The sequence below is a fragment of the Acinetobacter sp. yr461 genome (genome assembly GCF_900110445.1).
Lineage (GTDB): Bacteria > Pseudomonadota > Gammaproteobacteria > Pseudomonadales > Moraxellaceae > Acinetobacter > Acinetobacter calcoaceticus.
This window is the reverse complement of record NZ_FODU01000010.1, coordinates 1-57,671: the sequence shown is the minus strand read 5'-3', so window position 1 is coordinate 57,671 and position 57,671 is coordinate 1. Positions and strand designations below refer to the sequence as shown.

Below are 57,671 nucleotides of genomic sequence, written 5' to 3'. Positions count from 1 at the left end.
TTGTCACATCTGCCATCGAAATTCGCCAATCGAAATCAAGATCACCTAGGCTTCGCGCAATTTCCAAAGTATAGCCTGCACCATTTTTCCAAAGCATTTTTGTATATTGGTCTGCCTTGAGTACTTCAATCATTGCGTAAATTTGCCTTCGAGATAATAACGACTGCCAGGATAAGTCAGACGGGCACTAGAAATGAGTTGCTTATTGGACCATGTACGACGGCGAATGAGTAAACATGGTTCAGTTTTAGTGATTTTTAACCACTTACACTCTTGCGGAGATGCTAAAACGGCTTCAACAATGTGCTCGCCTTCTGTCACAGGTGCTTTCGCCATTAAGTATGCATTTGGAGTAATGGTTTTAAAATCTTGCTGTAGATAATCTGGAATGAGTGCTGCATCAACCAAACGATCTTCGACTTGAACGGGCACATCATTTTCATAATGTACAATAATTGAATGAAACAGCTTTTGCCCTTCACGAGTCTGCATTAATACACTTTGCTCTGCATTTGCATAAATTTGTTCTAAAATTAAAACTTCAGCATGGTGCTTATGGTTTCGTGCAACAATCTCTTCGGCAATATTATTAATTTGAAAAAGCGCAGTTCGGCCTTGCCCTTCAGCAACAAAAGAACCAACACCCTGTATACGTACCAATAAACCCTCAGTCGTTAACTCTCGTAGCGCACGGTTTACCGTCATGCGGCTGCAACCGAGTTGATTGACCAACTCGCTTTCAGAAGGAATTTTTTTATTTACAGCCCAAGAGCCTTCATAAATCTTTTGTGAAATCAGCTGTTTTACGCGTTGATATAAAGGAACTGGACTATCAGCTTCAATCGAAAGCTCAGCATGTTCTTGTTTTGATGTTCTGGGCATAACAAATACTCAAAAAGGCAGCAGGCAAAATCATATTTTAGTTGACATGCTATGTATATACAACCACATACAATATGTTAATTTATGAATTAAATAGATTTTAAAAAGTTTAAAAAATAAACATAGATCAACAAGAGCTAATTTAAAGTTTTATGTAGATAAATTCAAATATATAAAGGTTTTATCAATATTTATTTAATAATTATTTCTGCTATGCCTTTGCTCCATTCAAACATGAAAAAAGTATGATCCTTTTAGGTTTACGAAATGATGCTTAAAAATTTTATTTAAAATAACTGATCGATAGTATTCTTCTGCCACACAGTATATTAATAAAACTGGAAGCACATCGAATGCGTAATTATAAAATAGATATTCTTCGAGGAATCTCTATCCTTTTGGTTCTTTTACACCATTTTAATATTCCCTATAAACTTAAAGATACATGGTTAGGTTTTAATTTCTTAGGTGAAGCATTTAGCACAGTAATCGCAAGAAACGGAAATTATGGCGTGACCATGTTTTTTGTGATTTCGGGTTTCTTAATCACTCATCACACCTTAAAAAGAGACAAAAAATTCTCCGCAATTAACCTCAAGCATTTTTATATCCGGCGCACAGCTCGTATTTTACCGTGTCTGGTTTTACTCATCTTGAGCGTGAGTTTACTTGGTTCATTTGACTTAAAACCCTTTATAAACCAAGCCCCGAATGGAATTGAGGTTTCCTATCCCTTAACCATATTTGCAGCTTTAACCTTCTGGATGAACATCCTGATTATTAAATTCGGTTGGGTAAACTATGCTTTGGGCGTGTTGTGGTCGCTCTCTGTAGAAGAAGTTTTTTACTTTGTTTTTCCATTATTGTGCCTATTCACGCGTAGTAATAAGATCTTTATTGCTGTACTGATTGGAGTCATTTTATACGGACCTTATTTTAGGTCTCTCCATTTTGGAGAAGAAAGCGGCGCTTATTTATATCATTATTTTTCGAGCTTTGATGGTATAGCAATTGGCTGTTTAACTGCGATTTTTTCTCATAAATATCAGCCAAATTGGCCCTATAAAAAACCTCTTTCTTGGTTGATTATTTTGAGCATGGTCGCTCTTTATTTATATGCGCCAATTAAAGAAGTCAGTACATGGGGTATTAGCTTATTTGCTCTTGCCTCAGGTTTACTCATCTTGTGTTTTCAGCATCCTTCCGAAACGCAAGCAAAGAGTCTATTTACCAAAGTGATGGTCTGGTTGGGGCAAAGAAGTTACGAAACTTATTTGTTTCATCTGGTGGTGCTGGGCCTTATGAAGGTTGCTTTTTTTCCGGCTCAAACTGACTCTAGCATCAAAATTATGCTTTTAATTGCCTATCTCGTTCTGACTTTCATCATTAGCGCAGTAATTGAAAAATATTATTCGACACCGCTTAACAGCTACATTCGAAAGATTTTCATTAAAGACAAATCATAAAAATAAGCCCCTTTAAAATAGGGGCTTATTTAATTAAGCGATCAACATAGTTTCATCATCTTGCTTAAAAGGGTTAGACCAGCTCTGCCAAGCTTGTGGCCCTAAAGCCATTTCTTCATCACTTAATAAACAACGGTCTAAGCGTTCTATTAAGGCTTGCTCATCCATTTGCATACCAATTAAAACCAACTCCTGACGTGCATCGCCTGTTTGAGCATCCCAAACCTTTTTAATTTGTTCGATGCTGTCTAAGTCACTCGGCCAGTCTTCTTCGGCAACGGCTGCCCACCAATAGCCTGCTAAGCCGTGCCGAGCCATCGCACCCGCTTGTGACCATGAATAAGCCAATGTCGGTTCGGCAGCCAACCAGAAAAAGCCTTTGGAACGAACAACTCCCGGCCATTCAGCCTGTACCAAATCATAAAAACGCTCTGGATGAAAAGGTCGGCGCGCACGGTAAACAAAGCTACTGATTCCATACTCTTCGGTCTCTGGCGTATGTTCGCCACGCAATTCTTTTAACCATCCCGGCGCTTGTGCTGCCTCATCAAAATCGAATAGCTGTGTATTTAAAATTTTATCTAAAGCAATCTTTCCAAATTGAGCAATTTCAATTCGGGCACGTGGGTTTAAGGTTTTTAGAATTGCGGTGAGCTGCTCTTGCTGAGCCTGATCAATCAAGTCAATTTTATTCAGCACAATCACATCACAAAACTCGATCTGATCGATAAGAAGATCCACCACAGTTCGTTCATCCAGTTCACCCAGCGACTCTCCACGTTGCTGCAGTGAGTCCAGAGAGCTGTAATCTTTAAGAAAGTTAAAAGCATCGACTACCGTGACCATGGTGTCGAGTCGAGCAAACTCATTTAAAGAATTTCCATTTTCGTCTTCAAAAGTAAAAGTTTCTGCGACTGGCAACGGTTCTGAAATGCCTGTTGACTCAATCACCAATTGGTCAAATCGCCCTTCATCGGCTAAACGCCTAACTTCAACCAATAAATCTTCTCGTAGCGTACAGCAGATACAGCCATTACTCATTTCAACCAGCTTTTCATCTGTTCTTGAAAGCTCCGCCCCACCTTCGCGTACTAATGCCGCATCAATATTCACCTCAGACATATCATTCACAATCACGGCAATACGGCGACCTTCACGATTATTTAAAATATGGTTAAGTAACGTGGTCTTTCCTGCCCCCAAAAAACCAGATAAAACAGTGACAGGAAGTTTGGCAAATGAGTTGGCGATTGCAGTTCGCATGGCTTGTTCTCTTTGAATAATATTTAAAACTAATCATGACTAACCATTAAATATGGTCAGATGGCAGGTGTTTCTACTCTAAACCATATTAATGTTATGTTATAACATAACTATTGATCAAGTTTTTATTCCAGTTTTATTTAAGCCAATTCACTTAGTCTTTGAAAAATTTGCTTTTAAAAGCCCTGACACATTGACGTTTTATAGTGGTGATCGGGCCCCCACGCTCTAAAACCTTGGCTATCAATATGAATTTGTCCCGAGGCATACACCCCCAATCCCATCTTGAGTGCTTGCCCTTTGGTTGCCCAGAACTGACAAATTTTGGTTTTGCTTTGTTGAATATTGAACTGATCTAAGTCACTAGGCTGTTCCGGCCCAATTCGAAAATCCAGCGCTGCATTAAAGACATGTCGAGAAGCATCTGCCCCGCCAGCACAGCGGTTTAGAGATAAAGCTCGATAAACCGATGTCACTTCAAAATCGTTTATTACCCCATCGTTAACCAATGCTTTTAAGATGCTGAGTGTCGGAACGATATTGGACCAAATCTCGCGTGGAGGCACCGCATAGGGTTCAACTCCACATTTTTGCCAATCTCTGGCTGAACGTAATAACTCATGGTCTGGAATTAAAGTAGCAAGGCCATTTTTTTGCAGAAATTGCTTGTAAGCCTGTACAGATTGTCGATGCTCCCCTGTAGCTAACCATGCAATATAATCCTGAGGTTGTGGCTTTATTTTGCCGACTATCTTTGAAGGTTGAGGCAACTTGGACTGCGGTTGCAAAGGAATCGTTGGCTTGGGTGTCTGGGTACTACACGCTGTGAGGGATAATAAAAGTAAACCTAAATAACGCTTCATAAATATGCTCTATCTTCACCAATAATAGGAAAGATGCTCATCATTAAATTCAAGAAATGTTATATTATAACAATAATAAAATCTTTTACTTTCTGTTGCTAAATTTTAAAAATAAAAAAGGACGTATGAGATACGTCCTTTTATGGTTGAATCAATCTTACAAATCAGCTTCAAGTGCAGGCACAGGTTGCTCTGCTTTCAGCTTACGACGTTTAAATTGATAAGCCACCATTAAACATAGAATCCACCCAGGAATCATCATGACTGCAATACGCATGTCTGGTGTTAAAGACATTACCACTAAAATGCCCAACATAAACACGATGCAAAGATAGTTGCTAAATGGATACATAAAGCTTGGAAACTTTGTAGTTTGACCTTGGCTTTGCTTGTATTTACGGAATTTTAAATGTGTCCATGAAATCACAACCCAGTTAATCACAATCGCTGCGACAACCAACATCATGAGCAAACCAAATGCTTTTTCAGGGAAAATGTAATTTAACAGCACACATAAAATAGTCACCGCAGCAGAAAGAATCACTGCATTAGTTGGAATACCACGTTTATTAATGTGTGCAAATGCTTTTGGTGCATTACCTTGTTGTGCAAGACCCAATAGCATACGGCTACTGCAATAACTCGTCCCGTTATAAACTGAAACCGCAGCAGTCAAAATCACAAAGTTCAATAATGTTGCAATGCCTTGGCTATCTAAAGAAGCAAAGACCATCACAAATGGACTACCGCCTTCAGCCATCTGATTCCACGGGAATAGCGAGAATAAAACTAAAAGTGTCGCAATATAGAAAATCAAAATACGGTAGATAATTTGATTCACAGCTTTAGGTAAGGTTTTGTCCGGATCACGTGCTTCAGCCGCAGTAATACCAAAAAGTTCGATACCACCAAAAGCAAAAATAATAACCGCCATTGCCATCACTAAGCCTTCAACACCAAATGGGAAAAAGCCACCGAGTGCCCAAAGGTTGCTGATACTGGCTTGCGGACCGGCTGTACCAGTTGCTAGTAAATATGAACCAAACCCAATCATTGCCAGAATTGCCAAGATTTTGACAATAGAAAACCAAAATTCCATTTCGCCAAAAAACTTAACATGCAGCAAATTAATGCCGTTGATTAAGACAAAGAACGTTAAAGCTGATGCCCACGTTGGAATTTGCGGCCACCAATATTGAATATAAAGACCAATTGCGCTTAGTTCTGCCATACAAACAAGGACATTCAGTACCCAGTAATTCCATCCAGACATGAACCCAGCAAATGGTCCCCAATATTTGTAGGCAAAATGACTAAAAGACCCACTTACTGGCTCTTCAACTACCATCTCACCAAGCTGACGCATCATTAAAAAAGCAATAAATCCTGCAATTGCATAGCCAAGGATGACCGATGGACCTGCTAATTTAATCGATTGTGATATACCAAGAAAAAGCCCTGTGCCAATCGCCCCACCCAATGCAATAAGCTGGATGTGCCGATTACTCAAACCATGTTTCAGGTTTCCTTGCTCTTGTGCTGACATATGATTATTCTCATCCGTGTCACGTAATTTTTTTCCAATAAATTACGTATATCATAAATTAATCAAACTTTCATAGAGATTCATGAAAAAATAATTGCGTGACTTTTCTCAAGAACGCGAATGAAAACAGAAAATACAAGAAATGACAATTATTATGAAATGTGTAATTAAATTATGTATTGCGTAATTTGATGAATTCAGTATTATAGAGACATAAAGCAATTGGTTGTGCTCGGTCTATATCAAACTCATAAGACAAAAGATGATCTAAGCAAAGGTTAAAAACTTGTTGAGTAGCTCAGTCCTAGACCGAACTTTTATTTGTATAAGACCCGAGATAAAGACAAGGACGCGAAAATGGAACAAAAACTAAACTCTTTTATTGAAGTTTCACCTCAATCAGATTTCACTATTCATAATTTGCCTTATGGTATTTTTAGCAGAACTAGCGAAGGCGAGCGTCAAGTTGGTGTAGCTATTGGTGAGTGGGTTATTGATCTCGCTGCGCTTGAAAAGCACGGTCTTTTAAAACTTTCAAGCCACGACACCTACTTTAATCAACCGACCCTGAATAAATTTATTGAGTCTGGCAAAGCAAACTGGTCAAAAGTGCGTAAGACACTACAGTCTCTTCTCTCAGCTGATAATTTAACGCTTCAACAAAATGAAGCATTACGTCAGGAAGTATTGGTTAAACAAGACAGCGTTACTTTGCATTTACCTGTTCAAGTACCTGGTTACACCGATTTCTATTCTTCTAAAGAACATGCGACCAATGTGGGTTGTATGTTCCGCGACCCAAAAAATGCCTTGCTTCCAAACTGGACCGAATTACCTGTTGGTTATAACGGTCGTGCTAGCTCTGTTGTGGTCAGTGGCACTCAAGTCGTGCGCCCATCTGGACAAATTAAACTTCCAAATGAAGAACGCCCAGTTTTCTCAGCAACACGTAAACTCGATTTTGAACTTGAAACGGCGTTTATTGTGGGTAAACCAACGCAGCTCGGTCAGCCTATCGCTATTGAAGATGCTTGGGACCATATTTTTGGAATGGTATTACTCAATGACTGGTCAGCACGCGATATCCAGCAATGGGAATATGTTCCACTCGGCCCTTTTAACGCTAAAACTTTTGCCAGTTCGATTTCACCTTGGGTCGTGACGCTTGAAGCACTTGAACCATTCAAAGTTCAAGGTCCGAAACAAGAACCGAAACCTTTAGCTTATTTACAAGAAAATATCGCGAATAGTTACGACATTAATTTGAGTGTTGAAATTCAAACGCCGAAATCGACACAAACTGACGTGATCTGTAAAACCAATTTTAAATATATGTATTGGTCTATGTCTCAACAGCTCACCCACCATACCATTGCTGGTTGTAATGTTCAGGTTGGTGACTTAATGGGTTCAGGAACAATTTCCGGTTCTACACCAGATTCGTATGGTAGCTTGCTTGAGCTTACATGGAACACCACCAAGCCTTTAACACTTGCGAATGGCGAAACTCGTGGTTTCTTGCAAGACGGCGATACGCTCATTATGAAAGGCCACTGTGAGAAAAATGGTATTCGCATTGGCTTTGGTGAAGTGAAAAATACAGTTCTTCCTGCATTAACTTTCAATTTTGCAGAGACTTCGGAGCCTGACTATGAAGCTGTATAGTTACTTTCGTAGCTCTGCAGCCTACAGAGTACGGATTAGTCTAAACATTAAAGGTTTAGCTTATGAAACTGTTCCCGTACATCTAGTAAAAAACGAACAGCAAAGCGAAGACTATTTAAAGTTAAACCCTAGTGCTCTGGTCCCGATTTTAATTGACGGCGATTTAACCTTGTCTCAATCGTTAAGTATTTTGGAATATCTGGATGAGCAATATCCAGAAACCAAATTACTTCCAAGTAATGTGCAAGAGAGAGCCAAAATCCGTGCTTTTTCCCAAGCCATCGCTTGCGATATTCACCCGTTGAACAACTTACGTGTACTGAAATATTTAAAAAATGACTTAAATGTTTCAGACGAGCAGAAAAATTATTGGTATCAACACTGGATTATTGAAGGCTTTCAAAATCTTGAACAGTTACTTCAAGATTCAAACGGACAATTTTGCTTTGGGCATCAAGCAACAATTGCCGATTGCTGTTTGATTCCACAGGTCTACAACGCGAAACGTTTCAAGATTGATTTATCTGCGTTTCCAAAAATTGAATCGATTTATCACCATTGTTTGTCTATCCCAGCCTTCTATAACGCGGCGCCAGAACAACAACCAGATTGGGAATAGTAAAAAGGAGTTTTAATATGACATTTGCCATTAAAAAAATACATCACGTTGCATATCGTTGTAAGGATGCGAAAGAGACCGTTGAGTGGTATAAAAAAATGCTCAACATGGACTTCATTTTAGCTTTTGCTGAAGACCATGTACCTTCAACTAAAGCTTTTGACCCATATATGCATTTATTCCTAGATGCAGGTCAAGGCAACGTTTTGGCATTTTTTGAATTGCCGACTCAACCAGAAATGGGCCGAGATGAAAATACGCCTCAATGGGTACAGCATATTGCTTTTGAAGTCGAAGATGTAAATGCGCTGATGGCTGCGAAGCAACATTTAGAAGAAAATGGTGTGAAAGTTTTGGGTGTAACCAATCATGGTATTTTCCACTCAATTTATTTCTTTGACCCAAATGGCCACCGTTTAGAACTTACCTATAACGATGTGCGCGCTGAAGAAAAAATTGCAAAAATTACTGAAGAAATGAAAGCAGAAATGCTTGAGGAATGGAGCAAAACTAAACGCGCTCCTCACCATACACATTTCTTGCATGAAGAAGAGTTAGGAACCTAATTTTAAAAGAGCGATCTAAAAAGTCGGCATTGATTAGAATTGTTTGAATGAACTGTTCTGTATCAATGCCGATTTATATTATTTAAAGCTGCTAAATTTCTAGAAATTTGCGCTACAAATGAGAGTATGGTGATTTTAGAAAATTGTTGATTATTAAACATGCCAATTTCGCTAATAGAAAAAGGTGATTTCTATTTCTCACTAGGCTCAGGCATGATGTAAAACGCAGCAATTTCAATTTATGTTTTGAACATCACTGTTTAACAACTGAAGTAACTTTATTAAGGGTATTTAAATGATTGAAGAAAAAGTATCTGGGGGGGTTCAATCACTTGAAGTCGGTTTATCTGTACTAAATGCCCTTTTAGAGCACAATCAACCTATTATTCTCAAAGACCTATCCAGTAAGCTAGAAATGCATCCTGCGAAGGTACACCGCTATCTTGTTAGTCTTATTCGCATGGAATATGCAAAACAGCTTGATGATGGGCAATATGCTTTAGGTGATCAGGCATGGCGCTTAGGTCTAAACTGTGTTCAGCATAGCGACACACTACAGCTGGTACAGCATTTAATTTACGACCTACAAAACAAAATTGGTTGCGGTATACAAATTAGTAAATGGTCGCCTAAAGGCCCTGTGGTGGTTCAATCGATTGAATCAAACCACCCTATTTCGATTGTCACTAAAGTCGGCTCAATTATGCCTTTAGTCAATTCTGCTGCTGGACGTTTATTTGCTTCTTATCTTCCAGAGCATTTTGTTCGTCCCTTAATGGAAACAGAATGGCAAAAGCATCAAGAGCTTGGTCTTAACATTGCGCCACAAAACTGGCACGCGTTTACAGAGCTTAAAGAAACGATTCGCCAGCAAGAAATGTCAGCAGCGAAAGGTGATTTACTAACAGGAATTAATGCAGTGGGTTTACCTGTGTTTAACTCAAATCAAAGTATTGAATTTTGTATTGTCGCACTGGATAGTGAAATGTTTTTGCCAGTCGACCCTCACAGTAAAACGATTGAAATCCTAAAAAATGAAGTGAAGCTCATTAATCAATATATTAAAAGTCGCTAATCAATAGCCATAAAAAAACCAAGAGATCAAACTCTTGGTTTTTTTAGATGAGAAACAAAGCTCAGCTTATTTAGTTTCTAGAACACCACGGCGAATCTGGTCACGTTCAATCGACTCAAATAATGCCTTGAAGTTACCTTCACCAAAACCATCATCATCTTTACGTTGAATAAATTCAAAGAAGACTGGACCAATCATGTTTTCAGAGAAAATTTGCAATAACAGTTTCTTCTGACCATCTTTGGTATTACCGTCTAGCAAAATACCACGCTGTTTTAACTCGTCAGTCGGCTCACCATGCTCAGGTAAACGCTCTGGTAGCATTTCATAATACGTATTTGGCGGTGGTGTCATAAATTTCAGACCAAGGCTTTTTAACTTATCCCAAGTCGAAATTAAGTCATCACAAATAAACGCGATATGCTGAATCCCTTCGCCATTAAAGTCAGACAGGAACTCTGCAATTTGGCCGTTTCCTTTGTCCGAATCTTCATTTAATGGAATACGAATCATGCCGTCTGGCGCTGTTAATGCTTTAGACGTTAAGCCTGTATATTCGCCTTTAATATCAAAGTAGCGAATTTCTTGGAAGTTAAAGATTTTTTCATAGAAGTTTGCCCAATACTCCATACGGCCTTTGTAGACGTTATGAGTTAAATGGTCAATCTCGTTTAAACCTGCACCTACTGGGTGTCTTTGAGCATCATCAAAGAACGTAAAGTCGTTTTCATAAATATCGCGGTCAACTAAAAAGATTGGCATGCCACCAATACCTTTAATTGCCGGAATGTTGAGCTCCATTGGCCCAACTTTTGAATACATTGGTTCAGCACCAAGTTCTACGGCTTTCTGGAAAGCTTTTGCTGCATCACGTGTTTTAAAGCCCATCGCACAAGCAGATGGACCATGTTCATTAAAGAAGAATGAAGCATAAGATTCTGGCTGATAATTCAGGATAATATTGATATTTCCTTGACGCCATAAGTACGCTTCTTTCGATTTATGCTTGGCTACTTTTGAAAAGCCGATTGTTTCAAAAACTGGATCTAATTCATTTTCTTTTGAAACAAACTCAATAAATGCAAAACCGCATAATTCTAATGGGTTCTCTAAAATATCCATCTAGTTTCCCTCTGGTGATTACCTGTTCCGTTTATCTCTATTGCTGATCAATTCAGCTCCTTTCTCTATAGAATACGTATTTATTGGGTAGGTCTTTGAACCGTCAAAATGCCTTAACCCAACGCATCCTATGAGAAAAAAACGAATCACTAAAACGAAGATATGATGAGCGTGAAGCTTTTGATGATTAATTCCCGTTCCATTTGGTGTTTATTTTCCATACACACTGTCCTTTCTTATCTAAAAGTACGATTGAGATTTTTCACTAAACCCTTAAAAATCGTCTTTTCCTAAAAATCATTTATAGATTTATGGAGACCAACATCCTTGTTGGATCTCCAATGGCCATTTACCTTAAAACAGATGCTACTAAAAACAATTAAATTATGCAATACATAACTTAATTATGAATTGCATAATTTTGGTAATCTTTTAATTTGTGTGTTTTTAAAATGAATTGTCATATTCCATATTCTGTTTATGATTCTTAATCTTCAAAAATCTCACCTGCTTTGAGTTTGGAAAACTATGCTTCTAGTCAGCGCATGTTTAATTGGCGAACCTGTTCGTTATGACGGTAAATCTTGCCTAAATATTTTACTTAAGCAGCTGTTACTCAATAAAAAAGCTCATGCTCTTTGTCCAGAGTTATTAGGTGGTTTTACCACTCCGCGCTTACCCGCAGAAATTGTTGGGGGAACAGGACAAGATGTGCTAGATGGCAAAGCAAAAATTACCGATTCATCTGGTTTAGATGTAACAGACTTATATTTAAAAGGTGCACACCGCACTTTAGAAATTGCACAGCAAATAAAAGCAAGCTGTGTGGTTTTAAAAGAAAATAGTCCCTCTTGTGGTAGTCAAAAAATTTATAACGGGACTTTTCAAGGCGAAAAAATTGTTGGAACTGGAATCACCACGGCACTTTTACAGCGCCATGGTTTTGAGGTGATTTCTGAAAACGAGATTGAAGATTGGTTAGCAACCCATCCTCTTTAATGGTTGTCTGCTCACTCAAAACCCTCTTAATTGTTTTCTAAAATGGAAACAGGTGGCACTCAGTAGACAAGCCACTAAATAACTTATGGCTGCCATCCACCAAAAACCATAAACTCCCATTGCAGAAATCGAGATATCCTGCCAATGCAGCCCTTTATAGGCCACCCACCAACCACCGCCCAATCCGCAAGCCAGCACTACGACCAAGAAAATTAGCATCGGTAAAATCGACACATCCCAACAGCGTAACAAAGAGGTCAATAACGCCATTAAGCCATCTAGAAAATGAAACATACAGACAATCAACAACAAGGATGCAGCCAAAATCTGCACGGCCAAATCATCTGAATAGAACTTAACAATTAAGTCCCGCTCCAACCATAAACACAGAGACAGACTGCCACTCACTGCCATAATCACCCATATACTTTGTGTGGCAATTTTATCTGCTTCTTCCATGTTCCCGCTGCCCATAGATCGTGACACCAAAATGCTATAAGCCGAGGCAATTGATGACGGGATAATAAACATGAACCCGCTGGTGCTCGCGACAATTTGATGGGCTGCTGACACCACACTTCCAAAAGGCAAAATCAGAATAGCAACCGAACAAAATGCAACGACGTCCATCAACGCTATGATTGCTGTCGGTATCCCTATTTTTAAAATCATATGTAGACTTTGGCGACTATCTTCAGGTGACAGTTCTGGATGTTCCATAAAGATGTATCTTTTCTCCAGAAAAAATAGGTAATACACAGCCAGCATAAACCACCGTACAATGAGAGTGGCTAACAAAGCCCCTATCGCACCGAGGGGCGGAATTGAAAATAAAGCGACACCATAAATTAAAAGATAGGACAAAATAATTTTAAGAATGAAGAAAATGCTATCTGATAGTAAAACCTTATGCGCATTTTCAGTGACCTGAGACAAAGCTGTAAATAAACGCATGAGTAAATGCGCAGGTAAAATAAATACCAAAGCCCAAATACAGTTTTTAGTAATTGAAATGACATGTTCAGATGCACCAAACAATTTTGGTAAATCACGGAACAAATAAAGCAAGCCAATACTAATCAATGCCGAACATAACATCAGCCAGATGCCTTGAATAAAAATCTGACGAATACGTGGTATATCATGACAACCATAAGCTTCTGAGAGCTTGAGCATCACACCTTGCAAAATCCCCATACCAATGACATAAATCACTGTATATAAAGATAAGGTCACCGATAATGCGGCTACATGGTCATTACTAAAATGCCCTACATAAGCAATATCAATCAATCCACTTAAAACTAGAATTAAATTGCTTGAGAGCATGGGAATAAATAATTTAAAAATCTGGTTCATCTAGGAAATACCTTATTTTTCTTTGCGAGTTATATTCATATTCACGTTATTTTTAGTGCATCAATTAAAAGCAAAAGACATACCAGTTCTAAATTCAGCTCCCATAAAATTTGTTTTAAATGAAAAGACCAAACGATTCGTTTGGTCTTCTTTTCTAATGAATGTTTTTCTACAGTTATTCTTGTTTGTGTTTACTTGCCCAATAAGTCGCAAGCGCAGGACCAGAAATATTATGCCAAAGGCTGAAAATCGCACTTGGCACTGCTGTAATCGGGGAAGCCGCAAAATGTACCGCTGCAAGAGCAACACCTAAACCTGAGTTTTGCATACCTACCTCAACAGCAATTGCTTTACTGTCCGCATACGGTAATTTAAAGAAACGTGCTGCTGCAAACCCTAACAAATATCCAAGCCCATTATGTAAGATCACTACGGCTAAAATGAGTAAACCCGACTGTAGAATAGCCGCTTTACTGCCCCCAATAATGGCTGCCACAATTGCTACAATTGCAATCACTGAAACTAACGGCATGACTTGAATATAGGACTCGACCTGTCGCTTGAGCCATGTTCTTAAAATCAGACCAACGACAATAGGAAGCAGTACTACCTGTAAAATTGAAACGAACATAGAAGCTGCATCAATTTTTAACCATTGGCTGGCAAGCAGATAGAAAATAGCAGGTGTTAACACGGGAGCTAAAAGCGTTGAAACTGAAGTGCAGGCCACCGATAAAGCCACATTGCCTTTAGCCATATAGGTAATGACATTCGAAGCCGTTCCACCCGGGCAACACCCCACTAAAATGACTCCAACCGCGATTTCAGGAGGGAGCTGAAATAATTTACATAAGACAAATGCTAAACCCGGCATGACCACAAACTGTGCCACTACCCCAATCAACACCGCTTTAGGACTTTGTAGCACACCTTTAAAGTCGTCTATGGTCATGGTCATTCCCATGCCAAGCATAATAATGCCCAGAATCCATGGAATATAAGCTTTTAGCCAGACAAAAAATTCAGGCTGCCATAGCGCCAATGCTGCAAAAACAATCACCCATAGGGCAAAAGTTTTTTGAATAAATTGGGTAAAGCGCAGTAATGCTGACATACTTTCGTTCCCTAAAAATTAAAATACTAGAGCAATAGACTTAGCGCTCACTCAACAGATTTGTAGACTGAATACGGACAACCCCTTGTTGCTGCATGGTTTGCCATGCCTGTTCTAACGAACCATTTAAATCAATACCTTTACAAGCATCTTCAACCACTAAAGTTTTAAAACCTTGTTTGATTGCATCTAAAGCAGTCCATGCCACACAAAAGTCGGTCGCAATTCCAACCACATACACCGTATCAATGCCACGCTCTTTTAAGTAACCCGTTAAACCAGTCATTGTAGACTGATCTGCTTCCATAAAAGCCGAGTAGCTATCAATATGAGCATGAAAGCCTTTTCGAATAATGAGTTGAGCTTTCGGAATATTTAAATCAGGATGGAAATCGGCATCTTTGGTGCCTTGTACACAATGTTTAGGCCAAAGCACCTGCGGTCCATAGGCAAGTTCAATGGTTTCAAATGGCTGCTTGCCCGAATGATTTTGTGCAAAAGATATATGATTATCTGGGTGCCAATCTTGCGTCAGAACAACATTTTCAAAACAATCAGCAAGTTGGTTAATCGTTGGAATAATTGTATCGGCGTCAGCAACTGCTAAATTTCCACCCGGTGTAAAGCCATTTTGTACATCAACTACGATTAAAGCCGCATTTTGTGGTTGTTTATTCATTTTCATGTCATCTTCAATCCCAACAGGGAAAATTGCATTCTATCTTGCCATAAAAAAAGCCAATATTAAGTAAGGCTCAGTTGAATCAAGCTGTATTGTTATATTTACGAACCCTTCTCACCCCTGCAATACGAATGCATCCTATCTTTTCCTCAAGTTTACATAGCGATTATCCGTTAGGCGTATTGTTCTTATGCGTCTGATCAGTCATAATTTGCATAATTGTCATTCAACAATCTGTTATTGTTAGAACTGGACAATCAAAATACTGCAACCATCCCACATTTTGTTTTTCTTACCTCAGATTCGGATGGATAAATAGGATATTTTTAAAAATGACTCAGCAAGCACAGACCATTCAAGGCTCAATCGTCGCAATCGTCACACCAATGTTGAAAGATGGTGGTGTAGATTGGAAGGGTCTTGAGAAGCTGGTTGAGTGGCACATAGAACAAGGTACAAACAGTATTGTAGCCGTCGGTACTACCGGCGAAGCCTCAACATTGAGCATGGAAGAGCACACACAGGTTATTAAAGAAATTATTCGTGTAGCCAATAAACGTATTCCAATTATTGCCGGTACTGGTGCAAACTCAACCCGTGAAGCAATCGAATTAACTAAAGCTGCTAAAGATCTTGGCGCAGATGCAGCCTTACTTGTTACGCCATATTATAATAAGCCAACTCAAGAAGGCCTCTACCAACACTATAAAGCGATTGCTGAAGCCGTAGAATTACCACTTATTCTTTATAACGTACCTGGCCGTACGGGTGTAGATCTTGCAAACGATACAGCTGTACGTTTAGCAGAGATCCCTAATATTGTCGGTATTAAAGACGCAACAGGTGACGTACCTCGTGGTAAAGCTTTAATCGACGCATTAGACGGCAAGATGGCTGTGTATTCAGGTGATGATGAAACTGCATGGGAACTTATGCTTCTTGGTGCAGACGGCAATATCTCTGTTACAGCAAATGTTGCACCTAAAGCCATGAGCGAAGTATGTGCTGTTGCGATTGCCAAAGATGAACAACAAGCGAAGACGATTAACAATAAGATTGCAAATTTACACAATATTCTATTTTGCGAATCAAACCCAATTCCTGTGAAATGGGCACTACATGAGATGGGACTGATTGATACTGGTATTCGTTTACCACTCACTCCTCTCGCTGAGCAATATCGCGAACCTCTCCGCAATGCCCTAAACGATGCGGGAATTATTTAATAAGAGCAATTTATGATGCAATTACGTCTTGGTTTAGTCCTTGCAGTTTCAGCCTTAAGTTTAGTTGGTTGTGGTCGCTTCGCAATTAATAATCATTCTTTAGATTATAAAAATGCCAAGCAACTTGCCCCGCTTGAGTATCCTGCAGATGCAACTGTACGACCAGCGACACCTTTGTATCCTGCACCAACTGTTGACCAGCTCGCTATTGAGCACGCGCCGAAGTTTGAAAACCAGCGTGGTAACCGTTTTGCATTGCCACGTCCGGAACAAACACAGAATGGCAATGCAACAGCAGATGCATCTGCTCAAACGACGACTGCGCTTGGACGCCCTCAGCTTGTGACCGACGGTAATAAAAACCCATTGTTAAAAATTGATGGGAATACGACCGAGATCTGGCAATACACCAAAGCAACATTAAGCACTTTAAATTACAACATCATCGCTCAAGGCAGTAATCAGGCGACGATTAAAGTAAATGACAATACTTATGTGCTTAAACTCACTGGTGTTGGTTCAAGTCATACTCTTGCTCTATTTAATGTAGACAACTCTTTTGCAAGCCCAGATGTGGCTGCTGAAGTGTTAAACCAGATTTACCAAAATTGGCCAGCCTAGTCGTTTACTAGGCATTTTTTTTAAAAAGGTTCCCTCATGTTAAAACAAACCTTGCTCTATACTGGTAAAGCAAAATCTGTATATGAAACAGACAATGCCGACCATCTGATTTTAGTCTTTCGTGATGATGCCTCTGCGTTCAACGGCGAAAAAATCGAACAGCTAGATCGTAAAGGCAAGGTGAACAACCTTTTTAACGCCTTCATTATGGAAAAACTTGCTGCTGCGGGTATTGAAACGCATTTTGAAAAATTGCTTTCTCCAACTGAAGTGCTTGTTAAAAAACTTCAAATGATTCCTGTTGAATGTGTAATTCGTAACTACGCAGCTGGTTCTCTATGCCGTCGTTTAGGTGTAGAAGAAGGTAAAGAGTTAACTCCTCCTACATTTGAATTGTTCTATAAAGATGACGGTCTAGGCGACCCAATGGTTAACGAATCTCAAGCGATTGCTTTAGGTTGGGCGACTGCTGAACAATTAGAGCAAATGAAAGTGTTAACTTACCAAGTAAACGATGTATTAAAAGCATTATTTGCTGAAGGCAACATGATTTTGGTGGACTTCAAGCTTGAATTCGGTGTTTTCCATGACCGTATCGTGCTTGGTGATGAGTTCTCTCCAGACGGTTGCCGTCTATGGGATAAAGACTCTAAGAAGAAACTCGACAAAGACCGTTTCCGTCAAGGTTTAGGCGGTGTTGTTGAAGCTTATGAAGAAGTTGCTGCTCGTTTAGGCGTAGATTTATCTGCTCTCTAATCGTTCAAACTTCATGAAAAACCGGGTCTTAGCCCGGTTTTTTTACATTAGGTACTTTAGAAAATAAATAATGTAGACAGATTTGTCTATTAAAATAAATTAGCACTTGCACAAACCTAAATTTAAACACTAAAATCTAAAAAAACATTAAGCACTTCACAATAATTAAATTTAAAACCAGGGTAGACCTATGGAAATATCTAAGCTTGAAAAGAGATTAATGAATCATCCAATCCATTTTGGTGAAAATCCTTTGGTGTTATTAACGAACTTTAGCAGCTCAGCCTTAAAACAAGGCTGGACTCAGGCAGAAGTTGAATCAGTAATTTCCAAGGCTTCTCATGGCGCTTATTCGCACCTTGAGAGCCTACACCTTTAGCTAGTATGGCTGAATAATTTGCTGCAAGCGCCCACTTTCCACCTCATGTTTATTTCTTGCAGACTCATAGCTTCCCTTTAATTCAGGCGGCAAATCGTCTTGTAGCACAAAGTGCTCTCAATCTTCCTTTGTATCTGGGTTGATTGCTCTTATTCATGCATTATTTTTGCTTCTTTTCTGCCACCGTATCATTCAAGTTATAAAAAGACACACAAAGCTGTTAGGAATAGACTGGATTTATCCTGAACACTGCCTTAACAATAAATAAAAATTAGAAATATAAAATATTTATTCAGTGAGGAGTAACCCTGATGGATCATAAAATAGAGGAAGAAAAAGTCGATCAAACCTTAAGTTGGCGTGAAAAAATAGCGGTTGAAGAACATGAGAAGCTGTCACCCCGTCTGGTCTATGAAATTATCCGTCGTGATGGTGCCGAGGAACTGGATCGCCCGACGGCTGCGCTGATCTTTTCAGGGGTTGCGGCAGGTTTGGTCATCAGTTTTTCATTTGTATTTAAAGCGATTATTGCTTCTTATCTCCCGACTGATGCGATATGGACCGATTTAATCACCAATATCGGTTATACCATTGGGTTCCTGATCGCAATTTTGGGTCACATGCAACTCTTTACCGAGAATACCATCACCACAGTTGTACCTTTATTCAAGCCCTTTACCTTCGATAAATTACGAGCAGTAGGCCGCTTATGGGGAATTGTGATCCTATGCAATGTAATTGGAACAGGTTTAGCGAGTTTATTTTTCCTAACTACTCACCTGTTTACTCCCGGTATTGACCAAGCACTCGATGAGCTAGCCCATCATGTTGCTTCCTTTTCTGCGACCCAGAATATGCTCAAAGGTATTATGTCTGGGCTGTTAATTGCAGCATTGGTCTGGATGTTACCTTCAGTCAGTAATAAATTTCTGCTCATCTTTTTCATGACTTATCTGATAGGACTAGGTGACTTTACCCATGTAGTAGTTGGCTCTACCGAAATGTCCTATCTCGTCTGGCAAGGAGAGGCTTCCATTAATGAATATCTGTTTACTTTTCTAGTCCCAACCACCATTGGCAATATTATTGGTGGTACAGGCGTGTTCACGCTACTGATTTATGGTCAGGTGACTGAAGAGCTGGAACAGCATGATCATCGTTAGGTATAGCTTGATGCAACGAATAGGTTATTACTGTTCTTGCTGCCATCTACGTTGTTGCAAGCGCTCACCTTCAACTTCACGCTTGTTTCTCGCAGACTCGTAGAGTTTGGTTCCCTTTAACTCAGGCGGCAAATAGTCTTGCAGCACAAAGTGCTCTGGGTAATCGTGAGGATAGAGATAATTAATTCCATAGCCTTGCTGTTTCATAAGCTTGGTCGGCGCATTTCTTAAATGTAAAGGCACAGGTAAATTTGCAGTTTTATCAGCAAGTTCCAAGGCCTTATTAATCGCTAAATAGGTACTATTACTTTTTGCACTTGTTGCTAAATAAACCGCCGTTTGGCCCAGAATAATTCGAGCCTCAGGCATACCAACAGCTTGGACAGAACGGAAGCATTCACCTGCAAGTAATAATGCATTTGGGTTAGAGTTTCCAATGTCTTCAGAGGCTGCAATGAGCATACGTCTTGCGATAAAAACCGGATCTTCTCCGCCTTTGAGCATACGTGCCATCCAATACAGGGTTGCATCTGGATCACTGCCACGAATCGATTTAATGAATGCAGAAACTAAATCATAATGCTGCTCGCCAGATTTGTCATAACGTGCAATATTTTGCTGCGCTACTTTCACCACAACCGCATTAGTAATCGTGTTTTCAATCTCTGGTTCAAATGTACTGGCAATCAGGTCAAGTAAATTAAGCGCTTTACGGGCATCACCAGCAGCGAATTGAATGAGAGCATCGTATTCTTCAATATGAATATAGCGTTCTTTTAAAAATTTATCGGCTTGAAGTGCATTGTTAATAAGAGTCTGGATCGCCTCACTGTCTAGACTGTTTAAGGTATAAACCTGACAACGTGATAAAAGCGCACTGTTGACCTCAAAAGATGGGTTTTCGGTGGTCGCTCCGACTAAGGTAATTTTACCTTTTTCAACGGCACCCAATAAAGCATCTTGCTGCGATTTATTAAAACGATGAATTTCATCAATAAAAACCACAGGTGTTAGTAAATCACCACTTTCTGCAATGACTTCACGTAATTCTTTTACACCCGTATTCAGCGCAGATAAGCTCACAAATGGGCGGTCTATCGCCTGAGCTAACAGCAAAGCAATTGTGGTTTTACCAACTCCCGGTGGTCCCCAAAAAATAATAGAAGGTAAATGACCCTGATCAATCATTTGACGCAGTGGTGCATTCTCACCTAATAAATGATCTTGCCCAATAATTTCAGACAAGTCTCTCGGGCGTAGGCGTTCGGGAAGTGGAATATGGGTGTCTGACATTTCAAATAGCTTTATCGTCTTTTATCTATAGTCTATTGTGTCTCACAGAAATCTACAATTTTAATCTATGAGACACGGCCTTTATTTACAGGCGGTTTTATCGCCTTAAGATGCTTTCTTAGTCAGCTTAAGTAAGCGCGCCTTTGAACCATCTTCAATGATCCAAATCGAACCATCTTGTGCTTCATGCAAACCACGAATACGTTGCTTCATATCTAGTCTTTGCACTTCTTTCACAGGTTTATGCTGTAAATCCACAACAATAATCGCTTCGGAAGATAACCCTCCAATTAAAGCCTTATTTTGCCATGCAGAAAATTGTTGTCCGCGATAAATGATCAAGCTCGATGGAGAGATTACAGGAGTCCAGTCAATTTCAGGTGCTTTAAATTCTGGACGAGTGTGATGATCTGGAATTGGCAGACCTGAATAATGGTCTCCATTTGAAACGACTGGATAACCATAATTTTCACCTTTTGTGATGATATTAAGCTCATCACCACCTTTCGGGCCCATTTCAACCACCCATAGTTGCCCTTGAGGGTCAAATGCCATGCCTAACGGATTACGGTGTCCAAGCGACCATATTTCAGCAGTTACCCCGCCTTGCTGATAAAAAGGGTTACCTACAGATGCGGAGCCGTCATCATTTAAACGCAAGATTTTACCCAAGTTACTTTTCATGTCTTGGGCAGGGTCAAACTTTTGTCGTTCACCTGAACTCACCCAAAGTTTTCCATCGGCCCCGAAAACCATGCGATGCCCATAATGGCCTTGACCTGAAACTTTGGGTACTTGCTGCCAAATCTGCTTCACATCTGTAAGTTTTGGTTGATTGGGGTTGGATAAATCTAATTTCGCACGTGAAATGACTGCTCCATACCCACCTTGCCCTTTTATTGCATAACTTAGGTAAATCCAGTGATTCTTCGCAAAGTTCGGATGTAAAGCTACATCACCTAAACCGCCTTGCCCGCCATAACTCACTGTAGGTATTCCTGAAACATCCAGCATTTGTTTATTTTTAGGATTAAAAATTTTTAATTTACCTTGGCGCTCCGTCACTAACAAACGCTGATCTGGCAAACTTGTTATTGCCCAAGGTTCATCAAAATGTGCAACAGTTTCAACCTGATAAGATTGTTTGACTGAATTAGACTGTTCTGTTTTAGCAGAGGTTGTTTTTTCAAGGTTTTTTGAATTGGTATTATTAGAGCCACAAGCCATTAAGAAAAAAAAGCTACTACATAATAAGGGGGCTGCTAGTCGTCTCATCATTTTTATCTCCTTTTGTCTTTATTGTTATATAACGGAGATGAGCAAAAAATTTACGCTAAAAGTGTTACGTTATTATACGCTGTAATTAAAAATGCTTATGCAGATCTGTTTAACGTACCCAACGTACAACATAATCTTCAAGATCATCTTCATGGACATCAACTTCAGAAATACAACGTCCTGCAACCGACTTTTTCGCATTCATCACGCTTTGTCGAGAACCCGTATTTAAATAGTGCCAAGAGGGTAAATTTTTACCTTCATTCAAACGTTTATAAGCACAGCTTGATGGCAACCAGTGAATTGTTTTTAAAGACTCTACCGTTAATTGTAAGCAGTCAGGCACTTGTTGCTGACGATTAGAATAGTCCGAGCAACGACCCGTACTGCAATCGAGCAGCTTGCAAGCCACTTTGGTGTACGCGACTTCATGCGTATCTTCATCTTCTAGCTTTACCAGACAGCACAAACCACACCCATCACACAAAGCTTCCCACTCAATTTGAGTCAGTTGCTCTAGCGGATAGTTTTTCCAAAACAATGGACGAAGTGAGGTCTCGGTAGACATAAGTTTTCAACGGCTGAACAGATAAAGCAATGCATCAGTATAACATTGAAGTGCCCTATCTTAAGAAAAGAAGCTTTATTTTTAGCATCACAAAATGATTGTTTAATATACATTTCAACCACATAAACGACACATTCAGTGTAAAAAACACCCTATATAGTTAAAGGACAATGAAAAATAAGTAGGAGGACAGCATATGTTCCGTTGGGCAATAATTTTTGCAGTGATTGCACTCATAGCCAGTCTATTAGGGTTTGGTGGTGTTGCAGGGTTATCTAAAGACTTTGCCGTGATTTTATTAGTTATAGCTGTAATTCTTGCTGTAATTGGGTTCATTTCGCGAGGCAGGACTTAATTTAATCATGACCATATATAAAAAAGAAGGAACCAGTTTCCTTCTTTTTTTATTGCAATAAACTTTCTAACTTTTTCTTTTGATGTAGATTCTTACATAGTTATTTATATTACTTTATTTTTTTATGCTTTAATCAAGCGTGTTTAAATCTCTTTAAATTTCAGGATTAAGGTTATGAGTACAGCAATTAAAACCCGTGAAATTCAATATACTGCACCAGATGGCAGCCATTTAATTGGTTACTTTGCTGCTCCAGATAGTGAAACACCTGTTGCGGGTGTGATTGTTGCTCCTGAATGGTGGGGACGTAACGAATATACCGAACAACGTGCGCGTGAGCTTGCTGAACATGGTTATGCTGCGCTTGCAATTGACATGTACGGTGATAAAAAAGTCACAACTACTGCAGCTCAAGCCTATGAATGGATGATGCAGACATTTGAAGAATTAGACACCGTCACTACTCGTGCAAATGCTGGACTTCAAACTCTTGCAGCCCAACCAGAAGTAAACGGTGAAAAACTTGCAGTTGTTGGCTTTTGTTATGGCGGGAAAGTGGTATTGGACCTTGCTCGCTCAGGTGCTCCCCTAAAAGCAGTTGCAACCTTCCATGGTACGCTAACACCTAAGGCACCTGCTCAAAAAGGCAACATTCAAGGTGAAATTTTAGTTCTTCATGGTGAATTAGACAGTATGGTCACCTTAGAAGATGTTGCTAATTTTGAAAAAGAGATGCAAGCTGCTGAGGTGAAACATGAGGTAGTGGTTTTAGAAGGTGCTAAACATGGCTTTAGTAACCCGCTTGCAGATGAAAGAGCTAAAGCGAACGGTGTAGACCTTGGCTACAATAGCGAAGCGGAAAAACAAGGCCTTGCTAAAATGTACGCTTTATTAGAACGTACTTTAAAATAAAAGAAGCGAATTTGGAGCAAATTGTTTATTTGCATTTGCTCCCTTAAATGTTTATGACTTTGCAATATTTTTACTGTATTTTTTAAACCATACTTCAATAAATATACTCCCGTTGAGCTAGAGCAAAGCCTAGTCTTATTTCCCGCACTCGGGGTTTAATGGAATAACATGAGAGGATACAACAATGACTGACAAGAAATGTCCGTATTGCGAATTTGATGAATATGACATCATTGATAAGAATGAATTTGCTGTAATTTTACCTGATTCTAATCCGTTGTCTAAAGGCCACTGTGTGGTAACACCACTACGCCATGTTCGTTCTTTTTTTGACATCACTTCTAAAGAGCATCAAGGCTTGCTTACACTTCTTGAAATTGCACGCCACGAAACGCAGCTTCGCCATCAACCAGACGGTTTCCATATTAGCTTCAATGATGGTGAAGTGTTCGGACAAAATTCAGATCATTTCCACATTCATGTCATTCCGTACTACAAAAACCAACCATTGAAACTTGATCAGCGTTGGGGCGTACAAAAGGATTAATCCTTTTTATTATTGAAACAGAGATCACGCTTTTTAAGGTCATCTCTGTTTTAACCTACACTTGTGCTTCGCCTGCTTTAAACAAAATTTCCCCACAAATTTCAGCTATAATTTAACTCTTACTTTTCATCTTTAGCTGTTCATGCCCGACTTTTCTTTTTCTGATGCCCTCTTAAACTGGTTCGATCAACATGGTCGTCATGATTTGCCGTGGCAAGTCCCAGATGATCCATACAAAGTTTGGGTTTCTGAAATTATGTTGCAGCAGACTCAAGTTAAAACAGTTCTGCAATATTTCGACCGCTTTATGGAGCGCTTCCCAACCGTAGAGACATTAGGTCATGCAACTTGGGATGATGTAGCACCTTATTGGGCAGGTCTCGGTTATTACGCCCGTGCCCGCAATTTGCACAAGGCCGCGGGTCTTGTAACTCAGCAGGGTAAGTTTCCTGAAACGTTAGAAGAATGGATTGCACTACCCGGCATTGGCCGCTCTACCGCAGGTGCGCTCATGTCTTTGGGGTTACGTCAGTATGGCGTCATTATGGATGGCAACGTGAAACGTGTCTTAGCCCGTTTCTTTGCTATTGAGGATGATTTAAGTAAACCCCAACATGAACGTGAAATGTGGAAACTAGCTGAAGCGCTTTGTCCAACCCAGCGTAACCATGACTACACTCAAGCAATTATGGACCTAGGTGCGACCATTTGTACGCCTAAAAAACCTCTTTGTTTATATTGTCCAATGCAAGCCCACTGCCAAGCTTACCAACAAGGCCTAGAACAAGAACTCCCATTTAAAAAACCTAAAAAAACACCACCCGTTAGAACAGCAGATGTTCTTATCATCCAGTGTGAAGATGAATGGTTCTGGCAACAACGACAATCTCATGGTTTATGGGGCGGTTTATTTTGTTTACCCATTTTAGAAATTGAACACGAACGTCTTAGCTTAAGTCAGCAATTTAAATTGCAACCTCAAACGCAAACCTTTCAGATCAGTCATAGTTTCACTCATTTCACATGGCTACTTAATGCTCACACGTTCCACGTGGAACCTGATCAAAAAGAACATCTGGCAATTGAACTCGAAGGACAATGGCTTAGTCCAGAACAAGCTGTTGCTAAGGGCGTTCCAACAGCAATGAAAAAATTGATCTCGACAAGCCGTTCATGACATATTGAGTAAAATAATTTTGATATGGCAGTGACAGGGAGTATTTTGTGCGACGTTTTGTTTCTCATTTCTCACTTGGTTTTTTAATTCTTCTATTGGCTGCCTGTGCCAGTGCACCTAAAAAACCAGCCCTACTCCCACCAGCTCAAGTCAGCAAGCTTAAAAATATGCAACTCGCAAATCGACTTCCTGTGCCTGTGAAAGGTGTCGACCGAGATGAGTTAAAAGATACGTGGGGAGCTGCACGCAGTCAGGGCCGTAGTCATGAAGGAATTGATATTTTGGCTCCACGTGGAACCAAAGTGTACAGTGCAACCGAAGGACTTGTGGCAGATCTGCGCAATAATAATCTCGGGGGTAAAGTCATCTGGATTTTAGGTCCAGCAGGAACATGGCATTATTATGCTCATCTTGATGGTCACAAACGTGGACTAAATGTCGGTGACTATGTCAAAAAAGGTGATCTGATCGGCTATGTCGGCAACACGGGCAATGCACGTTATACTTCACCTCATTTGCATTATGGTCTTTATCTAGATGGTAAAGGACGTGGTGCTGTTAATCCTTATTCTTATTTACGCTAGGAACATTGTATGTCGGAAGCGCTGATCAATCGCTTAGTAGAGTTTGCCGAGTCAGGCAATCAGCAAAAGATCATTTTAAATGGCAATAGCTATCAAGGCTGGATCATGGAAATCAGCGACGATGCCCTGCTAATCAGTACCGGTTTTTCAGATAAAGTGGGCAAAGACTTTTGGCTAAAGTTTGAAGACTTAACTCAAGCTGAACTGTATTATTGGGATACTCGCCCAAATGAATGGGTGTTATTTAAACTTTAAAATTCTAAGATAAATATAAGGAGCATCATCATGAAAACTCAACGCTGCGGATGGTGTTCCAATGATCCCCTCTATATTGCCTATCATGATGAAGAATGGGGTAAACCAGAACATGATGAAGCACGATTATTTGAAATGCTTTGTCTGGAAGGTCAGCAAGCTGGCTTATCTTGGATTACCGTACTGAAAAAAAGAGAGAGTTACCGTCAACACTTTTTTCAACATTCTATTTCAGACATTGCCTCATTCACAGATGACTTTTTAGAACTAAAATTATCCGATGCGGGTTTAATTCGCCACTTAGGCAAACTTAAAGCAATTCGTGATAATGCAATTGCTTGGCAAGCACTCAAAGCACAAGTCGGTGATGTCACTACATGGCTTTGGCAATTTGTAGATGCAGCCCCACAACAAAACGATGTTGTAGATTATCGTCAGGCACCAGCACAAACCGAACTCAGCGTAAAACTTTCCAAAACACTCAAAAAGAATGGCTTCAAATTCGTTGGCCCAACCACCTGTTATGCTTTTATGCAAGCAGTGGGCATGGTCAATGATCATGAAAACAATTGTCAATTTAAAGCTTCATAACCCACCATAACGGTTCAAATCCGCTTAAGGAGTTTCCGATGAGCAATAATATAATTCAAGCTTATGCCGCTATGCAGGCAGGTGAAAAACTGGTTCCTTACCAATTTGATGCAGGTGAATTGCAACCGCATCAGGTTGAAGTAAAAGTTGAGTACTGTGGTTTATGCCATTCTGATATTTCTGTTTTGAACAATGAATGGCGTTCAACTGTGTATCCTGTCGTTGCAGGGCATGAAATTATTGGACGAATTGTTGCTTTAGGCTCAGAAGCCAAAGGTTTACAAATTGGACAACGTGTGGGTATTGGCTGGACAGCGGAGAGCTGCCAAGCATGTGATGAATGTATTGGTGGTCAGCAAGTCCTTTGTACGGGTGAAAATGTAGCAACAATCGTGGGGCATGCCGGTGGTTTTGCCGATAAAGTACGTGCAGGTTGGCAGTGGATTATTCCCCTCCCCGATGATTTAGACCCAGAAAGCGCAGGTCCTTTACTTTGTGGCGGAATTACCGTTTTTGATCCGCTACTCAAACACAAAATTCAGGCAACACATCATGTCGGTGTGATTGGGATTGGCGGTTTAGGTCATATGGCCATTAAGCTACTTAAAGCTTGGGGCTGTGAAATCACAGCATTTAGTTCCAATCCTGATAAAACGGAAGAGCTCAAAGCAATGGGCGCCGATCATGTGGTGAATAGCCGTGACACAGACGCAGTAAAAGCACAAAAAGGTAAATTTGATTTATTGCTCAGTACCGTGAATGTGACTCTAAATTGGCGCGCTTTTATTTCGACACTGGCACCAAACGGTTCTTTGCATTTCTTGGGACTTACCCTTGAACCTGTTCCAGTTTCTGTCGGATCGCTTATTGACGGTGCCAAGTCAGTGACAGGCTCACCTACAGGTTCACCTGCTGCACTGCGTCAACTTTTAAAGTTTGCTGCACGCAAAAAAATTGCACCTCAAATTGAGCTGTTTCCAATGTCACAGCTTAATGAAGCAATTGAACGTTTACACTCAGGTCAGGCACGTTATCGAATTGTGCTTAAAGCAGACTTTGCAGAATAAAACTAATTTACTGTTTTCATCTGCTGTCGCGACCATTCCGCCAAGTCACTAATTGCTTGGCGGACATCTGCTGTTAATTCATGACCCGCATTTAAACGAATGAAATGTCGATATCGTTCATCCTCACCAAAAACATGACCGGGAACCACCGTAATTCCTTGAGCTTTCGCAGTGTAATACAGCGCTAAGGTATCTACATTCTTTGGTAACTGTATCCAAAGTGCATAGCCTCCTTCTGGCTGACTCAATGCGATTGGAATGTCCTCAAAGGCTCTTAAAATACAGCTGCGGTATTGCTCAACTTGCCGCATCAGATTTGGCCGTAGCTGCTCTAAATGCTCTCGGTAACCACGACTATAAATAAAATCTGCCAGACCTAATTGTAGCGGTGTATTTACTCCAATATTGCTTGCCAGCAGCTCAAGTCTTAAATGCTGTAGCTTTGCACTTAGACAAAACCACCCTACCCGATACGCGCTCGACAGTGACTTAGAAACCGACCCACACCAAATGACATAACCTTCACGGTCCCAATAGCGAATCGGTAGCGGGCGTTCATTACTGTAACCACATTCACCAAAAATATCGTCTTCAATAATAAAGCACTGATATTTTGCAGCTAATTCGGCAATCTTTTGTTTTTCTGTATTACTTAAACAATAACCTAAAGGATTTTGATAGTTGGCTGTCATCAGGCAAACCTTTGCCAAACCCTGCTGCATTAATGACTCTAAACGCTCAAGATCAATGCCACGATGATGCGCAGGAATTTCAATAATCTGCCGTTTTAAACTGGCTAAAAGCTGTAGTTGCCCATTGAAAGTAGGCGTCGGGATCAAAATACTATCCCCTACCTCTGTTAGATGCTGAATGACTAACGACAAAGCGGGGATGCAACCATTGGTAATGAAAATATCTTCTGCTGCGATAAAAATGCCATCTTCACGCCAATGATCAGAAAGCGCTTTTCTTAATTGCTCATGTCCTTGTTTATTACAGTAGAGAAAGTCTTGTGGCTGACAATTTTTTAAAGCCCGTTGAATAGAACGACGTAAGCCTTCTACCGGAATAAAATGAGGAGTCAATTGAATCGAACCCAACGGTACGAGATGGCTCTGTAAGGCAGCTTCTTGAATTTGGTTATGCAGCTCTAGATTTGAGACCTGCCGAGGTAAAGACAAAAAATCGGGGCTATCAGGAATAGGGCTAGATTGGGCACGAGCAACCACAAAGTAACCTGATTTTGGCTTTACATAAATCAGTCCCCTTGCCTCAAGTAACTCATAACAACTTTTTGCCGTGCTTAAGCTAATAGTGTGCTGACGAGCAAAATCTCGTAAAGAAATCAGCTTCTGATGGGGCTTGAGCTCATCTTGATAAATACGATGTGCTAATTGATTGGCAAGAACCTGATATTGGAAAGTCATTCTGTGCTGCTTTTTTAAAAATTTCTGTATCTGTACTGGTTTATAGAACACCTTTACGCTATAGAAATCAACTCAAAGAGTAGCAAGATCATGAAATTAAACGCTATATTGTTATTTACTATTGTTTTAGCAGGTTGCCAACCTCAACAAAAAAACGAACAGTACAGACATACGGTTTGCCAAAGTCTGGTTGAGGGTTATTTAAAAATGACGAATCAACAAGACTACAAATTGGAGCAGCGCACTGATGATGAGGCCGGTACGATTTCTCATTATCAATATAAACGTAATAGCTCAAATGAAGTTGTGATGGTGAACTCAGTTTATTCCAAATTATATTTTAGTTGCCGCCAACAGCAAAAAAGCTATTTTCTGGCCCAGCATTCATCAGAAGGACAAACCACTCCACTTCTAGAGGTTCATTTTCCAACTGATGGCTATGCTACTTTTAGAGAGCGTTTTTAAAACCATCTTTTAACTGTTCTGCCAAAAACTCAATGAATAAACGGATTCGTTTTGGTAGATGCTCTTGTTGATAATAAACAGCATGGATGCTTTGATATTGATGTTCAATTTGATCTTCAAATAATGCAATCAATCGCCCTTCTTCAATATCTTTCCAAACTTCAAATTCAGATAGCCGTGCAATACCATGCCCTCTAATGGCGAGTTGACGTACCGTCTCTCCACTGGAAGCTTTAATGTTTGCTTGTGCGAAAAAATATTCATCACCTACTTTAATCGGCCAGCTATTAATATAGGCAGGTCTGGTAAAACCAATCAGATCATGTTGTTCGAGTTCTTCTGGTTGTGTTGGAGTGCCCTTAATCGCCAAATATTCCGGGCTCGCCACAATAAATAAGCGACTTTTACAAACTAGTTTGGCATGAAGACTCGAATCATTAAGCTCCCCAAATCGAAATGCCACATCCGTTTTATGTTGTAACAAGTCAATCACCTGATCATTGCTATTTAACTCAATTTCAATATCTGGATAGCACTCACGAAACTTATGCATTAATGGTGCAATCACGTGTAAAACAAACGGAGTAGCCGAATCAATACGAATGAGTCCTGCCGTGCCCTGATCAGATTTTTGTAGTTCTTCTTCAGCTGCATTAAGCTCATTTAAGATTTTACGAGCCTTTACCAGAAACTGTTGCCCTTCTTGAGTCAATTTCAACTTACGTGTCGTTCGCTCTAACAAGGTTACATCTAACTTAGTCTCTAAGCGTGTTAAAGAACGGCTTACCCCTGAAGGCGTTTGTTTTAAATGTTCTGCGGCAGCTACAAATGAGCCTGTATCAATAATTGTGATAAAGGCAACAAGTTCTTCAATTGTTGATTTCATGGCTTATTCTATTATTGACTAATCATCAAAGATATTTTGCTTATTCATCTATTTTTTCGCAACAATAATCCGAGCAAAATGCACCTCAAGTTAAACAATTATTTAAATTCAGGTGAACACATGAATATCCCACGTTTTGGTCTAGGAACTTTCCGTCTAAAAGAGCAAGCGGTGATTGATTCGGTTAAAAATGCTTTAGATGTAGGTTACCGTGCAATTGATACTGCTCAAATTTATGACAATGAAGCAGCGATTGGTCAAGCCATTGCCGAAAGCGGCATATCACGTCAGGATTTATTTTTAACCACAAAAATCTGGGTAGATAATTTTCCTCAAGATAAATTTATTCCAAGCTTAAAAGAAAGCTTACAAAAGCTTCGTACTGACCATGTCGATTTAACTTTGATTCACTGGCCAGCACCAGACTTAGGTGTTTCGATTCCTGAAATCATGCAGCTTTTACTTGAGGCAAAACAACAAGGCTTAACCAAACAAATTGGTATCTCAAATTTCAATATTGCGCTTACCCAACAAGCAATTGATACAATTGGAGCTGAGCATATTGCAACTAATCAGATTGAGCTAAGCCCTTATCTTCAAAACCACAAACTTGTGAACTTCTTACAAGAGAAAAATATTGATGTCACTTCATATATGACGCTTGCGTACGGCAAAGTGCTTCAAGACCCTGTTTTAGCTGAAATTGCAGCAGCACATCAAGCAACAACAGCGCAAATTGCACTTGCATGGGCATTGCAACGTGATTTTGCAGTCATTCCTTCTTCGACTAAACGTGAAAACCTGATGAGCAACTTAAAAGCACAGGATATCGAGTTAACTTCAGCTGAAATGCAACTGATTGCAGAACTTGATCGTAACAGTCGTGAAGTTAGCCCAGAGCCATGGGCACCAGTTTGGGACTAAACTCATGAACACTCAAGCAAATACGGCGTTCTCGTTATTGGCATTGGCTATTGGTGCCTTTGCCATTGGTACCACTGAATTCTCTCCAATGGGATTGTTGCCGAATATCGCTAATGATTTAGGGATTTCAATTCCAACAGCTGGAATGTTAATTACAGGTTATGCACTTGGCGTAATGCTCGGTGCGCCATTTATGACCTTGTGGTTTGGTGGTTTTGCACGACGTAATGCGCTTATTTTTCTGATGGCGATCTTTACGGTAGGTAACCTAATCGCGGCATTTTCACCAAGCTATATGAGCTTATTAGGTGCGCGTCTTATCACCAGCCTTAACCACGGTGCGTTCTTCGGGATAGGTTCAGTTGTAGCAGCAAGCATTGTTCCCGCACATAAACAGGCCAGTGCTGTAGCAACCATGTTTATGGGCCTAACTATTGCCAATATCGGTGGTGTGCCTTTGGCAACATGGGTTGGGCAAAACATTGGCTGGCGTATGTCTTTCCTTGCGATTTCATTGCTTGGTGTTATTACCATGCTCGCTTTATGGAAAGCCCTCCCACAAGGTATGGTTGCCAAAAAACCAAATGTGAAAGCTGAGTTGAAAGTGTTAACGCGCACTCCTGTAATACTTGCGTTGCTCACCACCGTACTCGGTGCGGGTGCAATGTTTACGCTCTATACCTATATTGCGCCAAGTTTGACTGAGTTTACCCATGCTTCACCGACCTTCATTACTTTTATGCTGATGTTGATTGGTGTCGGTTTCTCGATTGGTAACCATTTAGGCGGTCGCTTTGCAGATTTGTCTATCAACAAAACCCTGATTGGTTTCTTGGTTCTGTTGATTATCATGATGGTGACTTTCCCTATCCTTGCACAAAGTCAGATTGGTGCAGCCATTGCTTTAGTGATCTGGGGTGCAGCAACCTTTGCTTTAGTGCCTCCATTACAAATGCGTGTAATGTCAGTCGCTCACGAAGCTCCAGGACTTGCCTCTTCAGTGAATATTGGTGCATTTAACCTCGGTAATGCTGTCGGAGCAGCAGCAGGCGCATTAGTACTCGATTTAGGTTGGGGTTATAGTGCAGTATCATTTGCTGGTGCACTGCTGGCTGGGTTAGCTTTGTTATTGGTTTTATTCCAAATCAAACGCGAAAGCAGCCCTGCCCAAGCGTTACAGCAGTGTTCAGATTAATAAAAAAAGCGCCTGATTTCAGGCGCTTTTTTTAAGTTATTTATTTTAAAATATCTGGTAATTTCGGTTGTTCATAAATCGGACTGGTCACTTCGCGCTTCATTTTAAGCAACATCTGGTAAGGCTGCTGTTGAACAAACATATTCACAAAACTTAATGGAATTGCACCAGCAGGATCAGCATAACCACTGGTGGTTACTTTCACCTTATTATTTGCAAGTTTTTGGAATGTCCAGTCCCCTTCATAGCGTGTTAAGCGCACCACATCGGGTTGTATCGGATAATTTCCGCTAATTGCAGTATTTTTAATTGTCACAACGCCATTTGCGGCCTTGCTCATTTTTCCTTTTACAACGACATCACGATCTTTCAAGGGAAATGGAAAATCTAACACCATGTAGAGTGTGAATTCACCTTTTTTCTCATCTTGAGACAATATTTCAACTTTGCCCATATAAGGCACCCACTGATCGGCACGATTCACATCTAAAATCACGGCGACAGCGCGTTCGAGTGGCACATCAAATGTCGTTTCTGCTTTATATTGAAAGACTGGATTATCAGTCTTCTGATAGGTCCAGACTTTAATATTATTGCGGTCTAAGCTTAATTTAGCTTTTTCTGTAGAAGCAGCCCCCGTCCAGAGGCTACTTAAACAAAGAAGAGTGGTCAGGGCAATTTGTTTTTTATTCATGTTCTGCTCTATCTTTTTTTTCTCGCTACACATGGAATACGTACAGGGTTTTAAACCTGTACGTCGTTCAATCCTAAAACATCTTTCATGTCATATTTACGTGCTTCACGGCCCACAACCCATGCCGCAGCTCGCACTGCACCAGCAGCAAAGTTCATACGGTTAGTTGCTTTATGAGTCACTTCAACGCGCTCACCTTCACCAATGAACATAACAGTGTGTTCGCCAACAATATCACCACCACGAATAGTTTCAAAACCAATCGTTTGACGGTCACGTGGGCCTGTATGTCCTTCACGCCCATAGACAGCAACTTCTTTTAAGTTACGGCCTAAAGTATCTGCAATCGCTTCACCCATCATTAACGCTGTACCTGATGGCGCATCTACTTTATGACGGTGATGAGCTTCAATCACTTCAATATCTACTGTATCGCCAAATACTTTTGCTGCAAGCTCAAGTAACTTGATTGATACATTTACACCTACTGAATAGTTCGCAGCGTAAACCACAGGTGTATAAGTGGCAACTTCGTCTAACTCAGCTTTTTGTTCATCTGACATACCTGTTGTACCAATAACCATGGCAACCCCAGCTTCACGGCAAAGCTTCAAATGCTGAGCAGTCGCAACTGGTGCAGTAAAATCAATGATTACATCGCAGTCTTTCAGAACATCTGCCAAGCTTCCTGAAACCTTCACACCCACTGAACCAATACCAGCGAGCTCACCTGCATCAGTGCCGACCAAACTACTTTCCGGACGTTCTACCGCAGCAGCCAATTGATAGCCTGCCTGTTGAACTGCTTGAATAAGCGTACGGCCCATACGACCGCCTGCACCTAAAACACCAATGCGTGGAGCTGCTGACATAATCCTTCTCAATCTTCTGTTTTACGTAATTTGTCTACTATATCAAAACTCTTTGCTCACGATAAAAAGTAAAAATTATTTTTTAAGATCAGCTGAAATTTAATCTGTTTTCACAAAAGTTAAAGAATTGATCGGCACACTACTCAGCCACGAATGAAAAAAAGATGACTATAAGGAGTTCAGCATGCATTCGAGAATTATTGGCTTCACAGCGATGATGGGGATTATGAGTTCAGTGGCATTTGCAGAGCCTGCAATCCAGCCAGGAGACACATTAGAAAGCTTATCTAAAGCACGCATTACGACTAACGTAAATACTCAAACAGCAACGCCTACAGCTCAAATTAGCGTAGTAACCGATGCCAATACCGACGTTAAAGTTGAAGATATTGACCCGATTATTGGCGAAACAACAGCAGAAGCACCAAAAGTAGCTGTACAGGCAGAAGCAGTAGCCGCACCAGTGATCAAAAATGCTCCTACTCTTGCTTCTAGCGAACCGACTGTAAGTGTTGACGACATTGATGTTGCTCACTCTACAGAGTAAGCAGAAGTAATTTTCTTTTAAGCAGAATAAAAATAATAAGATGAATCAGCGCAATAAAAAGGCGGATATTTTATCAATATCCGCCTTCTTTTTAATTTCTTATCTAATCAAGCATTAATCAAACAAACGATCAAAGAATGATTTTTTCTTTGGTGAAGAAGCACTGTCTTCGCCATCAAAAGAAGCTTGCAACTCTTTAAGTAATTCACGTTGGCGAGCATTCAAGTTCACCGGTGTTTCAATCACAATACGGCAGAGTAAATCACCCACCATGCTGCTACGTACTGGACGAACGCCTTTACCACGTAAACGGAACAATTTGCCTGTTTGAGTTCCCTCAGGAATCTTCAAGCTAACACGGCCTTCCAAAGTTGGAATTTCAATTTCTTTACCAAGTGCAGCATCAGCAATGCTAACTGGCACATCCATATAAAGATCAGCGCCATCACGTTGGAAAATTTCGTGTTCGCGAACAACCACTTCAACGTACAAATCACCTGATTGGCCATCACGAATTGCTTCGCCTTTGCCACTCAAACGTACGCGATCACCATTATCCACACCCGCTGGAATTGTAACTTCCAACGTTTGCTGGCGATCAGCTACACCAGAACCATGACATGCCTGACAAGGGTTTTTAATAATTTTACCTTGGCCACGACAAGTACCACATGTTTGTTGTACAGAGAAGAAACCTTGCTGCATACGCACTTGTCCTGAACCATGACAAGTTTTACAAGTTTCAACATCTTTTGGATTTTTTGACCCTTTACCATCACACACATCACATGGTGCAGGAGCAGTAAAGGTAATGGTTTTTTTCACCCCTTTTACAGCTTCTTCAAGGGTAAGTTCCATTACATAGCGTAAATCTGATCCGCGACGTTGACGCTGTTGACGTCCACCACCACCGAATGCACCACCGAAGATATCACCAAACTGGCTAAAAATATCTTCTGCGCTAAATCCGCCAAAGCCGCCACCACCGCCGCCAAAGCCACCTTCGAACGCATTATGACCCATGCGATCGTACATGCTACGCTTTTCGCTATCCGATAAAACTTCATAAGCTTCAGCAGCTTCTTTAAATTTCTCTTCAGCTTCGGCATTGTCAGGGTTTCTATCAGGATGATATTTCATCGCCAATTTACGGTAGGCTTTTTTGATCTCATCATCACTTGCGGTTTTTGAAACGCCTAAAACCTCATAATAATCACGTTTAGCCATTTTTGGCGGTGCTCCTCACGGAATTTTATCAATACTCTATTGCCGACTAAATGGGGGGCTTTAGCCGAATTTACAAGGGGAAAATGTTTAAAAAATAGATATATTAAAAAACTGCCTTATTTTTTAAATATTTAGACAAGCCTTTTAACCATGCATTTAATAGAAATAACCACGCAATCGCGCTAAATACAACACCAGCAACCGTAGAGGCAGTTACCCAAAGATTACTGTCCCATGCAAAAAAGAAGAGCGGAATAAACCAGACCGCAGCAAAAATTGCCATACAAAGAAATAGAATCCCGTTTCGCATAATCCATAGTGCATGCGCATGAATCCAAACTTCCGCATTATCTACAGCCGCTACTTTACGAGCAACCAAATAAGCAAAGGCTGCAAAAATAACCGTAAACAATGCAAGAAACATGAACGCATAAGAAATTACAATATAACGGCGATGCTGTTCGATATGGTCTTGCCCCATCTGTATTTCACCTCAATTCACTGCATTTGCCTATTTTTTATGCAGTGAAATAATCCTGTATTTTTTGTGTAAAGACAGGTGCTACTATATTGGAGTTTTCAATATTTCGCACCTTTATTCACAAAAAAATTATGTATTTTATGCGGTTTTTTTCACCTTAAACCATGCTGCGTAGAGCGCAGGCAAGAAAAATAATGTCAGTAAGGTGGCAACAATCAATCCACCCATGATCGCAACTGCCATCGGACCAAAGAAAATACTCCGTGAAAGTGGAATCATCGCCAGAACTGCGGCTAAAGCAGTCAAAATGATTGGACGGAATCGACGTACTGTTGCTTCAATAATCGCTTCCCATGTGGAATGACCTGCTTGCCTGTCTTGTTCAATTTGATCGATCAAAATAAGCGAGTTACGCATGATCATGCCAGAGAGTGCAATTGTGCCTAACATGGCCACAAAGCCAAATGGTTTGTTAAATAACAGTAAGAATAAAACCACGCCAATTAAACCTAGTGGAGCTGTTAACAACACAATGGTTGCGCGAGATAAGCTTTTGAGCTGAATCATCAGTAATGTCATGACCACAGCCAAGAACAGTGGCATACCAGCATTCACAGAATTTTGCCCACGTGCAGACTCTTCTACGGTTCCACCAACTTCAACAAGATAGCCACTTGGTAATTCAGCACGTAACTTATCCATTGATTCAGCTAACTCACCAACCACTGTAGCTGGTTGTAATTGAGTTCGGATATCTGCGCGAACGGTAATGGTTGGTAAGCGGTTACGATGCCAGATTAAGCCATCTTCAAATTTATACTCAATTTTAGCAATTTGGGCTAAAGGCACAGTCGTTCCATTGGTCGTTGGGACAGCTAAACTTGCCAATGAGGCCACTTCAACTCGCTCGCTCTGATCGCCACGTAAACGGATTTCAATGAGTTCACGCTTTTCACGATATTGCTCAATCGCACTGCCTGTAATTGATGCATTAATGAAGTTCGCTAAATCCAGACTAGAGACACCCATTTGTCGAGCACGATCTTGGTCAATTTGAATTGAAATAATCTTACTCGGCTCACCCCAATCTAAATGTACATTGGTCGTATTCGGGTTTTCGCTCATCAGTTTAGCGACTTTCTGTGCTTCTTGACGGACCAGATTTTGATCTTCGCCCGACACACGATATTGCAACGGATAACCAACAGGTGGGCCATTTTCCAGTAATGACACGCGAGTACGAACTTGCGGAAGTAATTGCTTAATTTGTGTTTCTAACGAGCGTCGAATTTCATCACGATCATCAAGTGATGATGCCAGAACTACAAACTGCGCAAAGCTGGCTTGCGGTAATTGCTGATCTAATGGTAAATAAAAACGTGGTGAACCTGTACCGACATAGGCCACATAGTTATCAATACCTTTTTGTTTAGACAGAAACTTTTCAACCTTTTTCACAGCTTGTTCTGTCGCTGTTAAAGAAGCGCCTTCTTCAAGTTTTAAATCAACTAAAATCTCGGCACGGTTCGATGGTGGGAAAAACTGCTGAGGAACGATCTTAAACATCAGCACAGATAGCACGAAAATACCCACCGTCGTCGCAATTACCGTTTTACGATAAGTCACACAAAACTCGACCATCTTCCTAAAACGTAAATAGAAGCTAGATTGATAAGGATCGTAATGATGGTCCTGTGAAATGGTCACAGTTTGCGGCTGAGGTTTCTTAGTTAATCTCGCCCATAAACGGACATACCAAGGGGCCTGATGGCCTGTTTTGGTAAAATCTGGTAATAGCTTTTCACCTAAATAAGGTACGAATAAAACTGCTGCAACCCAAGACACCAATAAGGCAATCGTCACCACCTGAAAGATAGAGCGAGTGTATTCACCTGTACCAGACTGAGCTGTCGCGATCGGTAAGAAACCAGCCGCGGTAATCAGTGTTCCAGTGAGCATCGGAAATGCTGTTGTTTTCCACGCAAATCCGGCGGCTTTAATTCGGCTATAGCCCTGCTCCATCTTAATTGCCATCATCTCTACGGCAATAATGGCGTCATCGACTAACAGACCTAGCGCCAGAATCAAGGCACCCAGTGAAATCTTATGCAGGCCGACATCGAATAGACTCATACCCGCAAAGGTCATTGCTAAAACTAAAGGAATAGAAAAAGCGACAACCAATCCTGTACGGAAACCTAAAGAGAAAAAACTCACTAACAAGACGATAATAACGGCTTCAGCGAGTACCTTTATAAACTCATGAATACTGCGCTGCACTGCTACAGGTTGGTCAGAAACTTTTTGGAGCTTCATGCCTAAAGGCAAAGTTTTTTGCAATTGGGCAAATTCTGTGTCGAGATTTTTACCTAAGGCAATAATGTCACCGCCCTTACGCATCGATAAAGCGATACCAATACCATTTTCACCCATGAAACGCATACGTGGCTGAGCAGGTTGACTAAAACCACGGTAGACATCAGCGACATCTCCGAGTTGAATGGTTTTATCACCTACCAGTAAAGGCATTTTCTTAATTTCATCAATGTTTTGTAAATGACCACTTACACGAATCTGAATGCGGTCTGTGCCTGTTTCAAAAAAACCTGCACTTGCCATACTATTTTGCTTTTGTAAGGCATCTTGAATCGCAGTCACCGGAATACCAAGCTGTACCGCTTTAGTGTTAGAAATCTCAATCCAGATTTTTTGATCTTGTAGACCAATTAATTCAACCTTACTAACATCCTTCACCCGTTGAAGCTGTAATTGCAAACGATCTGCATATTCCTTAAGAAGTGCATAGTCAAAGTCTTTGCCTGTCAGTACATAAATATTGCCGTAAGTGTCTCCAAATTCGTCATTGAAAAATGGACCTTGTACACCGTTTGGCAGTTCATGGCGAATGTCATTGACCTTCTTACGAACGTTGTACCAAACATCGGGAATCTTGTCAGAAGTAAGTGAATCCTTGGCCACAAAAGTGACCAACGACTCGCCTGGACGGGAGTAAGCCATAATCTTGTCATACTGCCCTGTTGTCATGAGTTCCTTTTCGATACGGTCCGTAACTAAAGTAGAAACTTCTTTGGCAGTCGCTCCAGGCCAGTAGGTCTGTACCACCATTACCTTAAAGGTAAAGGGTGGGTCTTCACTTTGTGATAATTTTGAATAAGAGATCGCACCGATAATGCCAAGCAACAGCATAAAATAAAGGACGATGCCTTTATTATTTAATGCCCATTCCGAGAGATTGAATTTCATGGCTGGGTTGCTCCCTGAATTTTCACCCCACGGTTTTCACGGTCAATCGGATGAATCTTCTGTTTATCACGTAGCAAATGTACGCCGCCAATCACAACCCAATCATTTGGGGCCAAACCAGATAATACCGGCACACTATCTTTGCCATATGCACCAATCGTTACAGGTACTTTACGTAATGTCTGATTCGCATTAACGACCCATACGTAAGGTTGATTATCTGTTGCTGAGACACTCGAAAGTGGCACACTCATCACATTGGTTTGAGTCGAGCTAAAAAATACGCGTGCACTTTGCCCAAGCTGAATAACAGATTGACCTTCTTTGAGTGCAACCTTGACTGTAAAGGTACGAGACTGATCAGCCGCGGGAGAAACTTCGCGCACATAACCAGCAAATCGGTCATCCGGTTTAGACCATAAAGTGACCCAAGCTGCCTGACCAACCTTGATCTCGGCAACTGCTTGTTCTGGTACGCCAATGACAACTTCACGCTCTCCATCAATTGCCAGTTGATAAGCGGCTTGGCCCGCTGCAACCACTTGTCCAATTTCAATATTTCGCGCAGTAATCACCCCATTTTTATTAGAAACGAGTTGGTTATATCCTGTCTGATTAGCAGAAACTTCATAGTTAGAACGAGCTTGTTGTAACGCTGCTTGTGCCGAATCATATTGATTTTTCACCGTATCGTATTGCGAACGGCTAACCGCATTAATTGGTAGTAATTGCTGAAAACGCTTAAGTTCATCTGATGCCGTTTTTGCTGCGGCCTGAGCATTGTCCAGTTGGGCTTTAGCAGCATTTAACTGTAGCTGAGCATCTGCCACGTCAAGTTTTGCTAAAACTTGTCCAACCTTAACTCGATCACCAACGTCCACGTAACGTGCTGTAACCTGCCCACCGACCCGAAATGCTAAAGCTGTTTGTTGTCTGGCCTGAACATCTCCCGCATAGCTCTTTTGTTCATTGAGTGTGGTCAAAGGTTGAGCCACCATCACATAGGGTATTTCTTCTGTTTTTGGGGCTTCTTTACTACACCCCATTAATGTGACCGTACAAACAATCACCATACTCATGATGAGAGGTTTTAACAGATTCATATCTTATCGCTCTTATTCAAACTGATTTTTTAAGGCACAATATGTTTGCATCATAAATTGTTTGTTTTTTAATTAATATACTCATGGGTACATTAATTAAAGAAAAACTTATAAATCGCTATTTTTTTAAATTTTTATTAGAGGATTTCGTGCAAACAGTTAATCAAAGTGGTCGCCCCAAAGATCTAGAAAAACGTGCTCGTGTTCTGCAAGCAGCAAAAGCCATTTTTTTGAAATCTGGTTATCACGGTACCAGCATGAACCAGATTGCACAGGAAGCAGGAGTCACTAAGCTCACGGTTTATAATCACTTTCAAGATAAAGCCAACCTGTTTATCTGTGCGATTACAGAAACCTGTGAAGAGACACTGTGTACTAAACAATTTGAATTAGATGCATCGGCAGACTTTTATCAAGCACTCTTTATTGTGTGTTCACGCGCCTTGCAAATTATTTACTCACCTGAAGCACTTAAACTTGAACACGTTTTATTTGAACTTGCAGCAGAACAAAGTCCACTCGCCCTACAGTTTTTTGATGCATCTCATACCCGGCTGCAAAATCAATTAGCTGAGTTTTTGCAAAAAGCGGCTCAATTAGGTTTTATTCAAACCGATAATCCTACTTATCAAACCGAGCTTCTTATGTCCTTATTGCTTGGCGTACGCCACCAGAAGGTTTTACTTGGGATCATTGCTGTACCAAATGCTCATGAGCTTGAGCAAATTATTCAAGATGCAATTGCTTTATTCCTGCTCAAATATCGGACTTAAACCAAAGTACCATTGCCAAAAGTTGTACTGAGTGCATGTCATCGTTAACAGCATCGCATGCAAATTAAATGTTATTTTTTAAGCAAAAATTCACATTTTCTTACGCTCAAAGCTTGGAATGTTTGTTAATCACGCTATATTCGATAAGGATAAGAACAGGAGAAAATAGCATGGTTCAGCAAATCGATGCGCCACTGCGCGAGGATGTCCGCTTACTTGGTAATTTATTAGGTGAAACCCTAAAGCAACATGCAGGACAAGAGCTGTTTAATCAGATCGAGCAAATTCGTGCCCTTGCTAAAGGTGCACGTGATGGCCAAGCTGAAGCCCAAAAGCAACTAGAACAATTATTTTTAAATCTACCCGACGATGAACTACTTCCCCTTACCCGAGCTTTTTCTCATTTCCTAAATTTTGCCAATATTGCCGAGCAATATCATGTGGTCCGTAGCCGCAGACAAGCAGAATTCGATTCGGATGCCAACTCTCCGAATCCACTTGTTCACCTATTTGAAAAATTCAAAGATAAAAGTATTTCAACAGAAAAACTATTCCAACAAGTTTGTGATCTTGATATTGAGCTAGTGCTTACAGCACATCCGACCGAAGTCAGCCGTCGTACGCTCATTCAGAAATATGATGATATCAATGCTTGTCTATCACAGCTTGATCAGCAAAAACTTACTCCACGAGAGCGTCAAAGTGCACTTGCCAACTTAAAACAACAAATTAGTTCAGCATGGCAAACAGATGAAATTCGTCAGCACCGCCCGACTCCTGTTGATGAAGCAAAATGGGGCTTTGCGACGATTGAGCAAACGCTCTGGAATGCAGTACCTAAATTTATTCGTGAGTTAAATGAGTTGGTACAAGAAAATTGCCAACAAAACTTACCACTCAACATTGCACCAGTGCGTTTTGCATCTTGGATGGGTGGAGACCGTGATGGTAACCCAAATGTTACCCATCAAATTACACAAGAAGTTCTGTGGTTATCGCGCTGGCAAGCTGCCGATCTCTATTTAAGAGATATCGAAAACTTGCGTTGGGAACTCTCAATTCAAACCTGCTCTGAAGAAATGATTCAGGCCATTGGTAACCAACATGCAGAACCTTATCGTGAGTATTTACGTGCAACACGAGAACGCTTGAAAGCGACTCGTCACTGGTTAGCTCAACGTTTGCAAGGACTCGAAGCAGACGATACGAATGTGATTAAAAGTAAAGATGAGCTCTTACAACCGTTATTATTGTGCTATCGCTCTTTAATCGACAGTAACCTACCTGAAATTGCGAATGGCCAACTACTCGACTTTATCTACCGTGTGAACTGTTTTGGTATTGAACTACTTAAACTCGACATTCGTCAGGAATCAGGTCGTCACCGCCAAGCAATTTCAGCAATTACCGAATATTTAGGCTTAGGCAATTTTGAATCGTGGACTGAGCAAGCACGCCAAAACTTCCTGATTCAGGAATTACAAAGCAAACGTCCACTTTTACCGAAATATATTAATGAACCTGAAGGCAGTTTGATTGGACACCCAGATGTTCAGGAAGTATTTGCCACCATGCGTACTTTGGCAGACCAACCGCCTGAATCTTTAGGAGCTTATATTATTTCTATGGCTGAATATCCAAGCGATGTTTTAGCTGTATTGTTATTGCAAAAAGAAGCAGGTATTCAGCATCCTTTACGTGTAGTTCCTCTATTTGAAACTTTAAAGGACTTAGATGGCGCTGCAACTACAATGAATACGCTGTTCAATATGCATTGGTATAAACAGCACATTCAGGGTAAACACGAAGTTATGATCGGTTACTCCGACTCTGCAAAAGATGCCGGATTTATGTCTGCCAACTGGGCACAATATCGTGCTCAAGAAGAGCTGACTGCAATTGCTCAAACACACGGCGTACAGTTGACTCTGTTCCACGGTCGTGGTGGTTCAATTAGTCGTGGCGGTGCTCCAACTCAACAGGCACTATTTTCACAGCCACCGGGTTCGATCTCTGGTGCAATCCGAGTGACTGAACAAGGTGAAATGATCCGCTTCAAATTCGGTTTAGAAGGGATTGCCATGCAAAACCTTGAAATCTATACCGCAGCAACACTTGAAGCGACCTTATTACCACCACCGGAACCTAAAGCTGAGTGGCGTGAACTCATGAACCGTATGACAGATCATTCTGTTAAGGTCTATCGTCAAACAGTTCGTGAAAACCCACACTTCGTGAAATATTTACGCACTGTCACCCCTGAGCTTGAATTACAAATGTTGCCACTAGGTTCGCGTCCAGCAAAACGTAAAGTGAGTGGTGGTATTGAGTCTTTACGTGCGATTCCATGGGTGTTTGCATGGACTCAAATCCGTTTGATGTTACCTGCATGGCTAGGTACTGGTGCAGCAATTAATGAAGTGATTGCCGATCAGCAAAAAGCAACGCTTGATGAAATGCTCCAGCAATGGCCTTATTTCCAGACGCTCATCGATATGCTGGAAATGGTATTGTCAAAAGCTGATGCCAACATTGCGCTCTATTACGAATCACATCTGACTGAAGATGAAGATTTAAAAGTACTCGGCAACCAATTACGTCAGCGATTAAAAGACGCCGTTCAAACTCTACTTGCTTTAAAAGATGAATCAAAACTTCTGAGTAATAACGAAGTTCTTGATCAGTCTATGCAAGTTCGCAAACCTTATTTACTACCTTTACACCTTTTACAGGCTGAACTGATGAAACGCCGTCGTGATTATCTCGCTGAGCGTCAAGCAGAAAATACCCCTGTTGATCATGCGCTTATGGTGAGTATTGCAGGTATTGCTGCTGGTTTACGTAACACTGGCTAAGCTGATTTTACCGATTGTTTAACAAAGCAGTGCATTACCGATGCGCTGCTTTTTACTTACAAAGTTCCCCAGTTTTCTTAAATTTTCCCCGATTTTCTATTTTTTTAAATATTTTTTAAAAATCATAAAATTAATTTTTATAAGAAAAAAATAACTAAATACGTACATTTAGAATTTAAAAAATTATACCAATCGTTAAAAAATAATTAATTTTCACTGACATACTTCTCTCTAGAGATTAAATGCATTCTCAAGAAAGAGTATCATTGCACCAATTAAAGAATAACGAGTTTATTTTATGTCCAATTGGTTTCCAAAATGGCAGCCTTACCAAGGTGATATTGACCATCGGCCAGTCTCTACCAATGAATATCTCCCTCCAGTTCAAAGTGCTATTTTAGGTATCCAACATGCGTTTGCCATGTTTGGAGCAACTGTTTTAGCACCATTACTGATGGGTTTTAATCCAAATCTTGCCATTTTAATGTCTGGCATCTGTACCATCCTGTTCTTCTTAATTACAGGTGGTCGCGTTCCAAGTTACTTAGGATCAAGTTTTGCCTTTATTGGTGTGGTTGCGGCAGCGACTGGGCATATTACAGGTTCAGGTGCAAATCCAAACCTCTCTATGGCTTTAGGTGGAATTGTTGCGTGCGGTGTGTTTTATGCCCTCATCGGTTTTATTGTGATGCTCACCGGTACACGCTGGATTGAAAAACTTATGCCGCCTGTCGTTACTGGCGCCATTGTGATGATTATTGGTCTAAACCTTGCACCTGTTACGATTAAAGGTGTTGCAGGCCAACCATTTGAAATGTGGATGGCCTTAATTACCGTACTTTGTATGGGAAGTATTGCGGTCTTTACTCGCGGCTTATTGCAACGTCTACTTCTATTGGTCGGTTTAATCTTGGCTTATGTGATTTATGCCATCACCACCAATGGTCTAGGTTTAGGAAAACCAATCGATTTTAGCCAGATCTCTCAAGCTGCATGGTTCGGTATCCCAAGCTTTTCACATCCTACTTTTGACACCAGAGCTATGCTCATTATTGCTCCAGTTGCTCTTATTTTAGTAGCAGAAAACCTAGGGCATATTAAAGCTGTTGGTGCCATGACTGGTGAGAACCTGACTCCACAATTGGGCAAAGCATTTGTCGCAGATGGTTTGGCCACAACACTCTCTGGTAGCGTAGGTGCACCGGGTATGACCACCTACGGTGAAAACATTGGAGTTATGGCAGTAACTCGTGTCTATTCAACCATTGTTTTTGTCATTGCTGGTGTCTTCGCTATTTTCTTGGGTTTATCTCCAAAATTTGGTGCAGTGATTAGTACCATCCCAAATGCTGTTTTAACAGGTGCATCTATTGTCGTATTTGGTTTAATTACCATTGCTGGTGCAAAAATCTGGATTGAAAATAAAGTCGATTTTTCTAACAATAAAAACCTGATTGTTGCTTCTGTGACGATTATTTTAGGTGCTGGAAACTTTGAATTGATGTTTGGTAATTTCAATTTAGGCGGCATTGGTACAGCAACATTTGCAGCCATTATTTTGAACTGGTTATTTAGTTTAAAAGATAAAACGTAAGTTCCAAAAGGCAGCATCAGCTGCCTTTTTTATTATTATTTTTCATCGACCTTTCTTGATCACTTTTTAGTATGATGATCTCTTACCCTTCAATACGTTCCCTGTCATGCGTTTTGATTTTTTTGATTTACAACTGGTTCTCCATATTGTCTCTACAGGTAGCTTAACTAAAGGTGCAGATCGTTCCGCGATTTCACTTCAGGCTGCCAGCGAACGTATAAAAAAACTCGAACAGTATTTTGAAACACCATTATTTATTCGCCAAACTACAGGCGTAGAGCTCACTACAGCTGGTCATGCTTTTGTAGAACATGCTCGTCAGCTTTTAGCACAAAAAGATCAACTCGAACAAGAAATGCAGCGTTTTAGGCACCCTACCACAGAGGCATTAACGCTGTGGTGTAACTCTTCTGCTCAAAGTGAATATCTACCGCCTCTCTTACCGCAATATCTTGTACTGCATCCCGAAATGAATATCGATTTACATGAAGCCGAAAGCTCTGAAATTGTAGATGCATTAACGCAGGGAATTGCCAATTTAGGACTCGTCTCAAGTTTTTTTGATACCCGACATTTGCAAACAAAAGAATTTGCCAGCGACCCTTTAGTTCTGATTTGCCCTACTACCCACAATTTAGCTCAATACCAGGAGCTGAATTTGGTAGATGCTTTAAGTTATGGCTTTATTGGTCTTAAGCCCCACCACTCTCTGCAACAATCAATTGAAACTCAAGCTAAATTACTAGGCTTTAACATACAGTATCGTTTACGTTTACCTAGCTTTGGCGCAATTGCTGAGGTTGTGGCGAAAGGTGTTGGAATTGCAATTATCCCCGCCCGCGCTGCACAGCGTTTGCAATCGGACTATGATTTTCATTCGATTCAATTACTCGGTGCGTGGGCAAATCGTAAACTGCTTTTAGCCACACAAAATTTCAATCAACTCCCTCAAAGCTATCAACAGTTTTCTGATTTTTTACTGCAACATCGCCCTTAAACACTTGGCTTAGTGCAAAACCATATAAATTCCTAATGACACCAAACCAATAAAAAATATACGACGAAATTTTTGTTCATTGAGTCGATAACGGATTTTTTTACCTAACCACATTCCAACTAATGCAGCCAATAAAGCCGCAAAAGATAAACGGTAGTCCAGTGTCATTCCTGACATAGGGTTGTGGTGTAAAAAAACTGCAAGACAAATGGTAGAGACAGTAAAAGTCAGCCCCAAAGCCTGTACCAACTCATCACGTTTTAAATGCAACGACTGCAAGTAAGGCACTACTGGAATAATAATCACACCTGTTGCTACCGTCACTGCCCCACCAATATAACCAATGATGGGCGATAACCAATGTTCATGCTTGCCTAAGTGCGGAAGCTTTTTCACGCATAGACCGTAGAGCCCATATAAAGCCAACATACAGCCTAATAAAATTTCACTACTATGCCCATGACTTTGGCTCAAGGTGGGCAGAAAGCTCCATATTGAGCCCACCACAATGCCTACAAGCAAAGTCCAGAAACGGCGAATAAAAGACCAGACATGCCCCTCAGCGAAAAGCTGCCAGACATTAGTGACCATTGAAGGAACAATCAGAAGAGATGCTGCTTGAAAAGGACTCATTGCGATGGTGAGTAGGCCCATCGATACCGCGGGCAACCCTAAGCCGATCATGCCTTTAATCATGCCAGCAAAGGCAAAAACCACCATAATAATTGCTAGAAATGTCACTGTTTATCTCCGATTCCCTACAAGGCTATGCTACGGAAAAAACAGGCTTTGCCCTATTCTTGTTTTTAGGAGAAGGCCTCAATTAAAAGTTGAGGCTGTTTTATATTTTTCTTCTAATACATTGCTAAAAATACTTTCAATCATCCAAACACGATACAAACTATTAAATACATAGCTTTGCCCATCAATACGCAACTCTAAAACTGGTAAATCAGGCTGATGCTTATCTTTGCAAAATGCGTCATTTTGAGCCAGAACAGATGGCACATCTTGCTCGGTTAACTGCTCAATTCCCAACTGCTGCTGTAATTCTTGGAAATGCTTTTTGAAAGATAAATCTTTGCCTTTTGTCCAAACAGCCTGCAAGATCGTAAAAACCGTATCGATTTGCTGATTTTCCTGCACACTATAGAAAAGTTTTGCCATTTCAAGCGTACTTTCTTCTGTTGGTCGGCAAAAAGGGGTAAAAGCTACATCTGTTCGTTTAGAAACACGGGTTGCCAAACTCCAGTCAAACCAATCTCGGCCTTGATAGCTTAAGGGGTAAACTTTTAATTGAATGTCATAATAATCGGCCAGCTCTTCCTTAATATAAGCAAGTAACAGCCAACTCATTGGATCTTCTAAGGCAATATATATATCGAGTTCAGGACGAAGTGTCTGAATTTCAGTAAGTGCCTCAGCATCATTAATCAAATGTTCACGCCATTCGATATGATTAATTAAAAAGATCGGATTACCAGTAAGTAACTTTTGCTGCTTTAGACGACGGGTTAAACGTAATAAATCATCTACTGCATGATATTTACGTCCACCAAATTCAAAGTATGCCGCCGGTACAGGCTCATCCGTAAAAATACGTTCTGAAAAATGTTGAGGAAGCTGATGTTTAACTGCCATGGCATGTAAAGTACGCAGCTTTCCATATTGCTGCTGCCAAAGCATGTGAAAAATATCTTCTAGTAAATGTAAGAAATTCTGACCTTGTAATGGGGTTCTTTTTAATATGACAGCGGCTTGTTTTAAAGATTCTTGGCTTGGGATTTCTGGAAATTCATCAAAAGCAAAACGGTGTTGCTTGGCTAATATTTTGGCATCATTCAGACAATAATTTTGCCACTCTTCATGTGACATACCATTTGGAGGTTCAGAAGCCGTATGGGAAATAATAATTTTTAAAGGCTTAAGTTCATCACTTAAAATCTCATCGAGCTGAGACAATTGCTGAACAGCCAAATAGCTATACACATCATCAAGTCGTAAATAAATACTTAAACCATTTTCCGTGGGTAACACCGCTTGACGAGAGGGTTTTTGGTAAAACCAACTCGATCGGATAGGGTCAAACCAACGGCGTAGCAGTGACATGAATAGTGCCTCTAAAAAATAAAATCCTAAGCTAGACCAAAAAACTGCTTTGATCGCAGTACAAAGTGCAGCAGAAGCTTAATATACAAAATAATGACGAGCTCTGCTTCGCAGAACAAATATCACGTTATTGCACGTGTTCCTGCATCGGTGAAGATTTTATCATCATTTTATGACAAACCCATAGAATGACTTGCAACACCCTAATCTACAAGCCTATTTTTTTCATCAGGCGAAAAAAATGCACCCTCAACAGATAATAATTCATCATGCTGAAGAGTGCATAATTTCTACTCAATTATTAAAATTGAATATTTTATAGAACGCGTACAGCTCCTTTCGCTGCACTTGTTGTATGCATTGCATAAACTTTTAACGCTTTTGATACCTTACGTTTACGTTCTTCTTTCGGGTGCCAGCCTTTCGCCTCTTGAACTGTACGACGGTGCGCCATAGTCGCATCATCAACGTTCAAGTGAATGGTACGGTTTGGAATATCAATTTCAATGGTATCACCATCTTCAACCAAACCAATGGCACCGCCTTCAGCAGCTTCTGGCGAAACATGTCCAATCGAAAGACCTGATGAACCACCAGAGAAACGACCATCTGTAACTAATGCACAGTCTTTTCCTAAACCTTTTGATTTGAGATAGCTTGTTGGGTAAAGCATTTCTTGCATACCCGGACCACCACGTGGACCTTCATAACGAATAACAACGACATCGCCAGCTTTAATATCATGACCCAAGATTGCCTCTACGGCAGCATCTTGACTCTCAAACACGCGCGCTGTGCCAGTAAATTTTAGGATAGATTCATCTACACCCGCAGTTTTTACAATACAGCCGTCAAGAGCGATGTTGCCGTATAGAACAGCTAAACCACCATCTTTAGAAAATGCATGTTCTGCATTGCGGATAACGCCTTTTTCACGATCGCCATCTAAAGTTGCATAGTAACGATTTTGAGAGAAAGCAACTTGCGTTGGTACACCACCTGGAGATGAGCGATAGAACTCATATACGTCTGCATCTTCAGTGCGAATAATATCCCACTTATCCAATGCATCTTTTAAAGTTTTCTCATGTACAGTTGGTAGTGATACATCAAGTAAATTCGCACGATCAAGTTCACCTAAAATGGCCATAATGCCACCTGCACGGTGTACATCTTCCATATGAACATCTTGTTTTGCAGGCGCTACTTTAGACAATACAGGCACGCGACGTGATAGTTCGTCAATATCGTCCATGGTAAAGTCAACTTCCGCTTCACTTGCCGCAGCTAATAAGTGTAGAACGGTATTGGTTGAACCACCCATTGCAATATCAAGCGTCATGGCATTTTTAAATGCAGCCTTTGTTGCAATTGAACGAGGTAAAATGCTTGCATCTTCTTGTTCGTAATAGCGCTTAGCCAATTCAACAATAAGCTGACCTGCTTTTAAGAATAATTTTTTACGATTAGCATGTGTCGCTACAATCGAACCATTACCCGGTAAAGATAAACCTAACGCTTCGGTTAAACAGTTCATTGAGTTTGCAGTGAACATACCTGAACATGAACCACAGGTTGGACATGCTGAACGTTCAAATTCTTCAACTTCTTCGTCTGTATAACTTTCATCAGCTGCAACAACCATTGCATCAACAAGATCAATCGCTTTTTCATTACCGCGGAATTTGACCTTACCTGCTTCCATTGGTCCACCAGACACAAAAACCACAGGAATATTCAAGCGCATCGCAGCCATGAGCATTCCCGGAGTAATCTTGTCACAGTTAGAAATACAGACCATGGCATCAGCACAATGCGCATTCACCATGTACTCTACTGAGTCAGCAATCAAATCACGTGATGGTAAAGAATAAAGCATGCCGTCATGCCCCATTGCGATCCCGTCGTCTACTGCAATCGTATTGAACTCTTTAGCAACACCACCTGATGCCTGAATTTCTGCTGCAACAAGCTGCCCTAGATCTTTAAGATGTACATGGCCCGGAACAAATTGAGTAAATGAATTGACCACCGCAATAATCGGTTTGCCGAAATCCTCATCTTTCATTCCTGTTGCACGCCATAAGCCACGTGCGCCAGCCATATTTCTTCCGTGTGTCGATGTTTTTGAACGATAGTCAGGCATTAGTGTTTCCAACAAGTTGTGCTTGAGCGAAATTTCTCCCACTCTGGCTGAATGATACTGATATAGCGTTAGATCAGTCGGAATATTGACTCATCATCATAATTTGATCATTCTCCATTCTATAGAAGCAAATAATATTCGGAAAGCCAAGAACAGTAATAGTCAGTCAATATTTAGCAAAACTTACATGAATAATTTTTTATTTTTTCATAACCTTTTTTTATCAATAAAAGTTTTTCAATAATTTTTTGTTCACTATTTAAAAACCAAATCTCTCAATAGCCATGAGTTTAGGGCTTCAAACGTTTTTCACGTATACTACCCACAAACTCTTTTTGGATTGCATTTGTGAAAATTATTTTTGCTGGCACCCCCGAATTTGCTGCAACAGCATTGGCGGCTTTATTAAAAACTTCCCATGAAATTATCGCGGTTTATACTCAACCAGACCGTAAAGCTGGTCGCGGACAAAAATTAACGCCATCTCCTGTAAAACAGCTTGCCCTTGAACATAATATTCCTGTTTATCAACCGCTTCACTTTAAAGCTTCAACAGAAGAAGGCTTGGCAGCGCAACAAGAACTCGCTGCTTTAGGTGCTGATGTGATGGTGGTTGCTGCCTATGGTTTGATTCTTCCACAAGCTGTACTCGATACACCTAAATATGGCTGTTTAAATATTCATGGCTCATTATTACCACGATGGCGCGGTGCAGCACCAATTCAGCGTGCAATCGCAACAGGTGATGATGAAACAGGAATTACGATTATGCAGATGGCTGCCGGTTTAGATACAGGCGATATGATGTATAAAACCTACTGCCCAATCACCGCCGAAGAGACCTCTGCCAGCTTGCATGACAAATTGGCTGTTCAAGGGGCAGAAGCGATTTGTACCGTACTTGAATCAGAACAAAGCTTGCAGAATTTTATTGAAAAACGTGAAGTGCAAGATGAAAGCCTCACAGTCTATGCACACAAGCTCGTGAAATCAGAAGCTCGAATTGACTGGTCAACTGATGCTATTCAACTTGACCGAAATATTCGTGCATTCAACCCTTGGCCTGTTGCCTTCGTTCAACTTGACGAAAATAATGCTCTGCGTGTTTGGAGTTCAACAATTTCTAGTCAAAACAAAGCGAATGTCCAAGCTGGTGAAATTATCGCGATTGATAAGCAAGGCGTACATGTTGCTTGTGGGCAAGATTCCTTTATTTGTCTGACCAGTGTGCAATGGCCGGGCGGCAAAGCAATGAATGCCCAACAAATTGCCCAAACTCAAAAACTTCACGTAGGACAAATTCTGCCATGAGTCAGGTTTCATCAAATTCGTCACGATTTAACTTACGTGCTCAAGTCGTCCAGACGTTATTAAAAGTTCAGCAAGGCCAATCACTCGCTAGTATTTTAAATACACAGCTAAATCAAGTTGCAGAACGTGACCGTGCACTATTTCATGAACTTGTTCTGGGCACACTACGTCAATGGTTTGCGCTTAAATCAATTAGCTTACCTTTACTCAGCAAACCGTTAAACAATGAAACTGTTGAAACCTGTCTTTACGTCGGTCTTTATCAAGTTTTATGCACGCGTATTGCTGCACACGCTGCCATATCTGAAACAGTAGACGCCACTAAACAACTTGGGTACCCAGCACTCAGCGGCATTGTGAATGCTATTTTGCGCCGAGCGACACGTGAAACTGATGAATTTCAACAAGGTTTACAACAGGCGCATGGCTTACCAAGTTGGCTTTATAAGCGTGTGAAAAAAGATTGGGGTGAACAAACCGAGTCTCTATGCCAATCATTAAAGCAAGTCGCACCTTTAACCTTAAGGGTTAATCAACGCCACATTGGCCGAGACGCTTATTTAGCAAAATTACAAAGTTCAGAAATTCAAGCACGCGCATGTATTTTATCTGAAGCAGGCATCGTCCTTGAGCAATCTGTTCAAATTACCCAACTACCCGGTTTTGAAGAGGGATGGTTTTCTGTACAAGATGAGCATGCTCAGCTATGTGCAACATTATTGCCAGATTTAGATAATAAAACAGTGATTGATGCTTGTGCAGCACCCGGTGGAAAAACGGCTCATTTACTCGAAAAGTTTAAACCGGCTCAACTCATTGCTATTGACCAAGATTCTAACCGTTTAGTCCGTGTGACTGAAAATTTAAACCGTTTAGCACTCGATCAAACTCATACTGAAATTTTGGCAGCAGATGCAACCCAATGGATTCCAGCGCAGCCTGTAGATTGTATTGTGCTAGATGCACCTTGCTCTGCAACAGGGGTCATTCGACGTCATCCTGACATACGTTTATTACGCCAATCTAGTGATATAGGCCAAACGATTGAGCTGCAAAAGCAGATCTTGCAGCACATGTGGCAACAACTCAAAGTTGGAGGCACACTGCTCTATATTACATGTTCAGTTTTAAAAGTTGAGAATGAACAGCAAATGATAGATTTCTTTGCAGAACATACGGATGCGAAAGAAATTAAAATTGAAGCTGATTGGGGAATTGAGCAAACCCATGGTCGCCAATTACTGCCGCAAGCACAATCTGGTGATGGATTTTATTATTGTAAAATTCAAAAAATTGCATAAAAAAAGCAGGCTTAAAGCCTGCTTTTTACTAGATCAGCATCAAAGTGTGTGCTGATCTTTTACATCTTCTAAAACATCATCTAACTCTTCAGGATGTTTCGACAAATGTAGAATGGATAAAATCAATCCACCCCATAAAAACACCATCGAAATCACCATCATCACGATTGCCGAAGTATTCATTATTTTATCCTCCTAGCGATCTTTCATTTTGCTTAACACGATTGCAACGACCGCACAGAAAATCACACTGCCCCAGCCGAATACACCTTGTAAGCTCATGCTATAAGTATCATAGCCATTTTTGATCAAATTAAAAACAGTCAAACAGAGTGTAGTTAACAAGATTAAAGATGTAATAACCGTTAAAGTGAAATCCCATCCCTTACCAACTTGAATGGTTGAGATACGATTTATATGGTCACTAAGTTCTTTAAGAGCCGAACGTTTAAACCAAGCTACGCTAATAATTGATATTAATGCGCCACCAATAATCCCGATGTTATTAATAAAGTGATCGACAATATCAACCAGTTTAATTGCATTTACACTTGAGAATAGAATAATTGATACGAGCGCACTACCACCACCAATAATGGTTACAGCTTTTTTACGGCCCCATTTCAATTTATCTTGCATTGCTGCAATAGGCACTTCCAAAATACTGACCATCGAAGAAATACCTGCGACGAAAAGTGAAGAGAAGAATAAGAGACCAAATAAATCGGCACCTGTACCTAAACTTGAAATAATTTTAGGGAATGCAATAAATGCCAATCCAATCCCGCCACTCACCACATCTTTAACTTCAGTACCAGCAGCATGTGCCATAAAGCCAAGCGCTGCAAAAATACCAATACCCGCTAGAATCTCTGTTGATGCATTTGCAAAACCAACGATTAAGCCAGAACCCGTTAAATTAGTTTTTGGTTTCAAATATGATGCATACGTCACCATGATCCCGAAACCAACAGAGAGAGAGAAGAAAGTATGGCCATAAGCTGCTAACCAAACTTTATAATCCATCATTGCTGACCAGTTTGGCGTAAAGAATGCATTCAAACCTTGAACAGCACCCGGTAAACGCAATGACTGGACTACCAAAATCGTGAATAGAACGAATAATAACGGCATGAAAATCTTATTAGATAATTCCACACCCTTTTTCACGCCACCATAAAGAATGATTAAAGTAAGTGCCCAAATTCCAACAATCGGCCAGAATAAATGACTTACAAACTGTAGATCAAAACCAGTCGCTTTTGAGGTTTGTAGGTAAGTATTAAAGAAGAAACCTTCTGGATCACTTCCCCACATTTGACCAATAGAGAAGTAAACGTAACTACCTGCCCACGTCAGGACGCTTGCATAATACAAACCGATGATGATGCAGACACAAACCTGCCACCACCCTAAAGTTTCTCCGCCTTTAAATAAAGCACGATATGCTTTTGGAGGTGAGCCAGTACTACGATGGCCTACCGCATAATCTAAAAATAGTAACGGTAAACCAGCAGTAATGAGTGCCAATAGATAGGGAATAAGAAACGCACCACCACCATTTTCATAAGCAACGTATGGAAAGCGCCAAATATTACCTAAGCCTACAGCCGAACCAACGGCTGCAATAATAAAACCAGATCGTGACGTCCAGTTTTCACGAGAATCTGCCATAAAACACCTAATGTTAAAAGATTACTTATTTTTACTGCTATTGTTGATTGTTATTCCGCATGCAAAAAAAGAACCAAAGAATACTTTTGTGTTTGATTGAGAATAAAAAGCACCTTGTGAGTATTTTTATTTCATTTCAAACAAGCAAAAATAGAAAATTCTTCCTTAAAGATTTTTGTCCATTTTTTGCCCCTATGTAGCTGAACAATACCTGTTTTTATTTCTTTTTACTGTAATTTCCATCAGAAATTTTACGAATTTTCCAAGTTTTTTTCACAATTGGTTATTTTTCAGCTCATCTTTACGCCCTAAAGCTTAGGGTCGGACATTATTGTTCAATGATATTTTATTCCAATTCATTGAAAGAGCTCTTCAATTACTCGACTTATCCAGTAATTTTTTCTTAACTCTTCAGTTTTCAATTAAGATTTAAATGTCACATTACTGTTAGATGACAAAATTTATACTAAAATTTTTATAGGCTTAGTGTCATCAAAACTAATAAATAAATATTAGTTATTTGAAATACATGGATTTTTATTCAGTCTCAAAAAATCTTATAGATATATACTCGATAGGCTTATTTTTTATCAATGCATCTGTAGCAAGATGTCTATATCATGCGCTCGAAGATTTCTTTTATTCGGATGTTAAAATGAAAATATTAAAAATGTCTTTATTAGCGCTCGGGATGGGCTTAAGTGGCTTTGCTCAAGCAGACTTTGTTGGAGTCAAAGGAGAAGTAGGCTACTGGTTTTATGACGGTAAAGCTAATATGTCTTCTCAATTCCCTGATGATCAGGATCTAGATCAAAAAGGTAGTGCTCAACTCTCATTGTCAGTAGAACACCCAATCCCATTTATTCCAAATGCAAAAATTCGTTACGTAAATTTAGATACTCAAACTAAATCAGAAACCTTAGGTCAAGCTAACTATAAAGTTGATTTAGATCATAGCGATTTTATACTCTATTACGAATTACTAGATAATATTGTCAGTGTAGATGCCGGACTTGGTGCAACTGTACTAAATGGTGATATCACTACGTATACAGGTAAGCGTGTGGATATTGATAAAACATATCCTATTGCTTATTTATCAGGTGAAGTAAAACTTCCATTTACAGGCTTAAGTGCTAAAGGTGAAGCAACGTATACAAACTTTGATGATGCACGAATTACAGATGCATTAGCAGAAGTAAAATATAAGTTTGCAGATAACCTATTAATTGATCTTGGTTTAACAGCAGGCTATCGCATACTCAATATTGATTTAGATGACTACGATAATAATGACCTTAAATTTGAGTTTAAAGGTCCCTATGTAGGCTTAGAAGCACATTTCTAAACCAGAACAAGCTAGAAATTTCTTTTATATAAAAAAGGACTCTTCTAGAGTTCTTTTTTATTGCATTGATTCTTTATTTTCGTCATATAATTTTCCAAGCATAAAAAAACACCCTCAACTGTTAAGTTGAGGGTGTTTGAATAATGAGCTGGCGATGACTTACTCTCACATGGGAAACCCCACACTACCATCAGCGCTAAGAGGTTTCACTTCTGAGTTCGGGAAGGGATCAGGTGGTTCACTCTTGCTATGGTCGCCAGCACAACTGGTATGGATACTTGCATTGGTCTTATTGGTTGCCGATGCTTTTTCCAAATCTTTACAGATGGGCTGATTGAGTCTTACTTTATTTTGTTCATTTTAGCTAAGCGTATAACTAAATCAAGTTGCTTTGCATATTAATGAATCGATTGATGCTTTATATACAACTGCTTGGGTGTTGTATAGTCAAGCCTCACGAGCAATTAGTATTGGTCAGCTTCACA

Annotated in this window: 54 protein-coding genes, 1 rRNA gene and 1 pseudogene (1 of these 56 running past the window's edge); 30 read left to right on the top strand and 26 right to left on the bottom strand. The window is 40.3% G+C overall.

The window, feature by feature from the left end:
* Positions 1 to 133, bottom strand: the 5' portion of a protein-coding gene (locus tag BMW38_RS14015; RefSeq protein WP_092709127.1) for a HutD/Ves family protein. Its footprint begins 443 nt before the window's first position; the window shows 133 of its 576 coding nt (coding positions 1-133); it begins with the start codon at positions 131 to 133; its stop codon lies off the left edge, out of view.
* Positions 130 to 882: a histidine utilization repressor gene (gene hutC, locus BMW38_RS14010; protein ID WP_005037883.1), complete on the bottom strand. Its 753-nt coding sequence runs from the start codon at positions 880 to 882 to the stop codon at positions 130 to 132. Before hutC ends, BMW38_RS14015 begins: the two co-directional genes overlap by 4 nt.
* Before the next feature lie 353 nt (positions 883 to 1,235).
* On the opposite strand from hutC, the gene BMW38_RS14005 reads away from it, so the two are divergent.
* Positions 1,236 to 2,348: an acyltransferase family protein gene (locus tag BMW38_RS14005; protein ID WP_092709124.1), complete on the top strand. Its 1,113-nt coding sequence runs from the start codon at positions 1,236 to 1,238 to the stop codon at positions 2,346 to 2,348.
* Positions 2,349 to 2,381: 33 nt separating this feature from the next.
* Here BMW38_RS14005 and zigA read toward each other — a convergent pair whose 3' ends face one another.
* The 3 genes from zigA to BMW38_RS13990 all read right to left on the bottom strand — a co-directional run bounded on the left by zigA (position 2,382) and on the right by BMW38_RS13990 (position 6,020).
* Complete coding sequence (zigA, locus tag BMW38_RS14000) at positions 2,382 to 3,611, bottom strand: zinc metallochaperone GTPase ZigA (protein WP_092709121.1); 1,230 nt, start codon at positions 3,609 to 3,611, stop codon at positions 2,382 to 2,384.
* Between the two features lie 176 nt (positions 3,612 to 3,787).
* On the bottom strand, positions 3,788 to 4,474 hold the full coding sequence (locus BMW38_RS13995) for a D-Ala-D-Ala carboxypeptidase ZrlA (RefSeq protein WP_092709118.1): 687 nt from the start codon (positions 4,472 to 4,474) through the stop codon (positions 3,788 to 3,790).
* Between the two features lie 157 nt (positions 4,475 to 4,631).
* On the bottom strand, positions 4,632 to 6,020 hold the full coding sequence (locus BMW38_RS13990; RefSeq protein WP_045433949.1) for an amino acid permease: 1,389 nt from the start codon (positions 6,018 to 6,020) through the stop codon (positions 4,632 to 4,634).
* A 357-nt stretch (positions 6,021 to 6,377) separates the two neighbouring features.
* Here BMW38_RS13990 and fahA point away from each other — a divergent pair, with 357 nt between their 5' ends.
* The 4 genes from fahA (at position 6,378) to BMW38_RS13970 (ending at position 9,945) form a co-directional block, all read left to right on the top strand.
* The gene (gene fahA / locus BMW38_RS13985; RefSeq protein ID WP_092709115.1) at positions 6,378 to 7,685 is read left to right on the top strand and encodes a fumarylacetoacetase; all 1,308 of its coding nucleotides are present in this window, start codon (positions 6,378 to 6,380) and stop codon (positions 7,683 to 7,685) included.
* Positions 7,672 to 8,304, top strand: a complete 633-nt coding sequence (gene maiA, locus BMW38_RS13980) for a maleylacetoacetate isomerase (protein ID WP_092709112.1) — start codon at positions 7,672 to 7,674, stop codon at positions 8,302 to 8,304. Before fahA ends, maiA begins: the two co-directional genes overlap by 14 nt.
* A 17-nt stretch (positions 8,305 to 8,321) precedes the next feature.
* Complete coding sequence (locus BMW38_RS13975) at positions 8,322 to 8,870, top strand: VOC family protein (protein ID WP_016139785.1); 549 nt, start codon at positions 8,322 to 8,324, stop codon at positions 8,868 to 8,870.
* Between the two features lie 295 nt (positions 8,871 to 9,165).
* On the top strand, positions 9,166 to 9,945 hold the full coding sequence (locus BMW38_RS13970) for an IclR family transcriptional regulator (protein ID WP_092709109.1): 780 nt from the start codon (positions 9,166 to 9,168) through the stop codon (positions 9,943 to 9,945).
* Positions 9,946 to 10,011: 66 nt separating this feature from the next.
* On the opposite strand, the gene hppD is transcribed toward BMW38_RS13970, so the two are convergent.
* On the bottom strand, positions 10,012 to 11,067 hold the full coding sequence (hppD, locus tag BMW38_RS13965; RefSeq protein WP_092709107.1) for a 4-hydroxyphenylpyruvate dioxygenase: 1,056 nt from the start codon (positions 11,065 to 11,067) through the stop codon (positions 10,012 to 10,014).
* A gap of 528 nt (positions 11,068 to 11,595) precedes the next feature.
* Here hppD and BMW38_RS13960 point away from each other — a divergent pair.
* Positions 11,596 to 12,066 (top strand): DUF523 domain-containing protein, encoded by a 471-nt coding sequence (locus BMW38_RS13960; RefSeq protein WP_092709104.1) that lies wholly within the window; start codon positions 11,596 to 11,598, stop codon positions 12,064 to 12,066.
* 15 nt (positions 12,067 to 12,081) lie between these two features.
* Here BMW38_RS13960 and BMW38_RS13955 read toward each other — a convergent pair whose 3' ends face one another.
* The 3 genes from BMW38_RS13955 to pncA form a co-directional block, all read right to left on the bottom strand.
* Positions 12,082 to 13,425: an MATE family efflux transporter gene (locus tag BMW38_RS13955; RefSeq protein WP_092709101.1), complete on the bottom strand. Its 1,344-nt coding sequence runs from the start codon at positions 13,423 to 13,425 to the stop codon at positions 12,082 to 12,084.
* A gap of 175 nt (positions 13,426 to 13,600) precedes the next feature.
* Entirely contained in the window at positions 13,601 to 14,539 is a 939-nt protein-coding gene (locus tag BMW38_RS13950; RefSeq protein ID WP_092709098.1) for a bile acid:sodium symporter family protein, read from the bottom strand.
* Between the two features lie 40 nt (positions 14,540 to 14,579).
* Complete coding sequence (gene pncA, locus BMW38_RS13945) at positions 14,580 to 15,224, bottom strand: bifunctional nicotinamidase/pyrazinamidase (protein WP_092709095.1); 645 nt, start codon at positions 15,222 to 15,224, stop codon at positions 14,580 to 14,582.
* Between the two features lie 329 nt (positions 15,225 to 15,553).
* Between pncA and dapA the strand changes: the two genes are divergently transcribed.
* From dapA to BMW38_RS13920, 5 genes and pseudogenes are all read left to right on the top strand, one after another.
* Entirely contained in the window at positions 15,554 to 16,447 is an 894-nt protein-coding gene (gene dapA / locus BMW38_RS13940; protein WP_005037855.1) for a 4-hydroxy-tetrahydrodipicolinate synthase, read from the top strand.
* Between the two features lie 15 nt (positions 16,448 to 16,462).
* Entirely contained in the window at positions 16,463 to 17,068 is a 606-nt protein-coding gene (locus BMW38_RS13935) for a lipoprotein-34 precursor (NlpB) (protein WP_092709222.1), read from the top strand.
* A gap of 36 nt (positions 17,069 to 17,104) precedes the next feature.
* Entirely contained in the window at positions 17,105 to 17,824 is a 720-nt protein-coding gene (gene purC / locus BMW38_RS13930) for a phosphoribosylaminoimidazolesuccinocarboxamide synthase (protein WP_004790203.1), read from the top strand.
* 190 nt (positions 17,825 to 18,014) lie between these two features.
* Positions 18,015 to 18,207, top strand: a pseudogene (locus BMW38_RS13925) (hypothetical protein).
* Positions 18,208 to 18,514: 307 nt separating this feature from the next.
* A complete protein-coding gene (locus BMW38_RS13920) occupies positions 18,515 to 19,366 on the top strand; it encodes a formate/nitrite transporter family protein (RefSeq protein WP_092709092.1) in 852 nt (283 codons plus the stop codon).
* 27 nt (positions 19,367 to 19,393) lie between these two features.
* On the opposite strand, the gene BMW38_RS13915 is transcribed toward BMW38_RS13920, so the two are convergent.
* The 3 genes from BMW38_RS13915 to BMW38_RS13905 form a co-directional block, all read right to left on the bottom strand.
* Positions 19,394 to 20,659: a replication-associated recombination protein A gene (locus tag BMW38_RS13915; protein ID WP_003654262.1), complete on the bottom strand. Its 1,266-nt coding sequence runs from the start codon at positions 20,657 to 20,659 to the stop codon at positions 19,394 to 19,396.
* Between the two features lie 105 nt (positions 20,660 to 20,764).
* Positions 20,765 to 21,937 (bottom strand): PQQ-dependent sugar dehydrogenase, encoded by a 1,173-nt coding sequence (locus tag BMW38_RS13910; protein ID WP_213031167.1) that lies wholly within the window; start codon positions 21,935 to 21,937, stop codon positions 20,765 to 20,767.
* A 109-nt stretch (positions 21,938 to 22,046) separates the two neighbouring features.
* Entirely contained in the window at positions 22,047 to 22,505 is a 459-nt protein-coding gene (locus BMW38_RS13905; RefSeq protein WP_092709089.1) for a YcgN family cysteine cluster protein, read from the bottom strand.
* 196 nt (positions 22,506 to 22,701) lie between these two features.
* Here BMW38_RS13905 and BMW38_RS13900 point away from each other — a divergent pair, with 196 nt between their 5' ends.
* The 8 genes from BMW38_RS13900 (at position 22,702) to BMW38_RS13865 (ending at position 27,993) form a co-directional block, all read left to right on the top strand.
* Complete coding sequence (locus tag BMW38_RS13900) at positions 22,702 to 22,860, top strand: DUF1328 domain-containing protein (RefSeq protein WP_000490267.1); 159 nt, start codon at positions 22,702 to 22,704, stop codon at positions 22,858 to 22,860.
* A 174-nt stretch (positions 22,861 to 23,034) separates the two neighbouring features.
* Positions 23,035 to 23,772, top strand: a complete 738-nt coding sequence (locus tag BMW38_RS13895; protein WP_092709086.1) for a dienelactone hydrolase family protein — start codon at positions 23,035 to 23,037, stop codon at positions 23,770 to 23,772.
* A gap of 184 nt (positions 23,773 to 23,956) precedes the next feature.
* Positions 23,957 to 24,319, top strand: a complete 363-nt coding sequence (locus BMW38_RS13890) for an HIT family protein (protein WP_005037836.1) — start codon at positions 23,957 to 23,959, stop codon at positions 24,317 to 24,319.
* A 142-nt stretch (positions 24,320 to 24,461) separates the two neighbouring features.
* Positions 24,462 to 25,496 (top strand): A/G-specific adenine glycosylase, encoded by a 1,035-nt coding sequence (gene mutY, locus BMW38_RS13885; protein ID WP_092709083.1) that lies wholly within the window; start codon positions 24,462 to 24,464, stop codon positions 25,494 to 25,496.
* Positions 25,497 to 25,543: 47 nt separating this feature from the next.
* Positions 25,544 to 26,080 carry a M23 family metallopeptidase gene (locus BMW38_RS13880; RefSeq protein WP_092709080.1) on the top strand — a complete coding sequence of 179 codons (537 nt, stop codon included), beginning with the start codon at positions 25,544 to 25,546 and terminating at the stop codon, positions 26,078 to 26,080.
* A gap of 9 nt (positions 26,081 to 26,089) precedes the next feature.
* The gene (locus BMW38_RS13875; protein WP_001287364.1) at positions 26,090 to 26,335 is read left to right on the top strand and encodes a hypothetical protein; all 246 of its coding nucleotides are present in this window, start codon (positions 26,090 to 26,092) and stop codon (positions 26,333 to 26,335) included.
* A gap of 30 nt (positions 26,336 to 26,365) precedes the next feature.
* Positions 26,366 to 26,926 carry a DNA-3-methyladenine glycosylase I gene (locus BMW38_RS13870; RefSeq protein WP_092709077.1) on the top strand — a complete coding sequence of 187 codons (561 nt, stop codon included), beginning with the start codon at positions 26,366 to 26,368 and terminating at the stop codon, positions 26,924 to 26,926.
* A 38-nt stretch (positions 26,927 to 26,964) separates the two neighbouring features.
* Positions 26,965 to 27,993, top strand: a complete 1,029-nt coding sequence (locus BMW38_RS13865; RefSeq protein WP_092709074.1) for an NADPH-dependent aldehyde reductase Ahr — start codon at positions 26,965 to 26,967, stop codon at positions 27,991 to 27,993.
* A gap of 2 nt (positions 27,994 to 27,995) precedes the next feature.
* On the opposite strand, the gene BMW38_RS13860 is transcribed toward BMW38_RS13865, so the two are convergent.
* Entirely contained in the window at positions 27,996 to 29,420 is a 1,425-nt protein-coding gene (locus tag BMW38_RS13860) for an aminotransferase-like domain-containing protein (RefSeq protein WP_092709069.1), read from the bottom strand.
* A gap of 90 nt (positions 29,421 to 29,510) precedes the next feature.
* Here BMW38_RS13860 and BMW38_RS13850 point away from each other — a divergent pair, with 90 nt between their 5' ends.
* On the top strand, positions 29,511 to 29,885 hold the full coding sequence (locus BMW38_RS13850) for a hypothetical protein (protein ID WP_092709065.1): 375 nt from the start codon (positions 29,511 to 29,513) through the stop codon (positions 29,883 to 29,885).
* On the opposite strand, the gene BMW38_RS13845 is transcribed toward BMW38_RS13850, so the two are convergent.
* Complete coding sequence (locus BMW38_RS13845) at positions 29,869 to 30,771, bottom strand: LysR family transcriptional regulator (RefSeq protein ID WP_092709062.1); 903 nt, start codon at positions 30,769 to 30,771, stop codon at positions 29,869 to 29,871. The two genes, BMW38_RS13850 and BMW38_RS13845, sit on opposite strands and share 17 nt — an antisense overlap.
* A 120-nt stretch (positions 30,772 to 30,891) precedes the next feature.
* On the opposite strand from BMW38_RS13845, the gene dkgB reads away from it, so the two are divergent.
* Both dkgB and BMW38_RS13835 read left to right on the top strand, forming a co-directional pair.
* Entirely contained in the window at positions 30,892 to 31,695 is an 804-nt protein-coding gene (gene dkgB, locus BMW38_RS13840) for a 2,5-didehydrogluconate reductase DkgB (protein ID WP_092709059.1), read from the top strand.
* Between the two features lie 4 nt (positions 31,696 to 31,699).
* Positions 31,700 to 32,890, top strand: coding sequence for an MFS transporter (locus tag BMW38_RS13835; protein ID WP_092709056.1), 1,191 nt, complete (start codon positions 31,700 to 31,702; stop codon positions 32,888 to 32,890).
* A gap of 40 nt (positions 32,891 to 32,930) precedes the next feature.
* Here BMW38_RS13835 and BMW38_RS13830 read toward each other — a convergent pair whose 3' ends face one another.
* Both BMW38_RS13830 and dapB read right to left on the bottom strand, forming a co-directional pair.
* Positions 32,931 to 33,584, bottom strand: a complete 654-nt coding sequence (locus BMW38_RS13830) for an START domain-containing protein (protein WP_092709053.1) — start codon at positions 33,582 to 33,584, stop codon at positions 32,931 to 32,933.
* Between the two features lie 50 nt (positions 33,585 to 33,634).
* Complete coding sequence (gene dapB, locus BMW38_RS13825; RefSeq protein ID WP_092709050.1) at positions 33,635 to 34,456, bottom strand: 4-hydroxy-tetrahydrodipicolinate reductase; 822 nt, start codon at positions 34,454 to 34,456, stop codon at positions 33,635 to 33,637.
* 184 nt (positions 34,457 to 34,640) lie between these two features.
* On the opposite strand from dapB, the gene BMW38_RS13820 reads away from it, so the two are divergent.
* Positions 34,641 to 35,003: a hypothetical protein gene (locus tag BMW38_RS13820; RefSeq protein ID WP_092709047.1), complete on the top strand. Its 363-nt coding sequence runs from the start codon at positions 34,641 to 34,643 to the stop codon at positions 35,001 to 35,003.
* 114 nt (positions 35,004 to 35,117) lie between these two features.
* Here BMW38_RS13820 and dnaJ read toward each other — a convergent pair whose 3' ends face one another.
* From dnaJ to BMW38_RS13800, 4 genes are all read right to left on the bottom strand, one after another.
* The gene (dnaJ, locus tag BMW38_RS13815; protein ID WP_003654301.1) at positions 35,118 to 36,230 is read right to left on the bottom strand and encodes a molecular chaperone DnaJ; all 1,113 of its coding nucleotides are present in this window, start codon (positions 36,228 to 36,230) and stop codon (positions 35,118 to 35,120) included.
* Between the two features lie 103 nt (positions 36,231 to 36,333).
* Positions 36,334 to 36,711: a hypothetical protein gene (locus BMW38_RS13810; protein ID WP_092709044.1), complete on the bottom strand. Its 378-nt coding sequence runs from the start codon at positions 36,709 to 36,711 to the stop codon at positions 36,334 to 36,336.
* A gap of 138 nt (positions 36,712 to 36,849) precedes the next feature.
* A complete protein-coding gene (locus tag BMW38_RS13805) occupies positions 36,850 to 39,975 on the bottom strand; it encodes an efflux RND transporter permease subunit (RefSeq protein WP_092709041.1) in 3,126 nt (1,041 codons plus the stop codon).
* Complete coding sequence (locus BMW38_RS13800) at positions 39,972 to 41,078, bottom strand: efflux RND transporter periplasmic adaptor subunit (protein WP_092709038.1); 1,107 nt, start codon at positions 41,076 to 41,078, stop codon at positions 39,972 to 39,974. Before BMW38_RS13800 ends, BMW38_RS13805 begins: the two co-directional genes overlap by 4 nt.
* Positions 41,079 to 41,227: 149 nt before the next feature.
* On the opposite strand from BMW38_RS13800, the gene BMW38_RS13795 reads away from it, so the two are divergent.
* The 4 genes from BMW38_RS13795 to BMW38_RS13780 all read left to right on the top strand — a co-directional run bounded on the left by BMW38_RS13795 (position 41,228) and on the right by BMW38_RS13780 (position 47,297).
* On the top strand, positions 41,228 to 41,851 hold the full coding sequence (locus BMW38_RS13795; RefSeq protein WP_092709216.1) for a TetR/AcrR family transcriptional regulator: 624 nt from the start codon (positions 41,228 to 41,230) through the stop codon (positions 41,849 to 41,851).
* Between the two features lie 170 nt (positions 41,852 to 42,021).
* Positions 42,022 to 44,706 (top strand): phosphoenolpyruvate carboxylase, encoded by a 2,685-nt coding sequence (gene ppc, locus BMW38_RS13790; protein WP_092709035.1) that lies wholly within the window; start codon positions 42,022 to 42,024, stop codon positions 44,704 to 44,706.
* A gap of 298 nt (positions 44,707 to 45,004) precedes the next feature.
* Positions 45,005 to 46,300 (top strand): solute carrier family 23 protein, encoded by a 1,296-nt coding sequence (locus BMW38_RS13785; RefSeq protein WP_005037795.1) that lies wholly within the window; start codon positions 45,005 to 45,007, stop codon positions 46,298 to 46,300.
* A gap of 106 nt (positions 46,301 to 46,406) precedes the next feature.
* The gene (locus BMW38_RS13780; RefSeq protein ID WP_092709032.1) at positions 46,407 to 47,297 is read left to right on the top strand and encodes a LysR family transcriptional regulator; all 891 of its coding nucleotides are present in this window, start codon (positions 46,407 to 46,409) and stop codon (positions 47,295 to 47,297) included.
* A 9-nt stretch (positions 47,298 to 47,306) separates the two neighbouring features.
* On the opposite strand, the gene BMW38_RS13775 is transcribed toward BMW38_RS13780, so the two are convergent.
* The 3 genes from BMW38_RS13775 to ilvD all read right to left on the bottom strand — a co-directional run bounded on the left by BMW38_RS13775 (position 47,307) and on the right by ilvD (position 51,552).
* Complete coding sequence (locus BMW38_RS13775) at positions 47,307 to 48,038, bottom strand: sulfite exporter TauE/SafE family protein (protein WP_213031166.1); 732 nt, start codon at positions 48,036 to 48,038, stop codon at positions 47,307 to 47,309.
* 78 nt (positions 48,039 to 48,116) lie between these two features.
* Positions 48,117 to 49,406 carry a hypothetical protein gene (locus tag BMW38_RS13770; protein WP_092709029.1) on the bottom strand — a complete coding sequence of 430 codons (1,290 nt, stop codon included), beginning with the start codon at positions 49,404 to 49,406 and terminating at the stop codon, positions 48,117 to 48,119.
* Between the two features lie 316 nt (positions 49,407 to 49,722).
* Complete coding sequence (gene ilvD / locus BMW38_RS13765) at positions 49,723 to 51,552, bottom strand: dihydroxy-acid dehydratase (RefSeq protein ID WP_042895987.1); 1,830 nt, start codon at positions 51,550 to 51,552, stop codon at positions 49,723 to 49,725.
* Positions 51,553 to 51,900: 348 nt separating this feature from the next.
* Between ilvD and fmt the strand changes: the two genes are divergently transcribed.
* Positions 51,901 to 52,863 (top strand): methionyl-tRNA formyltransferase, encoded by a 963-nt coding sequence (fmt, locus tag BMW38_RS13760; protein ID WP_092709026.1) that lies wholly within the window; start codon positions 51,901 to 51,903, stop codon positions 52,861 to 52,863.
* The gene (gene rsmB / locus BMW38_RS13755) at positions 52,860 to 54,164 is read left to right on the top strand and encodes a 16S rRNA (cytosine(967)-C(5))-methyltransferase RsmB (protein ID WP_092709023.1); all 1,305 of its coding nucleotides are present in this window, start codon (positions 52,860 to 52,862) and stop codon (positions 54,162 to 54,164) included. Before fmt ends, rsmB begins: the two co-directional genes overlap by 4 nt.
* Positions 54,165 to 54,203: 39 nt before the next feature.
* On the opposite strand, the gene BMW38_RS13750 is transcribed toward rsmB, so the two are convergent.
* Together BMW38_RS13750 and BMW38_RS13745 are read right to left on the bottom strand one after the other, a co-directional pair.
* Positions 54,204 to 54,347 carry a methionine/alanine import family NSS transporter small subunit gene (locus BMW38_RS13750; RefSeq protein ID WP_004640212.1) on the bottom strand — a complete coding sequence of 48 codons (144 nt, stop codon included), beginning with the start codon at positions 54,345 to 54,347 and terminating at the stop codon, positions 54,204 to 54,206.
* Between the two features lie 12 nt (positions 54,348 to 54,359).
* Positions 54,360 to 55,838, bottom strand: coding sequence for a sodium-dependent transporter (locus tag BMW38_RS13745; RefSeq protein WP_092709020.1), 1,479 nt, complete (start codon positions 55,836 to 55,838; stop codon positions 54,360 to 54,362).
* 655 nt (positions 55,839 to 56,493) lie between these two features.
* Between BMW38_RS13745 and BMW38_RS13735 the strand changes: the two genes are divergently transcribed.
* Complete coding sequence (locus BMW38_RS13735) at positions 56,494 to 57,186, top strand: TIGR04219 family outer membrane beta-barrel protein (protein WP_092709017.1); 693 nt, start codon at positions 56,494 to 56,496, stop codon at positions 57,184 to 57,186.
* A 146-nt stretch (positions 57,187 to 57,332) separates the two neighbouring features.
* Here the strand turns inward: BMW38_RS13735 and rrf are convergent.
* A 5S ribosomal RNA gene (rrf, locus tag BMW38_RS13730) occupies positions 57,333 to 57,447 on the bottom strand.
* Positions 57,448 to 57,671: the final 224 nt, after the last annotated feature.

Bases quoted from the DNA above. Each gene is read 5' to 3' on its own strand.
- hutC (WP_005037883.1), bottom strand. From the start codon at position 882: ATGCCCAGAACATCAAAACAAGAACATGCTGAGCTTTCGATTGAAGCT.
- BMW38_RS14005 (WP_092709124.1), top strand. From the start codon at position 1,236: ATGCGTAATTATAAAATAGATATTCTTCGAGGAATCTCTATCCTTTTG.
- zigA (WP_092709121.1), bottom strand. From the start codon at position 3,611: ATGCGAACTGCAATCGCCAACTCATTTGCCAAACTTCCTGTCACTGTT.
- BMW38_RS13995 (WP_092709118.1), bottom strand. From the start codon at position 4,474: ATGAAGCGTTATTTAGGTTTACTTTTATTATCCCTCACAGCGTGTAGT.
- BMW38_RS13990 (WP_045433949.1), bottom strand. From the start codon at position 6,020: ATGTCAGCACAAGAGCAAGGAAACCTGAAACATGGTTTGAGTAATCGG.
- fahA (WP_092709115.1), top strand. From the start codon at position 6,378: ATGGAACAAAAACTAAACTCTTTTATTGAAGTTTCACCTCAATCAGAT.
- maiA (WP_092709112.1), top strand. From the start codon at position 7,672: ATGAAGCTGTATAGTTACTTTCGTAGCTCTGCAGCCTACAGAGTACGG.
- BMW38_RS13975 (WP_016139785.1), top strand. From the start codon at position 8,322: ATGACATTTGCCATTAAAAAAATACATCACGTTGCATATCGTTGTAAG.
- BMW38_RS13970 (WP_092709109.1), top strand. From the start codon at position 9,166: ATGATTGAAGAAAAAGTATCTGGGGGGGTTCAATCACTTGAAGTCGGT.
- hppD (WP_092709107.1), bottom strand. From the start codon at position 11,067: ATGGATATTTTAGAGAACCCATTAGAATTATGCGGTTTTGCATTTATT.
- BMW38_RS13960 (WP_092709104.1), top strand. From the start codon at position 11,596: ATGCTTCTAGTCAGCGCATGTTTAATTGGCGAACCTGTTCGTTATGAC.
- BMW38_RS13955 (WP_092709101.1), bottom strand. From the start codon at position 13,425: ATGAACCAGATTTTTAAATTATTTATTCCCATGCTCTCAAGCAATTTA.
- BMW38_RS13950 (WP_092709098.1), bottom strand. From the start codon at position 14,539: ATGTCAGCATTACTGCGCTTTACCCAATTTATTCAAAAAACTTTTGCC.
- pncA (WP_092709095.1), bottom strand. From the start codon at position 15,224: ATGAAAATGAATAAACAACCACAAAATGCGGCTTTAATCGTAGTTGAT.
- dapA (WP_005037855.1), top strand. From the start codon at position 15,554: ATGACTCAGCAAGCACAGACCATTCAAGGCTCAATCGTCGCAATCGTC.
- BMW38_RS13935 (WP_092709222.1), top strand. From the start codon at position 16,463: ATGCAATTACGTCTTGGTTTAGTCCTTGCAGTTTCAGCCTTAAGTTTA.
- purC (WP_004790203.1), top strand. From the start codon at position 17,105: ATGTTAAAACAAACCTTGCTCTATACTGGTAAAGCAAAATCTGTATAT.
- BMW38_RS13920 (WP_092709092.1), top strand. From the start codon at position 18,515: ATGGATCATAAAATAGAGGAAGAAAAAGTCGATCAAACCTTAAGTTGG.
- BMW38_RS13915 (WP_003654262.1), bottom strand. From the start codon at position 20,659: ATGTCAGACACCCATATTCCACTTCCCGAACGCCTACGCCCGAGAGAC.
- BMW38_RS13910 (WP_213031167.1), bottom strand. From the start codon at position 21,937: ATGATGAGACGACTAGCAGCCCCCTTATTATGTAGTAGCTTTTTTTTC.
- BMW38_RS13905 (WP_092709089.1), bottom strand. From the start codon at position 22,505: ATGTCTACCGAGACCTCACTTCGTCCATTGTTTTGGAAAAACTATCCG.
- BMW38_RS13900 (WP_000490267.1), top strand. From the start codon at position 22,702: ATGTTCCGTTGGGCAATAATTTTTGCAGTGATTGCACTCATAGCCAGT.
- BMW38_RS13895 (WP_092709086.1), top strand. From the start codon at position 23,035: ATGAGTACAGCAATTAAAACCCGTGAAATTCAATATACTGCACCAGAT.
- BMW38_RS13890 (WP_005037836.1), top strand. From the start codon at position 23,957: ATGACTGACAAGAAATGTCCGTATTGCGAATTTGATGAATATGACATC.
- mutY (WP_092709083.1), top strand. From the start codon at position 24,462: ATGCCCGACTTTTCTTTTTCTGATGCCCTCTTAAACTGGTTCGATCAA.
- BMW38_RS13875 (WP_001287364.1), top strand. From the start codon at position 26,090: ATGTCGGAAGCGCTGATCAATCGCTTAGTAGAGTTTGCCGAGTCAGGC.
- BMW38_RS13870 (WP_092709077.1), top strand. From the start codon at position 26,366: ATGAAAACTCAACGCTGCGGATGGTGTTCCAATGATCCCCTCTATATT.
- BMW38_RS13865 (WP_092709074.1), top strand. From the start codon at position 26,965: ATGAGCAATAATATAATTCAAGCTTATGCCGCTATGCAGGCAGGTGAA.
- BMW38_RS13860 (WP_092709069.1), bottom strand. From the start codon at position 29,420: ATGACTTTCCAATATCAGGTTCTTGCCAATCAATTAGCACATCGTATT.
- BMW38_RS13850 (WP_092709065.1), top strand. From the start codon at position 29,511: ATGAAATTAAACGCTATATTGTTATTTACTATTGTTTTAGCAGGTTGC.
- BMW38_RS13845 (WP_092709062.1), bottom strand. From the start codon at position 30,771: ATGAAATCAACAATTGAAGAACTTGTTGCCTTTATCACAATTATTGAT.
- dkgB (WP_092709059.1), top strand. From the start codon at position 30,892: ATGAATATCCCACGTTTTGGTCTAGGAACTTTCCGTCTAAAAGAGCAA.
- BMW38_RS13835 (WP_092709056.1), top strand. From the start codon at position 31,700: ATGAACACTCAAGCAAATACGGCGTTCTCGTTATTGGCATTGGCTATT.
- BMW38_RS13830 (WP_092709053.1), bottom strand. From the start codon at position 33,584: ATGAATAAAAAACAAATTGCCCTGACCACTCTTCTTTGTTTAAGTAGC.
- dapB (WP_092709050.1), bottom strand. From the start codon at position 34,456: ATGTCAGCAGCTCCACGCATTGGTGTTTTAGGTGCAGGCGGTCGTATG.
- BMW38_RS13820 (WP_092709047.1), top strand. From the start codon at position 34,641: ATGCATTCGAGAATTATTGGCTTCACAGCGATGATGGGGATTATGAGT.
- dnaJ (WP_003654301.1), bottom strand. From the start codon at position 36,230: ATGGCTAAACGTGATTATTATGAGGTTTTAGGCGTTTCAAAAACCGCA.
- BMW38_RS13810 (WP_092709044.1), bottom strand. From the start codon at position 36,711: ATGGGGCAAGACCATATCGAACAGCATCGCCGTTATATTGTAATTTCT.
- BMW38_RS13805 (WP_092709041.1), bottom strand. From the start codon at position 39,975: ATGAAATTCAATCTCTCGGAATGGGCATTAAATAATAAAGGCATCGTC.
- BMW38_RS13800 (WP_092709038.1), bottom strand. From the start codon at position 41,078: ATGAATCTGTTAAAACCTCTCATCATGAGTATGGTGATTGTTTGTACG.
- ppc (WP_092709035.1), top strand. From the start codon at position 42,022: ATGGTTCAGCAAATCGATGCGCCACTGCGCGAGGATGTCCGCTTACTT.
- BMW38_RS13785 (WP_005037795.1), top strand. From the start codon at position 45,005: ATGTCCAATTGGTTTCCAAAATGGCAGCCTTACCAAGGTGATATTGAC.
- BMW38_RS13780 (WP_092709032.1), top strand. From the start codon at position 46,407: ATGCGTTTTGATTTTTTTGATTTACAACTGGTTCTCCATATTGTCTCT.
- BMW38_RS13770 (WP_092709029.1), bottom strand. From the start codon at position 49,406: ATGTCACTGCTACGCCGTTGGTTTGACCCTATCCGATCGAGTTGGTTT.
- ilvD (WP_042895987.1), bottom strand. From the start codon at position 51,552: ATGCCTGACTATCGTTCAAAAACATCGACACACGGAAGAAATATGGCT.
- rsmB (WP_092709023.1), top strand. From the start codon at position 52,860: ATGAGTCAGGTTTCATCAAATTCGTCACGATTTAACTTACGTGCTCAA.
- BMW38_RS13750 (WP_004640212.1), bottom strand. From the start codon at position 54,347: ATGAATACTTCGGCAATCGTGATGATGGTGATTTCGATGGTGTTTTTA.
- BMW38_RS13745 (WP_092709020.1), bottom strand. From the start codon at position 55,838: ATGGCAGATTCTCGTGAAAACTGGACGTCACGATCTGGTTTTATTATT.
- BMW38_RS13735 (WP_092709017.1), top strand. From the start codon at position 56,494: ATGAAAATATTAAAAATGTCTTTATTAGCGCTCGGGATGGGCTTAAGT.